The sequence below is a fragment of the Cobetia sp. LC6 genome (assembly GCF_030264805.1).
Lineage (GTDB): Bacteria > Pseudomonadota > Gammaproteobacteria > Pseudomonadales > Halomonadaceae > Cobetia.
This window is the reverse complement of sequence record NZ_JASSPL010000002.1, coordinates 229103-286773: the sequence shown is the minus strand read 5'-3', so window position 1 is coordinate 286773 and position 57671 is coordinate 229103. Positions and strand designations below refer to the sequence as shown.

Here is a 57671-nt window from a genome sequence, read left to right as displayed (position 1 = left end):
ATGTCATTGGGCACCGCGCTGACGGTGGGTAGCGTGGCGATGGCCACCTTGATCATGAAGGCCAGCGGACGTCTGGCGGCGGCCGGCGCGCGCCTGGGTGGGCCGCACTCGGACGGCCGCGCGCGTCGTCAGTGGCCGTGGGCGGCGCTGGTCGGTCTGCTCGGCGGCATCATCATCACTGTCTTCGGCGCCTTGCTGGTCGCCAGCAGTCTCAAGGCGCTGGACTCTTCCACCGGTCGTGGTGCTTCGCCGTTCGATCGCTCGGCGCCGGGCACCTCCCTCCAGAGCCCTCTGGGCCCGAGATCCTCAGGGCAGACCTCAGGCGACGAGTGAGATCAGCGCCAGCAAGGCTGGTATCCCACTGACTACCTGTCGCTTGCTACCTGCCACACACTACCTGCGAGTTACGACAACGGGGCCCATCGGGCCCCGTTGTCGTAGATGTGAAAGCGTAGTTGTCAGTGACAGCGCCGGTGACGCTGTCAGTAGGAATAGCTCGGCAGCTCGGCGATCTTCATGCGCAGGGTGTCGATCAGTACCGTCAGCGCCTCGTTGTCGTGGGGCTCGGCCGTGCCGACGCCCCACACCGGCCCCGGCCAGGCTGCATCATCGCTGCGGCGGGCGATCACGTGCATGTGCAGCTGCGGCACCATGTTGCCCAGTGCGCCGATATTGAGCTTCTCGCCGCCGCTCACCGTCATCAGCAGCTCGCCCAGTTGGGTGGTTTCCTGCCACAGCTGCTGCTGGGCGCTGCTGTCCAGCTCATAGATCTCGCGGATGGCATCGCGGCGCGGAATCAGTATCAGCCACGGATAGCGCGCATCGTTCATCAGGCGCACGGTGCACAGCGGCAGATCGGCCACGAAGTGAGTGTCGGCATCCAGCTGCGGGTGAAGGCTGAAGGGGGGCATCGTCTCTCCTTGATCGGATGGAGCAGGGCGGGCGTGAGTCGAGGGCAAAGGGTAACCCGAATCGTGGCGGACGCCTTGGCTTGAACACCCGCGAATGCCCTCAGTGTGACCAGATCGGCAGAATCCTGCCACTTTGCGGATTGCCCGTGCGCGCTCTGGAGGCTGCGCAATGCCCCCATCGCCAAATACCGCGTCGCGCGGACAGTTGCTAACCTTCTTCCTACGCTGAAGCAGAGGCTCGCAACGAACGCCCCACGCAAAAGAGGGCTACCTTGCGCATTGTCGGTCGCGACATGGCCAGCACCGCCCAGGGCCAGAGCCTGCTCAGCCGCTATGTCCGTCTGCCTACCCACATTACAAGAACGCTCAACCTGCGCCCGGCAGGTTCGCCAAGGAGTCACTCCATGCAAAAGCGCCAGATCCTCAAGGCCGGTCTCGGTCTCGCCATCGCAGCCTCTCTTGGTCTCAGTGCCGTGGCTCAGGCGGAAGGCAAGTACATCATGGGTACCGCCACCACCGGTGGCACCTTCTACCCGGTCGGCGTGGCACTCTCCACGCTGATCAAGGTCAAGCTCGAGCCGACCGCCGGCATCTCCGTGTCCGCGATCTCCTCTGCCGGTTCCGGCGAGAACCTCAAGCTGATGGAAGAGGACCAGGCCCAGTTCGGCATCATCCAGGGCCTCTACGGCGCCTGGGCATGGAATGGCACCCCGCCGGTCAACAAGGCGCACAAGAACCTGCGCAGCATCTCGATGCTGTGGCAGAACGTCGAGCACTTCGTGGCCCGCAACGATGAGGTCAAGACCGGCACCATCGAGGACATGACCAACTTCTACGGCAAGAGCTTCTCCATCGGCAAGAAGAATTCCGGCACCGAAGGCTCGGGTCGCTTCATCCTCGAGCAGCTGGGTATCGATGCCGACAAGATGGATCTGGCCTACATGGGCTATGGCCCGAGCGCCGACGCGATGCAGAACGGCAACATCGACGGCATGAACATTCCGGCCGGTGCACCGGCCTCCGCCGTGACCCGCGCCTACGCCAACCTGGGCGGTGAGATCACCACGCTGGACTTCACCGAAGAGCAGCTGGCCAAGGTCAACTCCCAGTTCGAGCTGTGGACCCCGTATGAAATTGCCGCTGGCACCTACCCGGGCCAGGACGAGGCGATCAACACCATCGCCCAGCCGAACATCCTGGTGGTGCGTGACGATGTCTCCGAAGAAGACGTCTATCAGATCACCAAGACCATGTACGAGAACCTGCCGTTCCTGAACAACATCCACCCGGCCACCAAGGCCATGGCCCTCGACAAGGCCATCGCGGGCCTGCCGCTGCCGCTGCATCCGGGTGCCGCACGTTACTTCAAGGAGCAGGGCATCGAGATTCCGGCGCGCCTGATCGCCGAGTGATCCACACCTGATGTTCCCGCTGCCCTCATCGCTCGCCTCTGGCGGCGGTGAGGGCAGCGCAGTTTCCCAGACCAATAAACCACCGCCGGTCCGGCGCCATGTCACTGCCCCGCGCGGACAAGGTGAGGCGCAGGACCAGAGCAGTGCCCACGAATGATTGTTGTAGAAGCCCGTATTCTCCTCGCAAGCCCGGGCGCATGGTGACGCAAGTCGCCGCTGCGCCATCGCTGTCTGATCCCGTCTTGAGGCAACGCCATGCATGATTCCCGCTCGCCAGAGCCCTCTCGTCCCACTGATAGCGAAGCGCAGGAGCCGGATCTCTCCGGTGTGCGCGACGAATCCGCCGAAGCTGCGCCGTGGCGCATGGAGCTGCCCTGGCTGGGGCGTGCCGTCTTCGTGATCTCCATCGTCATCTGTCTGGCTCACCTGTACTTCAACACCGTCTCGACCCTGTCGGAGCTGTGGGTGAGCGCCTTGCACTACGGCCTGTTCGGTCTGCTGTGCGCGCTGACCATTCCGATGCTGACCCCGGCCAGTGATGGTGCCAAGCGCTGGGTGCTGGGCGTGGATGTCCTGCTGGGGCTGGCGGCACTGGGTTGCGGCCTCTACCTGATCGGCTTCGAGGATGCGCTCTATGACCGTGGCGTGGTGTTCTCCACCGCGGACTGGGTGGTCTCCATCGTCGCGGTCGGTCTGATCCTCGAGTTCGCGCGTCGCACCACTGGCTGGTTCATCCCGGTGTTGTGTCTGATCGCGCTGACCTACGTGGCCTGGTGGGGCAAGTATGTGGGCGGCGTATTCAACTTCCCGGGCCTGACCTGGGAGACGGTGCTGTTCAGAAGCTTCATCGGTGGCGAAGGGATGCTGGGCTCCATCGCGCGCATCTCCTGGTCCTACGTGTTCATGTTCATCCTGTTCGGGGCCTTCCTGGTCAAGTCCGGCGCGGGTGACTTCATCATCGATCTGGCGCGCTGCGCGGCGGGTCGCTTCAAGGGTGGTCCGGGCTTCGTGGCCGTGTTCGCCTCCGGCCTGATGGGCTCGGTGTCAGGCTCGAGTGTCGCCAACACCGTCTCCACTGGCGTGATCACGATTCCTCTGATGCGCCGTGCCGGCTTCCCGGCGCGCTTCGCGGCAGGCGTCGAGGCAGCCGCCTCGACCGGTGGTCAGCTGATGCCGCCGGTGATGGGTGCAGGCGCCTTCATCATGGCGTCCTACACCCAGGTGCCGTACCTGACCATCGTCGGCGTGGCCGCCTTGCCGGCGCTGCTCTACTTCCTGTCGGTGGCAATGTTCGTGCGCATCGAGGCCAAGCGCTCCGATGCCACGGCGCTGGACGACCCGCAGGGTCCGCGTCTCAAGGACGTGCTCAAGGATGGCTGGCACTATCTGGCACCGCTGTTCGTGCTGGTCGGCGCGCTGATCTATGGCTTCACGCCGACCTACGCCGCCGGCATCGCGATCCTGTCCGTCATCGCGGCTTCTTGGCTGTCGAAGAATCCGATGAAGCTCGGCGACATCATCGAGGCGATGCTGGCCGGGGTGCGCAACATGACCACCACCGCGATCCTGCTGATCACCGTCGGCCTGATCGTCAACGTCGTCTCCACCACCGGTATCGGCAACACCTTCTCGCTGATGATCACCGACTGGGCGGGTGGCAGCCTGCTGATCACCATCATCCTGATCGCGCTGGCGTCATTGATTCTGGGCATGGGTCTGCCGGTGACGGCGTCCTATATCGTGCTGGGCACGCTGTCCGCCCCGGCGCTCTACAACCTGATCGCCCATTCCCAGCTGGTGGATCTGCTGGCGGCGGGCAACCTGCCGGAGCAGGCCAAGGCCATCTTCATGCTGGCAGCCCCGGACAAGCTGGATCTGCTGGGCGCGCCGATGAGCATGGACGCCGCCCGCGAACTGCTGGCGCTGGTGCCGGATACCTTCCAGAGCCAGCTGTATGAGCAGGCGCTGTCGCCGCACGTACTGACCATGGCGCTGGTGAGTGCGCACATGATCATCTTCTGGCTGTCCCAGGATTCCAACGTCACGCCGCCTGTCTGCCTGACCGCCTTCGCGGCAGCCGCGATCGCCCGCACGCCGCCGATGAAGACCGGCCTGATGGCCTGGAAGATCGCCAAGGGCCTCTACATCGTGCCGCTGCTGTTCGCCTGGAGCCCGCTGATCTCCGGCGACATCGGCGAGATGCTGACGGTGTTCGTGTTCGCGCTGTTCGGGATCTACGCCATCGTCGCGGGCCTGGAAGGCTATCTGGAGCACGAGCTGCCCTGGTGGCTGCGTCTGGCGATGTTCCCGCTGGGTGCGCTGATGCTGTGGCCGCATGGTCAGCTGACCTACGACCTCGCGGGTCTGGTCATCTTCCTGGGCGTGCTGGCCTACAGCGTGCGCCAGAGTGGCCGCCAGCAAGCGCTGGCGCACTGAGCCAGGCGTGTCGGATGAGCGCCAGACGCGTCAGCCGATATGGCTGAAGCAGGCGTGACGCGACGCGATATGCTATGAACGATGCCCGGCATCACTTTCCCCCGCTCAGTCACGCGAGGGTGGTGTGTCGGGCATCGCGCGCTCTGGGGCATGTCTGCCACAGGCGTCTTCACTCAACGGAATAGTGGGACAAGGAATGTCGGCATGATGTCGGATGTTGCAGGGCTGACAAGCGGCCTTGATCTGATCAGCGTAGTGGCGCTGATTGCACTGGGAGGCGTGGCCGGTTTCATCAATGTGCTGTCGGCGGGTGGCTCGATGCTGACGCTACCATTGCTGATGTTTCTCGGTCTGCCGCCTGCCCAGGCCAATGCCACCAATCGCGTGGCGATCGCGCTGCAGAGTGCGACCGCGACCAGCACCTTCCTCAAGGCGGGTGCACACAACATGGGGGTGGCCTGGCGGCTGGCCGTGCCTGCCGTGGCAGGCGCCATGCTGGGGGCCTGGCTGGCGACCCGCATCAGTGCCGAGGCCTTCGAGAGTGTCCTGATCGTGGTGATGGTGGTGTGTTCGATCATGATGCTGCTGCCGACGCCGCGCATCGACACCCGTGAACTGACGCCGGAGCGCGTCACGCCCGTGGTGGTGCTGGCGATGTTCGGCATCGGCATTTATGGTGGCTTCATCCAGGTCGGTGTCGGCGTGCTGTTCATCGTGGTGCTCTACCGGCTGCTCAAGATCGACCTGACCCAGGTCAACGTCTTCAAGGTCTTCATCGTGTTGATGTATACCCTGCCGGCGCTGGCGGTGTTCGTGTTCGATGGTCAGGTGCGCTGGGCCTATGGTCTGGTGCTGGCGATCGGCAACATGAGCGGTGCCTTTCTCGGCGCGCGGGTCAACATGAGTCCCGCGGGGGCGCGGTGGGTCAAGTGGCTGACGGTCGCGGTCATCTTCATCATCGTGCTCAAGCTGGCGCTGACCTGATGCTGAGTCGATGCTGACCTGATGCTGACCTTATGTTAGACACGGAGTAAGCTCGCGGTAATCTGAACGGAATGCCTGCCTGTCCTGTCGACACACCGGCATGCCGCTCACCCCCTATTCATGATGGCGCCGAGCCCGGCTATGGCGTCTCTTCCTTCATCGTTCAGGAGTCTTTCCTCATGCAAGCCATGGTCATCGAGCAGTACGGCGGTCCCGAAGTGTTCGTCGAGCGCGAACTGGAGACCCCGACACCGGCGCGGGGGCAGGTGCGTATCAAGGTGACGGCTTCCAGCATCAATCCCATCGAGACCAAGCTGCGCAGCGGGCTGGTCAAGTCGCACCCGGAATTCCCGGCCATTCTCAATGGCGATGTCTCCGGGGTGATCGATGCCGTCGGCGAAGGCGTGACGGACTTCTCCGTCGGGGATGAAGTGCTGGGCTGTGCCGGTGGCGTCAAGGGCTGGCAGGGCGCTCTGGCGGACTACATGATCGCCGACACCCGGGTGATCGTGAAGCGCCCGAGCCTGGCGGCGCTGACGCTGGAAGAGTGCGCGGCCTTGCCGCTGGTGTTCCTGACGGCCTGGACGGCGCTGGTCTCGCGCGGTCAGGTCAAGGAAGGCGAGCACGTGCTGATCCACGCCGGCACCGGCGGCGTCGGCCATGTCGCGGTACAGATCGCCAAGTATCTCGGCGCGCATGTCACCACCACCGTGTCCAGCGAAGCCAAGGCGGATCTGGCGCGCCAGCTGGGCGCCGACGAGATCATCAACTACCGCGAGGAAGCGGTCGCGGACTACGTGACTCGCCTGACCTCCGGGCGTGGCTTCGATCTGGTCTTCGACACCGTCGGTGGGGATAACCTGGATCGCTCCATCGAGGCCACCGCGACCTCCGGCCGTCTGTGCTCCATCAATACCCGCTCGACCCACGATCTGACCCAGCTGCACGCCAAGAACCTGTCGCTGCACGTCATCTTCCGCTCGGTGCCGCTGCTGACCGGTATCGGCATGGACGACCAGCCGGAGCTGCTCAATGCCTTGAGCGAGATGCTGGAGGCCGGTGCGGTTCGTCCGCTGCTCGACGAGCACCAGTTCAGTTTCCGTGACGTGGCCAAGGCGCACGAGCTGCTGGAATCCGGCGAGGCGCTGGGCAAGATTCTGCTGGTAAATCGTTGAGTGTTGGCACCTTCGGCCAGTGAGGGTGTCTCACCTTCGTTGGCCGTTGATCAGGAAGGGAAGTGATGAGAATGACGCGTTTGATGGTGGCTGCCCTGTTGGTGGCCAGTGTGAGTCTGGCCGGCTGCAATACCGTGGCCGGTTTCGGCAAGGACCTGGAGCATCTGGGCGGTTCGATCGACAACGCCGCCAGCTGATTGCCCGAGAGAGAGGAATGCCCATGCGACGATTCATGATGATGACTGGCACCGCGCTGCTGTTCGGCCTGCTGTTGGGTGGCTGCAATACCGTGGAAGGTTTCGGGGAAGATCTCGAACACCTTGGGGGTTCCATCGAGGAATCGGCCAGTTGATGGCACTGTCCATGACATGGGCGGTGAGTGAACAAAACATGAATCTCACCCCTTGAAAGCCCATGGGGCGGCCCAAGGTATGAGGGGAGAGGCGCAGGAACTGGCGTCTTCATGAGATTTCTCGATATTCACTACCGCAAGGAGCATGACCATGTCCCGCACCATTGCACTCATCTTCGCCTCTTTCTTCACTCTGGCAGCGCTTTCCGGCTGCAACACCGTTGACGGTGCTGGCCAGGATGTCGAGCACGCTGGCGAAGCTGTCCAGGACGCCGCTCAATAAGCGACGCCCCGGATAGTGGTGATATCCAACGCCCGGCCATCGCGCCGGGCGTTTTCGTGTCTGATCGCCAGACATGCAGACATGCAGGCGTGCTGACTGACGGGCCGCCTTGCGTCATCATACCGCTGACGGCATGCGTCCCCGGCGTGCGTCACTCCCTCCACCGCGAGCCAAGGGCCCGACATGGATCATCGACAGTTGAGTTTTCTGGTCGCGCTGGCCAGTGAGCGCCATTTCGGTCGCGCAGCGCGAGTCTGCCATGTCACCCAGCCGACGTTGTCGGCGCGCCTCAAGCAGCTCGAGGAGGAGCTGGGCACGGCGCTGATAATACGCGGCCACCGCTTCGAGGGCTTCACACCGGAAGGGGAGCGCGTGCTGACCCACGCACGGCGCATTCTTGCCGAACTGGATGAACTGAAGGGAGACCTGTCGCCGGACGCGGTGCTGACCGGCCGCCTGTCACTGGGCGTGGTGCCGTCGGCGCTGGCGGCGGTCGGCGAGTTTCTGCCGCGGCTGCGCGAGGCCTTTCCACAGCTCTCGCTGCGCCTGCGCGAGCTGTCGACGTCATCGCTGGCCCAGGGACTCGAGGATGGCGAGCTGGATCTCGCGGTCGGCTACCCCGCGGCGCCGGCCATGAGCGGCTTCGCCTGTCGACCGCTCTATCAGGAGCATTCGGCCCTGATCGCCAGTCAGGCGCATTTCCGCCTGCCCGACGCGCCGCAGTGGGAGTGTCTGCGTGACTATCCGCTGGTGTTGTTGACGCCGGAGATGCAGCAGCGGCGACGCCTCAATCAGCAGTTCGAGCTGCTGGGGCTGCAGCCTTCGCCCTTGTTGGAGGCCAATTCGATTTCCGGCCTCGGCGTGATGCTGGAGGCTGGTCTGGGGGTCAGCGTGCTGGCGGAGAACCTGGCCGATTCGCGGCTTGGTGAAAAGCTGATCGCGCGCCGACTGCCCGGGGAGGGCGAGACGGTCGGGCTGTTGTGGCGCAGTGGTCAGCAGCGTAGCCGACGGCTGGAGGCCGTGCTTGAGCTGCTGCGTTCGCTACCTCAGCCATCGGGTGTGGCCGGTTGAGCGAGCCTGCAACGCAGAACACCCCGTCGAGACGGGGTGTTCGGATAGCGAAAGCGGCGTTGGCTGCTATCAGCGCTTCCTGCCGGCTTGCTTGCAGATCTATTGGCAGATCTACTTGCCGGACTTCTCGCTGGCCTTCTTGCTGGCTTCCAGCGCGGCACGGCGGGCGGCTTCACGCTGCTGCTGCTTGGCATCCCGGCGTGCCTGCATCTGGGCGACGGCGTCCATGCCCAGATGAGCTTCGCCACGCTCTCTGGCGAGACGAATCTGGTTCTCGCGCTCAGCGAAGCGCGCCTTCTGGGCATCGCTCAGTTTGTCGTAGCAGCGCGGGCAGCTGACGCCTTTCTGGTAGCGCTCGCTCTGCTTGTCTTCCTCGGTGATCGGCAGACGGCAGGCATGGCACTGGTCGTACTGGCCAGGGCGCAGCTGGTGGTCGACGGTGACGCGTTCATCGAACACGAAGCACTCGCCCTGCCACAGGGTCTCTTCCTCGGGCACCTCTTCCAGATACTTCAGGATACCGCCCTTGAGGTGATAGACCTCATCGAAGCCCTGCTCCTTGAGATAGGCTGTGGACTTTTCGCAGCGGATGCCGCCGGTGCAGAACATCGCCACCTTGCGGTGCTGTTTCGGGTCCAGCTCACGCGAGACGTAGTCCGGGAAATCACGGAAGGCTGTGGTGTTCGGGTTGACGGCTCCGGCGAAGGTCCCCACTTCCACTTCATAGTCATTGCGCGTGTCGATCAGCAGCACCTCAGGATCGGAGATCAGCGCATTCCAGTCCTTCGGCTCCACATAGGTCCCGACGGTGTGACGCGGATCGATGCCCTCGACGCCCATGGTGACGATCTCGCGCTTGAGCTTGACCTTGGCACGCAGGAAGGGTGCCTGCTCGGCCAGTGACTGCTTGGTGTCGAGCTCGGCCAGGCGCGGGTCGCTGGTCAGCCAGGCGAGCAGCGCATCGATGCCGGCGCGTGAGCCGGACACGGTGCCGTTGATGCCTTCGCGGGCCAGCAGCAGGGTGCCGCGGATGGCGTGCTCGTGCATCACCGCCAGCAGCGGGTCGCGCAGCGCCTCGAAGTCCTCGAGGGTGACGAACTTGTAGAGCGCGCAGACCACATGCTGTGGCGCCAGCGGGCTGGGGCGGGCGGAGGCAGTCGTGCTGGTCAGCTGCGGGGTGCTGGCCTGATCAGGCGTGGCAGTCAGGTCGGGAGTGTCGGTCATGCGAAGGTCCTCATGCGGGCCGGAACGTAAATCCGGAGCAGGATGATCGAGAGATGAGAGCGGCCGGCGAGCGGGTGATATCGCGTCAGCAGGAGCACCCTCAAGGGTCGGCGACGCATTTTACGCGACTCGCGTGCGAATTTCTCGCCCACCGCGATGGCCCGCGTGCCTGTCACCGGCATGACGCCATCTTCATTGGCGGTTTCTATCAATTGGCGGCTCGGTTCAATTGGTCGCCCTCACGGCATGACGGTAGGATGTTCCCATATTGCGCAGAGGTAGGGTGAGGGTTGCGCGCACCATTCTCGCCACGCCTCTGCGCCACGGAGAGCCGTAATGAAAGATTCGCTCTATCAACAAGCGCCAGGCGCTGCAGGCTACGCGGACGCCCGCGAGGTGCCGCTGCGCGAGCTGGATGGCCCATCGGAGCTGCCGGTGAGTCTGGCGCTCAATGACACCGCGATGGGCACCTTGCTGGCCAGCCCAGAGGCCCTTGAGCCACTGGCGCTGGGGCATGCCTTCACGGCGGGCTGGATCACGCAGCGTGACGAGGTCTTGGCGATCCATCTCTCGCGGCTGCGTCATGGGCTGGCGGTGCGTCTTGAGGTCAGTGACTCGCTGGCGCGCAAGGCCGAGCGGCATCAGCGACGTGAGAGCAGTGTCTCGAGCTGCGGCGCCTGTGGCGTGCAGGACGAAGCGGAGCTGATGGCGGGACTCATGCGTCTGCCGCCACGGGCAGCGCTGGCGCCCTATGCACTGATGCGCGGGCTGGAACGTCTGGAGCGCGCCACGCGCCGCGGCATGCATCTGGCGCTGGGGCTGGACGCCGAAGGGGGTCTGATCTCGCAGGGCGCCGATATCGGTCGCCACAATGCGCTGGACCGCGTGATCGGCATGAGTCTCGACAGCGGTGTGTGGCCCGAGGCGTTGCTGGTGTCGAGCCGCTGCAGCCTGGAGCTGGTGCAGAAGACCATCCGTGCGCGCATTCCGACCCTGATCACCCTCGCGGTGCCCTCGCGCCTCGCCGTCGAGACCGCCCGCGCCTGCGACCTAAATCTGGTCTGTGCCCACCGCGGGCGTCGACTCGAACTGCTCAGCGGTCACGCTGATCGCCCCTGTTTATCCTAGCTCCTGTTCCTTCTAGCCACTGGACCCTGACATGACCGAGACTGCAGCCCCCGAGATCGAGACGCCCGAGCCGGCGTCTGCCAGCCTGCCCCGTGAGGATGCGCAACAGACGCGTCATCCGCGCATTGCCGCCTATTCCGGGCCGGCGGGTGGCTGGGGCGCGCTCAAGAGCGTCGGTCAGCATGTCAGTCACTCCAGGGCGCCGTGGAAGAGCGTGCGCTCCCTGCTCAAGGCCAATCAGGACAAGGGCTTCGACTGCCCGGGTTGTGCCTGGGGGGACCCGGAACACGGCTCCTCCTTCGAATTCTGCGAGAACGGTGCCAAGGCGGTGGCTTGGGAAGTGACCGCCAAGCGTGTCACACCGCGCTTCTTTGCTCAGCATACCGTCACGGAGCTGCTGGGCTGGGACGACTTCATGCTCGAGGATCAGGGCCGCCTGACCGAGCCGATGCGCTACGACGCGGCCAGTGATCGCTATATTCCGATCAGCTGGGACGCGGCCTTCGCGCTTGTCGCCGAGCATCTCAGCGCGCTGACGTCGCCGGATGAGGCGCTGTTCTATACCTCGGGGCGTGCCAGCAACGAGGCGGCCTATCTCTACCAGCTGTTCGTGCGTCTGTTCGGCACCAACAACTTCCCCGACTGCTCCAACATGTGTCACGAGGCCAGCGGCGTCGGCATGAAGGCGAGTCTCGGCGTCGGCAAGGGCACGGTGCTGCTGGAGGACTTCGAGCATGCCGATGCCATCTTCGTGTTCGGTCAGAACCCCGGCACCAATCACCCGCGCATGCTGGGCGATCTGCGGCGTGCCTCACGGCGTGGCGCGCGCATCGTCAGCTTCAATCCGCTGCGTGAGCGGGGGCTGGAGCGCTTTGCCGACCCGCAGTCGCCGCTGGAGATGATGACCCTCTCCAGCCAGCCCATCAGCCATCGCTATTACCAGCCGCGCATGGGCGGCGACATGGCGGCGGTGCGTGGCATGGCCAAGGCGCTGTTCGCGATGGAGGCGCGGGGCGAATTCACGCGCGCCGCCAGCTTCATCGAGGCGCATACCCGGGGCGTCGAGGACTGGCAGGCGCTGGTCGAGTCGACCGAGTGGGCAACCCTCGAGGACCAGTCCGGCCTGACGCGCGCTCAGCTCGAGGAGGCGGCAGCCATCTTCGCTGGCGCCGACAACGTCATCTGCACCTGGGCAATGGGCATCACCCAGCATCTGCATGCCGTCCAGAGTGTGCGGGAGATCGTCAATCTGCTGTTGCTCGGGGGGCACTTCGGTCGCCCCGGTGCCGGGGCCTGTCCGGTACGTGGTCATTCCAACGTCCAGGGCGATCGCACCATGGGCATCGACGAGAAGGCGCCCACCTGGCTGATCGATGCGCTGGAAGCGCGCTACGGCGTCAGCATGCCGCGTACGCCGGGCTACAACACCGTGGAGAGCCTGGCGGCGCTGGAGCAGGGCAAGGCGAAGACCTTCATCGCGCTGGGCGGCAACTTCACGCGTGCCACGCCGGACAGCGAGCGAACCGAGGCCGCGATGCGCAACCTCGAGCTCAACGTCCAGATCAGCACCAAGCTCAATCGCAGTCATCTGGTGATGGGCAAGCAGACCGATGCGCTGATTCTGCCGTGTCTCGGTCGCAGCGAGATCGATCGTTCCTCACAGGTGGCTTCCCAGCACATCAGCGTCGAGGACTCGATGTCGATGGTGCACTCCAGCGTCGGTATCAAGGCGCCGGCCAGCCCTGAATTGCGCTCCGAGCCCGGCATCATCGCGGCGATCGCGCGTGCCACCCTGGCGCGCGTACTGCCGGCGCGAGGTGTCCGTGATCCGGTCGATTGGCAGGCCTTGAGCGAGAACTATGATCTGATCCGTGACGAGATCGCGGCGGTCATCCCCGGCTTCGCGGACTTCAATGCACGACTGGCACACAAGCGCGGCTTCCACCTTGCCAATCCGGTGCGCGAGCTTGCCTTCCGGACCTCCAGCGGCCTGGCCGAGTTCTCGCACATGCCGCTGCCGGAGTCGGTGATACATCAACAGCTGGCGCGGCGTGACGGCTGGCTGACGCTGCAGACCATGCGCAGTCACGATCAGTACAACACCACCGTCTACGGCTACAACGACCGCTATCGTGGCGTATCCGGTCAGCGGCGGGTGATCTTCATCAATGGCGAAGACCTGGCGCGACTGGGGCTGGCCGATGGTGATTGGGTCGACATGCTCGGTGAGCCGCGTCCGGACGGCAGCGAACGGCGTGCGCCGCAGTTCCGTCTGGTCGAGTACGACATCCCGGCCGGTTGCATCGGGGCCTACTATCCCGAAACCAACGTACTGGTCGCGTTGGAAAGTCACGGCGCTGATACCGGCACGCCATCCTCCAAGGCGGTGCCCGTACGCCTGGAGCGCAGTTCACGCATCGCCTGATGGCGCGAGACGCCAGCAGCAGGGTGCATGCATCGCCACACTGCCGTGCCGCGAGGAGACTCGTCGCGCGGCAGTCGCGTGTCTAGAATATCCCTGCGCCGAGCCCGCTACGCTCGGCCACGCCTTTTCCATCTTCAGTGTTGCCTCAGCCACCGTTCAAGAGAGTGATCCATGCAATATCTGCACACCATGCTGCGTATCCGTGATGTCGACGCTTCACTGCATTTCTTCTGTGACCTGCTCGGCATGGTCGAGATCTCGCGCAAGGATTCCGAGAAGGGCCGCTTCACGCTGATCTTCCTGGCAGCCGCGCAGGATGCCGAACGAGCCCGTGAGATGAAGGCGCCGATGCTGGAGCTGACCCATAACTGGGACCCGGAGGAATACGAAGGTGGGCGCAACTTCGGCCATCTGGCCTATCGCGTCGAGGATATCTACGCTACCTGTCAGCATCTGATGGACAACGGCGTGACCATCAACCGCCCGCCGCGTGACGGCCACATGGCGTTCGTGAAAAGCCCGGATGGGATTTCGCTGGAGCTGCTGCAGGCCGGTGACGCCCTTGAGCCGCAGGAACCCTGGGCCTCCATGAGCAATACTGGCAGCTGGTAAGCAAGCAAGGTCGCATATTGACGTGCGCGTAAGCGTCGCATCCAGGCAACGCAATAGCCGAATTACGACTGGTGCATCGCCCAGCAGGGCTTATGATGTAATGAAGTTCATAAGCCCCGTAGCATGATGTGTGACATATCGTGCTCGGCCTTAGTGGAGTGTCATCGCGGCAGGCAGGTATACCTTCTTCCTTTTTCCTGCTGCCCGCCTGCCGCGATGTTGCACCTTCTGCACTCGCGTGAGGGACTGCCACGCGGACACTGCCTAGCTGGCAAGGACTGCCTGATGCCAAGAGTCACAAGTGCCTGGCTACGTCATGAACCACGATTGCTCGCCGTGGAGCATCGTCGTTTCTACCATGCCTATCTTTGGGTCTATCTGATGCTGATGGGCCTCTTCGTGATGTGGGTTCCCTTCTTCACTCTCTTCAACGAGCCGCGGCTGGCATTCGTCAGCGGCATCATGGCACTCGTGTCCGTGCTGGGCGTGATGATGCATCGGGCGCATCAGCTGACGCTGGGCCTGGCCCTGATGATGAGCGCCTTGACGCTGATGGCCTGGCTCTCGGTTTTCTGCTTCGGGCTCTCGGCGGGCTATGAGTACTATTTCTTCATCGTGATGGCCGGTATTCATCTGGCACCGCTGGCGCCGCGCATTCGTGTGGTGACGACGCTGATGCTGTTCATGGCGGCTGTCTCGGCATTGATGGTCTCGCCGGTACTGTATGAGGGAGAACTCTTGCGGGCCTGGATGCTGCAGTCTGCCAACCTGTTCGCGGTCTTCCTGATGATGGTCACCTTCCTGTGGCGCATGCTGGCGCTTACCGAACACTTCGAGCGCCAGTATCTGAAGGATGCCAGTCGTGATGAGTTGACCGAATTGCTCAATCGCCGCCAGATATTGCGCCATGCCGAGGACTGGTGGGGTGACGGAGTGCCCTGTGCGGTCTTGATGCTGGATGCCGACAACTTCAAGCGCGTCAATGACCTGCATGGTCATGCCGTCGGTGATGAAGTACTGCGCCATCTGGGCCGCCTGCTGACGGCCACACTACGTCAGGGCGATCGCGCCGGACGTGTCGGGGGAGAGGAGTTCCTGGTGCTGCTGCCGCGCATCGGGCGTACCGAAGCCATCTCCGTGGCGGGACGCATGCGCTCCCTGCTGGCCAAATCCCCTCCGGTCTTCGCCGGCACGCCGGTACCGATCACGGTTTCCATCGGCGTTGCCATCAGTCATGAAGTCGATTCGTTGGATGAGCTGATGCAGCTGGCCGACAGGCGGCTGTATCACGCCAAGCGCAATGGGCGTGATCAGGTGGTGGCCGGTGGGGAACATGAGATGACAGGCTTTGCCACGGCCGATGTCAGCCCTCCACCTCCCGGCAATGACGGCGGCGGACTTGGCAAGGCAGAGGCCATGGAGGAGGGCGCTCGCGACAAGGAGGATGACCGCCAGGAAAAGCGGCACCACAAGGACTCCAGCCCTTTCTCGCGGACACCCCTCGTTGGCTGACATGCGCTCGTTTCCGCTTTTCCCCCTGCCATTTCACGAGTGCTGCTCTTGATCAGGAGCTCTGCTTCAATCGGGCCAGCGCGTTCTCCATGCCACGGGCAATGGTGGTCGCCAGTGGTGTGCACAGCACCCAGGGCAACGCGATCAGTGCAATGCTGAGCGAGCCCAGATAGACATCGCTGACCCAGTGAGCGCCAACCATGATCCGTGGAGCGCTCAGCAGTACCACGAACGCCAGGCTGCACAGGGCGATGCGGCGCGGTGCGAAGGCCAGCATGAAACTCGCGAATACCATCAGCATCAGGCCGTGATCCCCCGGGAAGCTGTTCGACGCCGAGTCCTTGGTCTTGAAGGACACCAGTTCGGAGAGATGCTGTGCGTGGCTGAAGAAGCGCGTCGGGCTGGCATGGCCATAGCTGATGGCGCGCAGCACGAACAGCGAGAGCAGGCCCGCCGTCAGCAGCATGGTGATGCCGATGCTGGTCCAGCGGCGGTAGCGGGCAGGCTGTTGATCATTGAGCATCGCCCAGCAGAACAATACTCCCATCATGGCGAAGGCCACGGCGTCGAAGGCGCGCGTGTTCAGAATGCCGAGCAGCGTGTCCCAGCGTGGATTGAGCGGTGTGATGAACTGGTTGAAGCTCCAGAAGACATCGCTGTCGAGAGTGGGCCAGAAATCCAGCGCCGGTATCCACCAGCACGCCAGCAGCGCCACTCCCAGCGCATTCAGGAGCACCAGCCGTCGCAGGTTGAATCCCGTCTGCGTCCTGAGCGGGCGGGGCGGGGGCGAGGGTTGCACGTGCGGGGCCTGCTGCGAACCACTGACTCGCTGTAAAGGCGCAGTATCAGCGGCGTGCAAGGAAGGGGTATCGGGGGCAGCGGGAGTCATGTCGTGTCAGCTCTGCGGGGCTCATTTCGGGACAGGCTCACTCAGGTCCGTAGCTCGGTGGTCAGAGGACTCGGGGCAGGCGACGCTGAGTGGTGATCTGGTCGAAATTCTAGAGCAGGCACCGCTTTGAAAACACTGTTTTCAAAGTTGACGAGGTGGACAGATGGTTGCGTCCATCGCGCTTGTGGCAAGCTGGCGCAGTCCGGAAGGTGACACTCAAGCGCATGTCGTGAGGGCCTTTCGTTCATGACAGCCGTGCGCATGATCGCTACTCTTGCTGCCATGTCAGTTCCTTACCCATCGTTCTTTCCGTCTGTCGGGTGACTGCCGTTGCCGGCAGTGCCACCGACGGGCGCCACAGGAGTCATCCATGTCTGTTACCGTGCGTCGTCTATCGCGTTATACCTCCGTGGGGTTCGCTATCTCCTTGCTGGCTGGCTGCGCGGCCATGACACAGCATCCGCAGGGCGGTGCATCATCGGGTGCCCCTGCCCTGGTGGGCACCCAATGGAGTTTCTCCGCCACGGATAACGGTGAAGAGGCCGCCAACTTCCTGCTGCAGCCCCCCAGCCAGCAGCAGCTGGCAGACGAGGAGGATGATCGTCTGCGCCTGGTCGGCAGCAATGGTTGCAACCGCCTGATGGGGCCGGTGGTGCTGGATGAGTCGCGTCAGACGCTGGATATCGGTCCGCTGGCCTCGACCATGAAGATGTGCCCCAACCCCGAGCAGTCCAACGCCTTCAATCGCATGCTCGAGGAAGTGGCCAGTTATCAGATCATCGGCAGTGGTGAGAGCGCTCGGCTGCGGGTGATGGATGACACCGGCTATCTGCTGGCGACCTTCATGCCGTTGGAGGGTGCCGCCGAGTAATTGCTCGGCGCGTTCGGGATGGCGACTCGCGAGCGGGCTGCCAGAAACGAGAAAGCCCCCTGCACCGTTCGGTGCAGGGGGCTTTTGCTTGCGTGAAGCGCGAGCGTGACTTACAGCGCTTCGATCTTGACGCGCTGGCTTTCCAGCAGCGCAAGTTCCGCCTGGGCATCGGCCAGCTTGGCGCGCTCCTTCTCGACCACATCAGCCGGTGCACGACCGACGAACTTCTCGTTGCCGAGCTTGTTCTCGAGGCCGGTGATGACCTTCTGCTGCTTCTCGTGCTCCTTGTCGATGCGCTTGAGCTCGGCTTCCTTGTCGATCAGGCCTGCCATCGGCACCAGCACTTCCAGCTCACCGACGCGCTGGATGGCGGACATCGGGGCTTCGTCGCCTGCCGCCAGGAAGGTGATGCTTTCCAGACGTGCCAGCTTGGAGAGGAACAGGCGGTTGGCTTCCAGGCGCTCGGCATCACCAGCTGCGCCGTTCTGCAGGAAGACTTCCAGCGGCTTGGCCGGTGACAGGTTGAGCTCGCCGCGCACGTTGCGGATGGCGATGATGATGCCTTTCAGCCACTCGATATCGCGGATGGCCTGCTCATCGATCCGGTCGGCTTCGGCCTGCGGCCACGCCTGGCTCATGATGCTCTCGCCTTCCACCGTCTTGCCGGCGTGCGGTGCGATACGCTGCCAGATCTCCTCGGAGATGAATGGCATCATCGGGTGGATCAGACGCAGGATGGTCTCGAGGGCGCGCACCAGGGTGCGACGCGTGCCGCGCTTGGCTTCGATGCTGGCGTTGTCGTCCCACAGAACCGGCTTGGACAGCTCCAGATACCAGTCGCAGTACTCGTTCCAGATGAACTCGTAGAGCGCCTGGGAGGCGTGGTCGAAGCGGAACTCTTCCAGCGCGCGGGTGACCTGCTGCTCGGTCTGCTGCAGGCGCGCGATGATCCAGCGATCGGCGAGCGACAGCTCGACGGCTTCGCCGTTGACGCCGCAATCCTGGTCCTCGGCATTCATCAGCACGTAACGTGCCGCGTTCCACAGCTTGTTGCAGAAGTTGCGATAGCCATCGAGACGGCCCATGTCGAACTTCACGTCACGCCCGGTGGAGGCCAGTGACAGCAGGGTGTAGCGCAGCGCATCGGTGCCGTGAGGTTCGATGCCCTCCGGGAACTCGTTGCGTGTGGCCTTGGCGATCGCCTTGGCCTTCTTGGGCTGCATCATGTTGCCGGTACGCTTCTCGACCAGCTCATCCAGACCGATGCCGTCGATCAGGTCGATGGGGTCGAGGACGTTGCCCTTGGACTTGGACATCTTCTGACCGAGGCTGTCGCGCACCAGACCATGCACATAGACCTTGCGGAACGGCACTTCACCCTTGAACTTCAGGGTGAACATGATCATGCGCGCCACCCAGAAGAAGATGATGTCGAAGCCGGTGACCAGCACGTCGGTGGAGTGGAAGGTCTTGAGTTCTTCTGTATCCGCCGGCCAGCCGAGGGTGCCGAAGGTCCACAGCGCGGAGCTGAACCAGGTGTCGAGGACGTCTTCGTCCTGACGTAGTTCGACGTCGGCACCCAGGTGGTTCTCGGCGCGGACTTCTTCTTCATTGCGGCCGACATAGACGTTGCCGTCGTTGTCATACCAGGCCGGAATGCGGTGGCCCCACCACAGCTGGCGCGAGATGCACCAGTCCTGCAGGTCACGCATCCACGCGAAGTACATGTTCTCGTAGTTCTTGGGCACGAACTCGATGTCGCCGTTCTCGACCGCTTCGATGGCCGGGCGTGCCAGCTCCTCGACGGCCACGAACCACTGGTCCGTCAGCAGCGGCTCGATGACATCGCCGGAGCGGTCACCGTGCGGCAGAGTGTTGTTGACGGCCTCGACCTGCTCCAGCAGGCCCAGCGCGTCCATGTCGGCGACCAGCTTCTCGCGGGCGACGAAGCGATCCAGGCCGGCGTAGGCCCCCGGCAGGCTGGCGTCTTCCTGGGGCTGCGGACGGCCCTGGAGGTCATAGATCTCGGCGCGCTCCAGGATGGTGGCATCCTGGCTCATCACGTTGATCAGCAGATGGCCCTGACGCTTGCCGACTTCGTAGTCATTGAAGTCGTGGGCCGGGGTGATCTTGACGCAACCGGAGCCCTTTTCCATGTCGGCGTGTTCATCGGCGACGATGGGGATGCGGCGACCGACCAGCGGCAGTTCGATGAACTTGCCGACCAGGCTCGCGTAGCGCTCATCCTTGGGATTGACGGCCACGCCGGTGTCACCCAGCAGGGTTTCCGGGCGCGTGGTGGCGACGATGACGTAGTCCTTGCCATCGGCGGTCTTGACGCCATCGGCCAGCGGGTAGCGGAAGTGCCAGAAGCTGCCTTGCTGCTCGCGGTTCTCGACCTCGAGATCGGAAATCGCGGTGTGCAGGGTCGGGTCCCAGTTGACCAGACGCTTGCCACGGTAGATCAGGTCTTCCTTGTGCAGGCGCACGAAGACTTCCTGCACCGCCTTGTAGAAGCCGTCATCCATGGTGAAGCGTTCGCGGCTCCAGTCGATGCTGGTGCCCATGCGACGCAGCTGGCGGGTGATGTTGCCGCCGGACTCTTCCTTCCACTCCCAGATCTTGTCGGTGAAGGCTTCACGGCCGAGATCATGGCGGGTCTTGCCTTCTTCGGCGGCGACCTTGCGCTCGACCAGCATCTGGGTGGCGATACCGGCGTGGTCGGTGCCTACCTGCCACAGGGTGTTGCGACCCTGCATGCGGCGCCAGCGGACCAGGGTGTCCATGATGGAATCCTGGAAGGCATGGCCCATGTGCAGGGAGCCGGTAACGTTGGGCGGCGGGATGACCAATGAGAAGCTCTCGCCCTGGCCTGATGGCGCAAAGCGGTTGTCGGATTCCCAGCGCTCGTACCAGCGCGTCTCGATGGCGTTCGGTTGGTAGGTCTTGTCCATGGGTCTGCATTGATCCGGTTGGGCGGGGCGTCCCGCGCCGGCTCAAGGAGCGGTCAGCGCAGGCAGAAAATGGGCTCGATTATAGCGCCGCTGATGTCGGGCGTCATTCGGTCTTGGCGGGCAGGCCCTCGTGGCGTCCGGCAGACGCAGTTTTCATAAAGCAGGCAACATCCACGCACTGATGCCGTATCCTGTTGCGACCTCATCAGGCCGAGGCTTGCCGCCTCGCACACTTCCCATTTTCTCACGCTCGCGGAGCCGCAATGTCCAAGCCTCGCCCCACGGACGGTACCCCTCGTCCGACTCGTCGTTGGGTCTGGCATGAGCTGCTGCGTCATGCGCTGGTGCCATTGCTGGTGCTCGAGGTGGCGCTGCTGGGCTGCTATCTGGTGCTGCACTGGCTGGTCTCCGGGCAGCAGGACTCCACGCGCAGTGAGCGGGTGAATACCCAGCTCGAGCAGCTGACCCATTACGAGGCAGAGCATATCAGCCTGCTGGCGGACGACTGGCGCAGCGATGCCCGCCAGCTGGCGCGCAGTGCTCTGCGTCACATGGATACCCCCGTGACGGCCCGCCAGCGCGAGCAGGAGCTGAAGCGCCACATGAGCGCGGGCGACGGCACCCTGTACGTCGCCAGGAATGATGGTGGCGCCGGCTCCTACTACTCCTCGCTGGTGCCCAGCTATCTGCAGGACCACGACAAGGTGGTGCGCCTCTCGGCAATGGACGCTCAGGTGTCGGACATGCTCGCCACGCAACCCGAGCTGCGCCAGATCTGGTTCTCCGGCTACGATGGCTATTTCCGCATGTTGCCGTGGACCGATACCCGCAACATCTTCACGCCCGGCGTCGACCTCACCAGCTACGGCTTCTACTACCTGGCGGATGACCGCAACAACCCGAGTCGTGGCGCCGTCATCACGCCGCCCTACCAGGACCCGGTCGGCAGCGGCTGGCTGGTCTCGACGCTGATGCCGGTCCATCGCGGCGACTTCCTCGAAGGCGTGGTCGGGATCGATGTCACCCTCGATTCTCTGGTCGAGCGGCTCGAAAATGCCGAGCTGCCCTGGGGCGCCTATCTGATTCTGGTGAGTGACGATGTCGTCATGGCCATGCCGCATGTCGGCGAGCAGGATTTCGGCCCCCAGCCCGATCCCGAAGTGGTGCCGATGCCGCTGCTGCACGATCGCTTCCTCGATACGGCGCATGATGTCGAGAACTCCCCGGCCATGGCGCATCTGCTGCGCAGCATCTCGGATGAGGCGCAGGGCGTGCGCAGCGTTTCCTTGCTCGCCGGTGAGCGGCTGGTCGGCTGGCAATCGGTGCCGGGCACCGACTGGCGGTTGCTGGCGGTGGTGGATGCGCAGCAGGTGAACAGCGGCATCGATATCTGGAATGAGCGTTTCAACCAGCTGGGCTACGTGATGCTGGTGGGACTGATCCTGTTCTTCTTCGCCCTGCTGGTGGTGATGCGTTGGCGGGCCGAGACCATGGCGGCCACCCTGTCCGAATCACTGGCACGCCTCAGCGACATGGCACTGCGCATCGGTCGCGGCCAGCCCGTAATTCGCGAGCGCTTCCAGCTGCAGGAGCTGGACCAGGCCGGCGAGGCATTGCGCGAAGCGGCCCAGCGGCGCGATCAGATCGAGCTTGAACGCGCCGAAGGTGCGCGGCACGTCGAGATGGTGATGGCGGCCTCCGGCGATGCCACCTGGCGCTATGACTTCGAACAGGACGATCTCTACCTGCACGAGAATTTCTTCCTGATGCTGGGACTGCCGGTCCGCGCCAGCATGCATCTGGCGGACCTTGACGCCATGACGCACCCGGAAGACCTCGTCGGTCTGCTCGAGGCGCGCTGGCGAGTCATGCACGGTGAGAGCTGGGCCGAGGCACGTGACGTCCGCTATCGGCATGCGCGTGGTCACTGGGTCTGGGTGCAGATTCGCGGCCAGATCACCCGGCGTGATCATGAGGGCCGGCCACAGCGCGCGACCGGGCTTGCGCTGGACATCCAGCGCCACAAGCAGTCGCTCAAGCTGCTGGAGGCGGCCCGCGACAGTGCCACCGAGGCCAGCCAGTCCAAGTCGCGTTTCTTTTCGAGTTTCAGTCACGAGATTCGCACCCCGCTCAATGCCATCATGGGCTTCACGGACCTGCTCTGTGAGGAAGCCGACCTGACCCGCGAGCAGCGCCGCTACGTGGATGAGGCCAGTCATGCGGCGGCACAGCTGTCGGCGCTGATCGAGGACGTGCTGCAGATGTCGAGTCTGGAGGCTGGTGACCTGCCGCTGGATTGCCAACCCCTCTCGGTGGGCCAGAAGCTGATACGGCTGGCGGGGCAATATCAGCCGCGCCTGGAGAGTGCCAATCTGACGCTATCGCTGGCACTGGAAGGCGAGTCACTGTGGCTGAATGCCGACCAGCGTCGACTGGATCAGATTCTCGGCAACCTGATGGGCAACGCCATCAAGTACAATCGCGAGGGAGGGTGGATTCGCCTGGCCATCGGCCAGGAGCGCAATGCCAGCGGGGTGGAGATGGGCTGGGTGGAAATCACCGATGGCGGTTTCGGCTTTGATTCCGCGCAGGCGGTCCAGCTGTTCCAGCCGTTCTCGCGTCTGGGGCGTGAAGATTCAGGCATCGAGGGTACCGGGCTCGGGCTTGCGCTGTCGCGGGAGCTTGCCCGCCGCATGGGCGGTGATATCACGGCGCGGGGCGAACTGGGCGAGGGCGCCAGCTTCCGGGTCTGGTTGCCACTGGCGGATGTCAGCGCCCATGAGCGCGTCGTCCAGGCGGCGTGGTCGGCGGAGAAGGTATTGCCGGTGCCCTGTCGCTGGCTGGTGATCAGCACACGGGCGCAGGACCGCCTGCGCCTCGAGGTGATCGGCAGTCACGTCGCCAATCTGGAGATCATCATCGCCAACAGTGCAGCCCAGGCGTTGCGCCTGGTGCGAGATATCAGCCCGTGTCTGGTCATCTTCGGCGATGTGCCTGACATGAACGTTGCAGCGCTGTTCGCCGAGATCCAGCGCATGCCGCGCGAACTGCCGTTGTGGGCCGTGCGTATCGGGGAGCGTGACGCCAGCGAAGCCGCAGGCGGCCTGCCCGAGGCCTTCTTCGACAGCGGTGAAAGTCCACCGGGCATGGCCGATATCGAACGCTGGATGACGCATCTGATGGACAACTACCAGCGTGCCTGCAATACGGACCGCTGACGCATGGCGTGTCGCTCAGCCGACGCCCTTGAGCTGATGCGAGCGCACGGCATAACCGCGCGACTTGTAGGTGCGCCAGCATTCGCGCTTGGTTACCAGCACATCCTGATGCTGATTGATAATCTCGGCGACGCGCTCGAAGCGTGAGAACCACTCGGGAATCTCGGGGTGCAGGTTGAGCAGCGCCTCGATACCCGGCGCCGGGGCGTCCTGCCAGCCGATGGTGACCGGCGGGCGCGGCACGTCATCGGCGTGTTCGGCCTCGCGGGCGGCCATGTCGAGATCGATATCCAACGCATGGGGCACGAAGCTTTCCGGGCGGAATTGCCACAGATGTTCATCGAACTGACGTGCCATCGCCTCGTCCTCGACATGCACATGCAGGCGAAAGCCCTTGGAGTGAATGGTCTCGGCCAGCCGGCAGGCGAATTCCAGCCGGGCTTCCAGCGTGGTGTCGGGCAGGATGTAGAAGTCGATCTGGGTCATGGGCACCGCTCGGGCAAGGAATTCTCGAGCGCTCAGGATACCGCACTCGCCGCGCGGCTTCGATGCAGCCTGCCTCCCCTGACGTCTTTCCGTAGTCAGATATCCGTGCGCCAGAAACCCCAAGGCCCGCCTCTTTCGAGGCGGGCCTTGGGGTTTTGGTCATCCTTCAAGCCACAGGGGCAGGCTCGAGGGCTTGTTCCTCGCACTTAAGCCAGGCGCGTCATCCAGCCACGCGTGTCTTCAGCGCGACCGTATTGCAGGTCCAGCAGCTGGCTGCGCAGACGCATGGCGACATCACCGGCGTTGGCGGTCAGGTCGAGGCGACCTTCTTCACTGACCAGCTCGCCCACCGGGGTGATGACGGCGGCGGTGCCGCAGGCGAACACCTCGGTGATCTCGCCGGAGGCGATGCCTTCACGCCACTCGTCGATGCTGATCGGGCGCTCTTCCGGCGTCAGGCCCAGGTCGGTCGCCATGGTCAGGATGGAGTCACGGGTGACACCTTCCAGAATGGTGCCGGTCAGGCGCGGCGTGACCAGACGGCCGTCCTTGAAGACGAAGAACAGGTTCATGCCGCCCAGTTCCTCGACCCACTTGTTCTCGGCGGCGTCCAGGAACACGACCTGGTCACAGCCATTGGCGGAGGCTTCGCTCTGCGCGGCCAGTGAACCCGCGTAGTTGCCGCCGCACTTGGCGAAACCGGTACCGCCGGCGGCCGCACGGTTGTAGTGCGAGGACAGCCAGATGGAGACCGGCTTGATGCCGCCCTTGAAGTAGGCCGCTACCGGTGAGGCGATCACGTAGTAATCGACTTCACGCGACGGACGCACGCCGAGGAAGGCTTCGCTGGCGATCATGAACGGACGCAGATAGAGGCTGCATTCGTCACTGACACTGGCCGGGGTCGGTACCCAGGCGCTGTCCTGCGCGAGCAGGGCCTTGAGCGAGCCGACGAAGTCCTCGTCGGACAGCTCCGGCAGTGCCAGGCGGCGGGCGGAGTTGCGGAAACGTGCGGCGTTCTTCTCGGGGCGGAAGGTCCACACCGAGCCGTCTTCATGACGGTAGGCCTTGATACCTTCGAAGATTTCCTGGGCGTAGTGCAGTACCGAGGCGGCGGGGTCGAGGCTCAGCGGGCCGTAGGGGCGGACTTCATGGCCGTGCCAGCCGCCGTCGGTGGTCCAGCGTACATGGGCCATGTGATCGCTGAAGTGACGGCCGAAACCGGGATTGGCCAGAATGGTGTCACGAACGGCAGCATCCGCCGGTTGCGTGGACGCGCGGACGTCGAAGCCTTTGGTCACGTGGGTGTCTCCGTAGCAGCGAGACCCCCGACGCGGAACGCCGGGGGTCGAGTCATTTTTATAGGACCTCTCGGGTCAGCGGTGCCGAGTGGCGTCGCGACCCGCGTGTCTCAACGCTAGCACGCTATCGAGAGCATGCGAAGCCTCAGACGGTCTCTTCCTGCGGGGCGCTGAGTTCCGCTTCGCGATCCAGCAGGTACTGGGTCAGAAGGCCTACCGGGCGGCCGCTGGCGCCTTTCTGCTTGCCGGACATCCAGGCGGTGCCGGCGATGTCCAGATGCGCCCACGGGAAGGTGTCCGCGAAGCGGGACAGGAAGCAACCTGCGGTGATCATGCCGGCTTCGCGACCGCCGATGTTGGCGATGTCGGCGAAGTTGGAATCCAGCTGCGTCTGATACTCGTCCCACAGCGGCATGTGCCAGGCGCGGTCCCAGGCTTCTTCGCCGGCGTCAAGCAGGTCGAGTGCCAGGTCATCATCATTGGAGATCAGACCGGTGGCGTGGTTGCCCAGAGCGATGACGCAGGCACCGGTCAGGGTGGCGATGTCGACGACGCTGGCCGGCTCGAAGCGCTCGGCGTAGGTCAGCGCATCGCACAGCACCAGACGACCTTCGGCGTCGGTGTTGAGGACTTCGACGGTCAGACCCTTCAGGGTCTTGATGATGTCGCCCGGCTTGGTGGCGCGGCCGTCCGGCATGTTCTCGGCGCTGGCCACGATGGCTACCACGTTGAGCTTGGGCTTGAGTTCCAGCACGGTGCGCATGGTGCCGAACACGCTGGCCGCGCCGCCCATGTCGTACTTCATCTCGTCCATGCCGGCGCCCGGCTTGAGCGAGATGCCGCCGGTATCGAAGGTGATGCCCTTGCCGACCAGCACGTGCGGGGCTTCGTTCTCGTCTTCCGCGCCGCGGTATTCCATCACGATCAGGCGGCTCGGCTCTTCACTGCCGCGGCCGACCGACAGCAGGGACAGGGCGCCGAGCTCCTCGAGCTCTTCTTCACCGAGCACGGTCACTTTCAGGGCGCCATCCGAGGCGGCACCCAGTTGCTCGGCACGCTCGCCCAGGTAGCGCGGCGTGCAGATGTTGCCCGGCAGGTTGCCCAGCGTGCGCGCTTCATTGACGCCCATGCCGATGGCGGCACCGACACGCAGGCCGGCTTCCAGTACGGCCTGACGCTGCTTGTCGGCACTAACCACGCTCAGGCGGGTCAGAGAGACTGGCTCGCCCGGCTTGCTCTTCATCTCGGTGAAGCGATAGGCAGTGCGCAGTGCGCTCTCGGCGATCATGCGCGCCATCCAGTCAGCCTCACGCAGCTCGAGATTCAGCTCGAGGCCAGCGAAGGCCGCGTCTTCGACGGGCAGCTTGAGCAGGGCAGTCATGGCGGCGTCGAGGCCACGCTTGTAACGGCTTTCGTCGAGCTTTTCCTCGCTGCCGAAACCGGCCAGCAGCAGGCGCTGAGCGCCGAGGCCCGGAGCGAAGGGCACCAGCAGGGTATTGCCGAGCTCGGGCTTGAAGTCGCCGCGCTCGATCAGCTGGGAAATCAGCTTCTCGCTGGCATCGTCGAGTCGTGCCGCAGCACCGGTGAGGTCGCCCTCAATGACAGGTACCACGATGCAGGCGGTTTCAAGCTGGGCCGGATTGGCAGTGACTACAGGAAATTCCATGGCAACTCCACGCGCGCGAGTGAGGGTACGAAGATGAACAGTACAAGAATGAAGGATGTCGCCAGGCCAGGCGTGCCCGGCTCGCGGCGACATCGGGGTCATGGTCTGGATGGGGGCGCAAACCGCTCATGACAAGCTGAGCTGGCACGCACGAGTGAGGGCAGTCCATCATGTCAGGCTGTCCACGGCAATGCCTGGAGCCGCGACAAGGCAGCATCCTTTCTGGATAATGCTGCTGCATGAGGGGGAGCCGCTCCCGTCCAGTCTTCAGACCCGTGCCGCCAGTGTACGCAAAGGCTGCGCACCATGCATGAGGGGGATGATGCCTTCATGTGATCATGACCATTCCTCCACCGGCTATCATCGATCTGGTCAACACGCTCGCTTGCGAGCGGGAAACAGGAGTTCCACTTGATCATCTTCCGCTACCTGACACGCGAGATACTCACCACCATGGCCGCCGTGGCCGGGGTGCTGATGCTTGTCATCATGGGCAGCCGATTCATCCGCTATTTCAGTGATGCGGCGGAGGGGGATTTCCCGGCGTCGATTCTCGGCAGCCTGATGCTCTATCACCTGCCGAGTTTCTTTGAGCTGCTGCTGCCGCTGTCCTTCTTCCTTGCCGTGTTGCTGGCCTTCGGGCAGCTGTACATGAACAGCGAGATCACCGTGCTGGTCGCCTGTGGCGTCGGCCCTGAGCGCCTGCTGCGTGTCACCCTGCTGCCGGCGCTGTTGATCACGGCGCTGGTCGCGGCCTGCAGCCTCTATCTGACGCCTGCTGGCGCGCTCAAGAATGAGCTGTTGCTCGAGCAGCAGAAGCAGAAGACCGACTTCTCGATTCTCGGCGCGGGACGCTTCCAGGAGATCGGCAATCGCACCGTCTATGCCGAGAGCATGAGCGATGACAACAGCGAGCTGGAAAACGTCTTCATCGCCGAGGCAGGTGACAGCAATGCCGCCAGCACGCCCGACAGCGATCCCAGCCAATCGGTGGTGCGCGCCGAGCGTGCCTTCCAGGAAGTCAGCCCCGAGACCGGCAGCCGCTATCTGGTGTTGAGCGACGGCACGCGCTACGGGGTGGAACCGGGCAAGGCGATCGCCCAGCGACTGGGCTTTGATCGCTACGGCGTGCGCATCACCGAGGGCCAGGATGCCGCGACTCTCAAGGAAGACATCGAGCTTGCGACCACGGCGCAGCTCTTGGCTTCCGATCTTCCGGAGGCCAGGGCCCAGCTGCAGTGGCGCATCTCGCTGCCGTTGATGGTGCCGATCCTGATGCTGATCGGTCTGCCGCTGGCGCGCGTCAATCCGCGTCAGGGGCGTTTCGCGCGTCTGTTGCCGGCCATCTTCGTGCACATTACCTATCTCAGTCTGTTGATCGCGGCGCAGAATGCCGTCGCATCCGAGAAGTACCCGGCCGCCATTGGTCTGTGGCCCATTCACGGCGTCTATCTGGCGCTCGGCATCTGGCTGAGCTGGCGCGACAACCGCGGAGGTGGCCGCTGATGCTGCTTGATCGTCTCGACCGTTACATCGCCCGCAATGTGCTGGTGGCCATGCTGGTGGTACAGGTACTGATTCTCGGGCTCGACCTGATGATCACCTACATCAATGATCTGGGGGACGTGAAAGGCGACTATGGCGCCTTTGAAGTGCTCCTCTATCTGCTGATGCGTCTGCCCTCGCGCTTCTACGAATTCGTGCCGGTCGGCGTACTGCTGGGCGCCCTGATCGGGCTGGGCAGCATGGCCTCGAGCAATGAACTGACCATCATGCGTGCCGCCGGTCGTTCACTGACGCGCATTCTATGGGGCGTGATGAAGCCGCTGGGGCTGGTCATCGCCATCACCATGGCGGTCGGTGAATACGTCGCCCCCGTCACCGAACTGCAGGCCGACGCCTGGCGCGCCGAGAAGCAGCAGGGTGCAGGTGCCGTCTACGCGGAAGGTGGCGGCTGGCAGCGCGAGGGCAACGACTACTACCGATTCGGCTCGATTCGCAGCGATGATGTGGTGCTCAACGTCACCCGCTATCGCTTCGATGACGAGCGCCATCTGACCCAGGCGCTCTACGCCAGGCGCGCCGTCTGGCAGGACGATGGCTGGACGCTGGAGGCAGTGCAGACCACCACCTTCGAGTCCTGGGATGGCGAGCCGAGCGCCACCACGGTGGCTCAGCAGGAGACCCGCGAGTGGGATACCCAGCTGACGCCGGACCTGCTCAAGCTGGTCATCAGCGACCCCAAGCAGCAGTCAGCCTCGGATCTATGGCGCTATTCCCGCTACCTGCAGGACCAGGGGCTGTCGGCCAATCAGCCGCTGCTCTACTTCTGGCAGAAGATTCTGCAGCCGCTGACACTGGCGGCGCTGGTGCTGGTGGCCGCCTCCTTCGTGTTCGGACCCTTGCGCACGGTGGCGGCGGGGACACGGGTCTTCTACGGCATCGTGGTTGGCCTGCTGTTCAAGTATCTGCAGGACCTGCTCGCCCCGGCCTCGGTGGTGTTCGGCTTCGCGCCCATCTGGGCGGTGCTGGCGCCGATGCTGGCCTGTTACGTGATCGGCCTGCTGCTGATCCGGCGCAGTGGCTAGGGGCGCCCCGCACTCTCGCCGCCGTCTCGACCCGCAGGGAGCGCGCCCTGCGGGCCTGATGCGGCGTCTGGGCGGCGTGGTCTATGACGCCTTCCTCGTGATGGCGCTGCTGATCGTGCTGGGCTTCATCGGGGTCGCCGTCAATGGCGGTGAGGCCAATCAGTCGCCGCTGTTCCGCAGTCTGCTGCTGGTGGCGATGTTCGCCTTCTTCGGCGGCTGCTGGAGCCGCAGTGGCATGACGCTGGGCATGCAGGCCTGGCGGCTGCGCATCGAGACGCCACAGGGCCATGCCCCGACGCTGCAGCAGTGCCTGATACGCTTCGTGGTTGCCGGGCTGTCACTGGGCACCTGCGGACTGGGGTATGTCTGGCAGCTGTGGGACCCTGAGCAGCGCAGCTGGCAGGACATCGCCTCCGGTACTCGCGTGGTGGTGGTGCCCAAGCCGCGGCGCGAGTGAAGCGCCTCTGGCGCGTGCGCCGTGCAGGAAAGCAGTGAGCTCATCCAGAAGTGACCTCAGCCAAAAGTGGTCTCAGTCAGACAAGACAACGCCCCGCCAGTCATCGACTGGCGGGGCGTTGTCTTTTCCGCGAGTGCAGGGCGTGATCAGACGCCCAGCAGGTCATCCAGGCGCGTGATGATGCGCTCCACGCTGGCGCGTGACACCACCAGGCTGTCTTCCTGTGCCGCTGTCTCGGGCAGTTCGCGCGGCAGGTCGATCACCGCGGTACCCATGCCTTCCAGGCGCACGCCCTCACGGTAGCGCACGAAGGACAGCTGTCCGATCGGACGCTGGCCACCGTGGTCGAGGCGCGCCAGACGCGTGAAGGCGCTGACGGTATCGAGCACCGGCGCGCTGGTCAGCGGCAGGTGTGTCAGGCGCCATGCCAGCCAGCCATCGATGTCGACGGCTTCATCGCGCAGGGTGGCGAACCAGTGGCGCGCCTGATCCAGGCGGTAGCGAGCACGGCCCTGCTTGTCGAGCCACAGCACGTCGGCGCTGGCCTGACGTGGGCTTTCCAGCTCGCCCGGCAGGTACAGCCAGGATTCGGTCAGGCGCTGCAGGGCACCCGGCAGCGGCTCATCCAGGGTACGCTCGTTCAGGGAGTCCAGCGCCGCGCTCAGGTCGCCCTGTTCCGTGCTCTCGCCGGTGTTGGAGTAACCGACGTTGTAGCGCCAGACACGGTCGGATATTTCCTGGGTGACCACATGGTCATGGGGCAGAGCGATATGACTCATCAGCTCACGCGCGTTGCAATGCTCATCCACCAGGCCTTCACGGCGGGCTTCACGATAGAGATTGCGCAGCAGCGGGGTCAGCGGCAGGCGGTGGTGGTCACCAAAGCAGCTGCCGGCGTCGCGGACGGCGTCCAGATCAAGTGGCAGGTGGGACGTGGCGTGATGATCAGCGGTGGCGAGTTGTACTGACATGAAATCGGGCTCCTTGCGGATTGGCGTTCGGAAATCGGCAGATAGGGCAACAGCAGACGGATTCAGGCCGGTCACGGCTTCAGCATGGCGCCCATCATCGGCATGCCGATGCGGGTCATGGCCATGAGGAGGTGAAGCGACGGAATCTCTTGCGGTGTCCTGTTCATGTTCTTTCCTGATTGCCTGGCGGGGCGTGGCAGTCATTTGCCTTCATCGTGACGCGGCGCTTCCCGTGAGCGAGGAGCTGGGCTGCGTTCGAGTGACCCGCCTGAGTGATCGGTTAGCGATGACTCATTATGTTTTGGTGCGATTGTTTTTCGAATTGCATAAAAAATCGTTATACATACTAGCGGCCTCGTGTGAAATCGCAACCCTACCTTTCTGTCATCCACGGGCCATCATTCTTTATACGGCGCTGGCTTTGCCCACGGCAATCGCTTTGTGAGCCTGATGTGGCCTGCTTGAGAGATCGTGTGTTCCGCAACCGCAAACCGGCCCGAAACCGCCTCGCCAAGTATTTGATATATCGTGGGAATGAGAATTTTTTGCAGTCAGGTGTTGCGCATGTTTCTGCGAATCATTTACATTTGTCTCACTTGGAGTGAGCGAGGTGAGCCATGTACGTCTGTCTGTGCAAAGGTGTGTCAGACCACAAGATCCGCGAAGTCGTGGAACAGGGAGCGCGCAGCTTCCGCGAAGTCCGTGAGCAGACCGGATGCGCGACCCAGTGCGGCAAATGTGCCTGCATGGCCAAGACCATCACTCGCGAAGCGGTCGCGCGTGAAATGATGCCGGCAGAGGATCTCGCCTACGCGGTGTGACGCAGGCTTGAGCCGAGGCTCGCCTGCCGGCGACTGACACCCCAGTCACCACGCTGGCCACTACTGCGTGATCCATTCTCGTCGAGTCCCGGCAAGGACTCGCGCCCATGCGAAAACGCCCGCCACCTGGTCTCAAGACCGGGTGGCGGGCGTTTTCGCATGGGCGCCAGGCAAGTCGATGTCGGCCGCTACATGACAACGCGGATACCAATCTTTCCCATTTGCGCCTAAAAGTCGATAACTTGTTGCTATGTCTCGAAAAAATCATGTTTTTGCGCCATACTTGCCGCACCTGACCGATAGGGCGCGCCTGACGTGCCCGCGCTGCGGCTGATGCATGCCGTCATCAGGCGCAGTAGAGAACCTGACGCAAGCAGCAACCCTGACAGGAAGCAACCCTGACAAGAGAGGAATGGCGACATGAAAGGCGATCCCAAGATCATCGAGCATCTCAACACCATACTGGCCAACGAACTGGTCGCCATCAATCAGTACTTCCTGCATGCGCGCATGTACAAGGACTGGGGCCTCAAGCGCCTGGCCAAGTGGGAATACGACGAGTCCATCGAAGAGATGCGTCACGCCGATACCCTGATCGAGCGCATCCTGTTCCTGGAAGGTCTGCCCAATCTGCAGGACCTCGGCAAGCTGCGCATCGGCGAGAACACCAAGGAAATGCTCGAGTGCGATCTGGCGCTGGAGCACCAGGCACATGGCGATCTGAAGGAAGCGATCGCCTACGCCGAACAGATTCGCGATTACACCTCGCGTGATCTGTTCCGCAAGATCCTCGACGACGAGGAAGAGCATATCGATCATCTGGAGACCGAGCTGGGCCTGATCGAGAAGGTCGGCATCGAGCTCTACCTGCAGAAGCAGATCCACCACGAGATCGACTGATCCCTTGGTGGCGCGCTGAGTCGTGCCGAAACGAAAACGCCCCCGCTGCCGATGGCAGTGGGGGCGTTTTGTCTTCAGTGGCGCAGAACCGGCTTACTTGCCCAGTTCATTGACCAGCAGCGCTTCAACAGCCGCGATGCGTGCGTCGAGGCTCTCCTTGTCGCCAGCCAGCACCGTGATGTGGCCGATCTTGCGGCCCGCGCGCGGCGCCTTGCCGTAGTCGTGCAGGCGCGCGCCAGGAATGGCGAGCACGGCGTCACGTTCCGGCATGCGGCCGATGATGTTGAGCATCGCGCAGGGCGTGAGCAGTGCGGTCTCGCCCAGCGGCATGCCGGCGACGGCACGCAGATGATTCTCGAACTGGCTGGTGACGGCGCCTTCGATGCTCCAGTGACCCGAGTTGTGCACACGCGGGGCGATCTCGTTGGCCAGCAGGCGCTCGCTGCCATCGGCGTTCTTGACGACGAAGAATTCGAAGGCCATCACGCCGACATAGTCGAGCTCGTGCATCACCTTGAAAGCCGCCGCCTCGGCTTCGGCCTGCAGGCCGTGGGAGTCGAGCGGGGTGGAGCAGTGCAGGATGCCGCTGCGATGTTCATTGCGCGACAGCGGCCAGGCGCGTGTCTCGCCATCGCGACCGCGTACCGCGATCACCGAGACTTCGTGATCGAAGGCGATGAAGCCTTCCAGGATCAGCGGCACACTGCCAAGTTCAGCGAAGGTGTCGGCGACGTCTGCCATCTCGCGCAGCACCTTCTGGCCCTTGCCGTCATAGCCCAGCGTGCGTGTCTTGAGCACGGCGGGCAGACCGATGGTCGCGACGCCCGCTTCAAGATCCGCCTGGCTGTCGACCAGCGCCAGCGGCGGCACCTCGATGCCAAGACGCATGAACAGCGATTTCTCGCTCCAGCGGTCACGCGCGGTATCCAGGGCACCAGCCGGCGGGAAGGTCGGGCGCTCGGCCGCCAGATGCGCGACGGCGTCCGCCGGCACGTTCTCGAACTCGAAGGTGATGGCGTCAGACGCTGCCACCAGCTGGGTCAGGGCCGCATCATCCTGCCAATCGGCGCAGAGGTGATGGCCGTGGACGCGACCGCAGGGCGAATCCGAAGGATCAAGGAAGGTAAAGCGGGCATTCAGGGCGGCGCCGGCCTGAGCCAACATGCGGCCCAGCTGACCGCCGCCGACGATACCGAAGCGGAAGGGCTGGCTCATGGCTTACTCGCCTCCGTGGGACAGGCTGGGCGCGTCGGGGCGCGGGTCCGGATTGTCGAGCACACGGTCGGTCTGCTCGGCACGGAAGTTGATCAGCGCGGTGCGGATGGCCGGGTACTTGTTGGCCAGCTGGCTGGCGGCCAGCAGCGCGGCATTCACGGCACCGGCGCGGCCGATGGCCAGCGTGCCGGTGGGGATGCCGGCGGGCATCTGCACGATGGAGAGCAGGGAATCGACACCTGACAGCATGCTGGACTGCACCGGCACGCCCAGCACCGGCAGCCAGGTCTTGGCGGCACACATGCCCGGCAGGTGCGCCGCGCCGCCGGCACCGGCGATGATGACCTCAAGGCCACGTTCGGCAGCGGTATCGGCATAGTCGAACAGCAGGTCGGGCGTGCGATGGGCAGAGACGACCTTGACTTCGTGTTCGATCCCCAGCGCTTCCAGGGTTTCGACCGTATGGCACATGGTCGCCCAATCCGATTTTGATCCCATGATGACACCAACCAGTGCGCTCATGCTTCCTCCGCTCTTGACGTGGTATGAACCAGCTCACAGTGCCTGCCAGGCGTGCCGGGCAATGCGCTGTGTGGGCGTGGCCGAGCCGCGCGGGCAGATCATGCCCGCAAGCGGCTCAATGCGTATGTCTGGAAAAACAAGCGGCGCAGTATAGCACCGCGACCGACAGGCGGCATGTACCTGTCTGGACGGTCAGGATGTGGGTGCGCCCGTGGATCAGCAGGACCACGCCGACACCAGCGCGAAGCGTGGCACCGGCTCGCCCTGGATCTCGACGTTCTCCATGAACATGCTCAGCGGGCGCACCCACAGCCCGCATTCACCATACAAGGCACGATAGACCACCAGCAGTTCTTCGGTCTCGCTGTGGCGACTGGTGCCGATCACTTCGTACTGCGCGCCCTTGTAGTGGCGGTAGAGGCCCGGCACGGGACGATTTTCCGGCAGCGGCGGCATGGCAGGCAGGTCAGTCATGGCGATTTCCTTGAGGGTGAAGCGAGAAGCAAGAAGCATTGAAGCCAACAGCGAGAAGCAGGCGTATCAGTCGGCAGCATTCGGCGCCTGGGCGTCATCAGCCACAGAGGTGTCATCGGCGGCAGGCGTGGCCTTGGCACCGCGGCGTGCGATGCGCGCCAGCGCACGGGCAGCGGCGGTGAAGCCGAAGCTGCCGGTGACGAAGGTGGCCGCACCGAAGCCGCCAGCGCAATCCAGGCGCGTGGCGCTGTCGCCGGGCTTGGTGGCACACACCTCGCCGTCGGCGCCGGGGTAGGTCAGCTGCTCGTCGGAATAGACGCACTCGACATCGAATCGGCGCTTCAGGTTGCGACTGAAATTGTAGTCGCGACGCAGCAGTGAGCGAACGCGCGCCAGCAGCGGGTCCTGCTCGGTGCGGGCAAGATCACCGATCTGGATGCGTGTCGGATCGAGCTGGCCGCCGGCGCCGCCCGTCACGGTCAGGCCCAGCTTGCGCCGCTTGCACCAGGCGATCAGCGCCGTCTTGGCGGGCACGCTGTCGATGGCGTCGATGACGTGATCGAGGTCGTCGTGGATCAGCTCAGCGAGGTTGTCCGGCGTGACGAAGGCCGAGATGGCGTGGATCTTCATCTGCGGCGCAATCAGCTGGCAGCGCTCGGCCAGCACCTCGACCTTGGGTCGGCCGATCTGGCCATCCAGCGCATGCAGCTGACGATTGACGTTGGACACGCAGACATCATCGAGATCGATCAGCGTCATCTCGCCGATGCCGGAGCGAGCCAGTGCCTCGGCGCTCCAGCTGCCGACGCCGCCGACACCGATCACCGCGACATGCGCGTGGCGGAAGTGGGCGAAGGCGCTGGCACCGTAGAGGCGACGGATGCCGCCGAAGCGGAAGTCGTAGTCGTCTTCTGCAGGGGCCTGGCTGGCAGCGCCGGCCGCAAAGAAGCTTTCCAGCATCCGTTCGCTGGCGGAGGGCGTGCTGTCGTGGGTCGACGGCTCGCCTGCGGGCTTGCGGTCAGGGCTCTGTTCTTCAGAGCTTTGGCTTTCAGAACTTTTGTTTTCAGAGCTTTTATTTTCAGAGCTCTGCTGTTCTGGGCTCATGTCGGTCGAGCCCGGGGTGTCGGAAGAGGTGGTCATGCGCAGCTCGCGAATCTCGGGGGAACGGGTGGCAATCGGCAGGGGCACGCTCAGTCAGCCAGGTCGCCGGCGGTCGCATCGAGCCAATGTCTGCTCGGGCGCTCTGCCAGATGTTCAGCGTAGCGTTCGGGCAGATGGCCCAGCCAGCCGAAGCGCTCCATCACTGCCGCGTAGGCCCCTTCTGGCGGGCATGACAGGCTCAGCCAGCCGCCCTCGGGATGGGGAAGCTCGAGCCCGACAGCCGCCAACAGCAGGCGGGGGCATTCCAGTGTCGTGGCGAAGTAGCGATTGTAGTTGCCCTTGCCATGCTTGGCGTCGCCGATGATCGGGTAGCCACGGCGTGACAGGTGACGGCGAATCTGATGGCGGCGGCCGGTCAACGGACGGGCCTCGACCAGCGAGAAGCGCGACTGCGGGTAGCGGTCGATGGCGATGGGCAGCTCGACCTGTGCCAGGCGGCGCGTGTCGGTGATGGCTTCCTGCTCCGGCATCTCGGCCTTGGGCAGCTTGCCATCTTCCTTGCGCAGACCGTAATCGAGGCGTTGTTGCTCGGGCGCGACGCCGCGCACTATCGCCAGATAGCGCTTGCTGACCTGCTGCTCCTCGAAGGCGGTGCTCAGCTTGCGCGCCGCCTGGGGCGAGAGGCCGAACACCATCAGCCCTGATGTGGGGCGATCGAGGCGATGCACGGGGAAGACATGCTGGCCTATCTGGTCGCGCAGGCGCTGAAGCAGAAACTCGGTCTCGTGCTTGTCGATGGGGCTGCGGTGTACCAGCAAGCCCGATGGCTTGTGAACCACCACCAGTACTTCATCCTGGAACAGGATATCGAGTGGCTCAGCGGGTTCAGTCAGCTCAACAGGCTCAGTCATCTCAGCAGACTCGGCCTCAAGAGGCGTTGGCGTAGCGTCCGCCATCGGCGCAGGTGTCTGAGGCGCCGTCGGCGCGTCGGAGTGCGGGGCATCAAGGGAAGAGGGCATGGGCATCACGGCAGCAGGAAGACGAAAGCCGACCATCGCAATGAGGGTCGGCGTGTATTGTCCGGCTTTCGCCGCTGGCTGTCATGTCCGCTGTGGCATCTGGCGCGCGGATGCCTGATGTCAGGGCCTGACCAGCAAACCGGCGGCGAGCCACTGCACCAGCAGGTTGATCGCCACGCCGGGGGCTTGCTCTGCCCCCACCTGCGGCGTCAGCAGCTCACCGAGCCGGCCGAAGCTCAGGCCTTCGTCTCCGGCCGCGAGGATGGCGCCGAGAGCCAGGTCTTCCAGCGGCTCGAGAGAGCGATAGTGGACCTCGGGCGCGCCAGCGGTGGGCTGACGCCAGACGATCCAGGGCGTGGGCGTGTCGGACTCGACCGGCGCGCGTGGCGGCTCTTCATCGTCGATGGCCTTCCAGATGGCGGGCGTATCGAAGTGGAACGAGAAGCGCTGCAGGGACGGATGCGCTGCCAGGGTCAGCTCTGGCCACTCCTCGGGGGCCAGCGTCTGCAGGGTCTCGACACTCAGCGGAGTGCTGTCCACCACATCCAGTGCCAGCCCCAATGCCCATTCGAAGGCGGTCATCTCGGTGACCAGGGAGCGCTCGGGTTCGCGCGCCGCGACGAAGGCCGGGAAATGCTGGCCTGCCCAGCGAATCGAATAATGACTCGGCGGGTGGGTCGCGAGATAGTCACGACACAGCAGCCCGAAGGCGTCATCGCCGATCAGGGTGTGAACGGCCTCGAAATCCCCGCCGAAGACCTCGAAAAGCCGCAGGCGATAAGCCATCGCGTAGATGTCGAGGCGCTCCTCGGCACTGGCAAGCTGATCACTGATGACGGCATCGGCCGCCGCGCTGCGGGTGCCAGGGTTCGGCGTCGCGAGGTAGGCGCCCGTGGTCTCCTGCAGTTGTGTCAGGGCGCTGCGATCAGCATCGCCTGCGGGGCTCGCTTGCGTCATGCGCGCAGCCCTCCGTGGTCTGCGGTCTGATTCGCGCGCGTGGCATCCACCAGCGGACGACCACTGCGGCGGCGCAGCTCGGCGTACTCCTGCATCAACTCCGACCAGGGCGGTAAGTTGTCGTCGCGCTCGATCATGGTGGCGACATCGCCGAAGCGTGCCCGCGCGGCGTCATACAGCGTCCACACGGCGTCCGGGACGGGCTGGTCATGGGTGTCGATGCACAGCTCGCCGCCGGAGACTTCCTGCCGGACATGCCCGGCCAGATGGTGCTGCCAGACGCGCTCTACCGGCATGGCGTCCAGATAGGTCAGCGGATCGAAGCCATGATTGTGGCTCGAGACGATGATGTTGTTCAGGTCGAGCAGGATCAGGCAGTCGGCACGGCGGCTGACCTCGGCCAGGAACTCCCACTCGCTCATCTCGTCAGGGCGCCAGGTCAGGTAGCTGGAGACATTTTCCAGCAATAACTGACGGCCGAGCGCGTTCTGGACCTGATCGATGCGCTCGGCCAGGTGGTCGATGGTGGCGTCGGTGTAGGGCAGCGGCAGCAGGTCGTGGAATTGATGTGCGCCGGTACGCGTCCAGCACAGGTGGTCGGAGACCCACAGCGGTTCGATGCGCTCGCACAAGGCGCGCAGTTCGCGCAGGTAACGGCTGTCGACAGGATGGCTGCCGCCGATGGATAGCGAGACGCCATGCAAGGCGATGGGGTAGTGCTCGCGGACTCGCTCGAGATGATGAAGTGGCTTGCCACCGGTGCTCAATCCGCCTCCCCTCATGCCGCCGGATTCGCTGGCGCCGTGCCCCATGTAGTTCTCGCTGATGGCTTCGAACCAGTCGATATCCGGCAGCGTCGTCAGAATCTCGTGGTAGTACTCGGGGCGCAGGCCCAGCCCCTGACCGATGCCGGCGCTGGCGGGCGTGGGCAGGCGAGTGGTGACCGCTGTCGTCATGTGTGAGTCCTCTTCTGAGCGAAGGCAGAGGGCGCGGAAAAGGGCGAGGCAGATGGCGAGTCAGGAGGGCTGAAAGACACTCGCCAAGGCTCTCAGACAGAAACAGAATCAGGAACGGGAGGACGGTGTGCCGTCCTCCCGTCGGTAATTCGCCAGAGGCGTCTGAGGATCAACCCTCAACGACAGTACCACCTTCGCCGACACAGGATTCAGCGCTGGCAGTGTACGACCAGCCCTGGCCCTTGCAGGCGTTGTGGCCCTTGCAGGCGCTGTTGGCGGTCGCGCATTCGGAGGTGCCCTTGCAGGAGTTGATGCCGGAGCATTTCACGGCATTGTCACCGGCGTGCACCGGCAACGAGGTCAGAGCGGCAGTGGAGAACAGCGCGGCGGCAGCGGCGGCGAAGGAGGCAGCAGTAACGGTCTTCTTCATGGTCATGATGGCTTCCTATCGGGCAGGGCCCGTATTTTTTGAATTATGGATCAGGAACATCGTGGCACCCGCTGCGTCAGACAGCTCGTTCAGGCGGGTCATGACGTCATACGCCGTCAAAATAAAGTTGGATGCGGTAGCGCCAAAAAAATCTGACATCATTGTTCACTATGCTTGGAAAGGCAGTCTTGCCGAATTAGTGAGCATGCTTATGGTACGCTTTCGCCATCATCTGCCCGATTGCCGATATCCCTTCCTCTTGCTGGAGTTCCCCATGCCGGACCTACTTCGACGCCTGTGGCGCATACCGCGCTGGCGCTGGAGCATCGTGCTCGTTCTATTGTTGGGGGGCTGCAGTGCCGTCGCGATTCATCAGCTCGATGAGCGTTTCGGCCCCGCGTCACCGCGTGAGCGGGTGGTGTCTCACGACAGCCTTGCCGGGCGTCAGTGGGAGGATGAGGTAAAGCCGGTGATCGAGACGCGCTGCGTGGTCTGTCATGGCTGCTACGACGCTCCCTGTCAGCTCAAGATGTCATCGGCCGCCGGGATCGATCGCGGCATGAATCCGGCGCCGGTCTACGATGGCACGCGCTTGCTGGCGGCCAATCTGACGCGCATGTTCGAGGACGCGGACACCACTGAGCAGTGGCGCAGCATGGACTTCTCACCGGTGCTCAATGAGCGCTTCGACTCTCCGGCTGCCAATCTGGAGGGCAGTGTGCTGTTCCGTGCGCTCAGCCAGAAGCGCAAGGTACCGCTGCCGGTGACGGAAGATGGCCGGCTGCCGGAAGACCGTTTCGACCTGTCGCTCAATCGCAGTCAGGTATGTGCCCCCGTCGAGGGCTACGACAAGTTCGCCGAAGACCATCCTGACTGGGGTATGCCCTACGCCCTGCCACAGGTCAGTGATGAAGAGCACCGCACGCTGGTGAACTGGCTGGCCAAGGGTGGCGCGATGACGGGCCCGGCGCCGCTGCCCCAGGCGCTGATGCCGCACATCGAGCAGGCCGAGCGCTTCTTCAATGGCGACAGCCTCAAGCAGCGCCTGATGAATCGCTATATCTACGAGCATCTCTTCCTGAGCCATGTGTATTTCCCGGGCATCAAGGGCGCGGATGGACGGCCGATCTTCTTCAAGCTGGTGCGTTCCAGCACCCCGCCGGGCGAGCCGATCAAGCGCATCTCCACGCGCCGTCCCTACGACCCACCCTACGCCTCCTATACCGGCGATGAACGCGCGAGCATGCCCCACGATGACGCCGGGCGGCCGCGGGTCTATTACCGTCTGTGGCAGGAGCGCGCGACGATCCTGGCCAAGAATCATCTGCCCTATGCACTCAATGATGCTCGCTTCAAACGTTGGCAGGCGCTGTTCCTGACGCCGGATTACCCCGTGAATGACCTGCCGGATTACGACCTCAAGACGGCCTCGAATCCTTTCCTGACCTTCGAGGCCATTCCGGCCGAGTCACGCTATCGCTTCATGCTGGATGAGTCGCAGAACACCATCATGGGCTTCATCAAGGGGCCGGTCTGTCGCGGGCAGGTCGCGGTGGATGTGATCAATGATCACTTCTGGGTCGGTTTCACTGATCCGAAGATGTTCAGTCACCCGGAGGTGGAGCGCACCCTGGCCGAGGAAGGAAAGAACCTCAGTTTGCCCGCCGAGCAAAGCAGCAACGCGTTGCCTATCAGCTCCTGGATCAAGTTCGAGAGCAAGCAGACCGCCTATCTCAAGGCCAAACAGCGTCTGATGTCCCAGGCCTATCGCGATGGTGACCTGCGCCTGGATACGCGAGTGATGTGGGACGGCAGCGGCTGGGCCGACGGCCCTGGGCAGGGGCGCAACCCCAACGCGGCCCTGACCATCTATCGTCACTTCGACAATGCGGCGGTAATGAAGGGGCTGGTCGGTGGCGTACCCAAGACGGGCTGGATCATCGATTACCCGATGCTGGAGCGTATCCACTACCTGCTGGTCGCCGGCTTCGATGTCTACGGCAATCTCGGGCATCAGCTGGTCACTCGCCTGTACATGGACTTCCTGCGCATGGAGGGCGAGAACAACCTGTTGGTGCTGTTGCCGGCGGGCGAGCGCCAGGCGGTGCATGATAGCTGGTATCGCGACGTGAGCCCGGGGCTTGGGGGGCTGCTGTTCAAGAAACCGCCGCAGTTCGATGCGCCCAGTGACATTGTCTGGACACCGCAGGAGCTCTCGTCGCCGGACCAGGCCCGCCTTGGCCTGATGCGGCGCATGCAGGAGCGCCTCGCGCCGGAACTCGGGCATGAGCGCAGTCTGAGCAATGTCGAGGATGAGCATGTGCGACATGAGCTGCAGGCCCTCGCTGCGGTGCAGGGAGTCTCGGCCAGCCTGATGCCGGAGGTGACGATCGTCGCGCTGGAGGATGGCACTGATGACTCGCCACGCCTTTACAGCGTGCTGCGCAATTCCGCCCACGCCAACATCACCAGTCTGTTCGATGAGGAGGAAAACCGCCGTCCTGAGGAAGACACTCTCGATGTCTTGCGTGGCGTGGCGGGCGATTACCCGAATGCCTTCTGGCGATTGACGCCTGACACTCTGACGGGGCTGGCAGAGCGGGTGGCGGCACTCGAGACCGAAGAGGACTACCGCGCCCTGCAGGCCGATATCGGAGTGCGCCGGACTGATCCGCGCTTCTGGCAGTTCTCCGACAGCGTGCTGCGCGTCAACTATGCTGATCGCCCTGTCGAAGCGGGCCTGCTGGACTATAACCGCCTCGAGAACCGCTGATTGCCAGCGGGGCTTGAGCGGCCGAGACACGCTCTGTCGTCAGGGCTGTCTGGGTTGTCGAACTGTTTCGATGACTGACGACTGGCCTGTCAGAAAGCAGAAGCCCGCCACGCCCATTGCGTGGCGGGCTTCTGCCTTGTGTGGGACCGACATGGCGTCCTGCGGTAGATCAGCGCAGTGTCGCACCGCGTGATGTGCTGTCAGCAGGCGTCATCAGCGACCGCCCTGACACTCGCCCTCGGCCAGCTCGATCAGGCCATCCAGATGTAGGATATGCACCTCGCGGGCACGAATGTCGACCAGCCCCTGGGTCTGGAAGCGGGTCAGGATGCGGCTGATGGTTTCGACGGCCAGTCCCAGATAGTTGCCGATATCGGCGCGTGCCATCGAGAGGCGGAAGCTGTATGGCGAATAGCCTCGGCGACGGAAGCGCTGTGACAGGTTGACCAGGAAGCTCGCCAGCCGCTCATCGGCTGTCTTGCGTGACAGCAGCATCATCATGCGGCGATCTTCGTGCAATTCCTTGCTCAGGCTCTTGAACAGCTGGGTTCTCAGCTCAGGCATCTGCTCCGAGAGCGCATTGAGTCGGTCGAAGGGAATCTCGCAGACGGTGGTGGTCTCCAGCGCCACCGCGGTGCCGGGATAGCAATTGCTGTCGATGGCATCGAGTCCGGCCAGCTCGCTGGGCAGGTAGAAGCCGGTCAGCTGCTCCGTACCGCTGTTTTCATTGGTGATCTGCTTGAGGCTTCCGGAGCGCACCGTGAAGACGCAATCGAAGGCATCGCCCTGGGTGAAGAGGACTTCCCCTTTTCTGAGTGGCGCGCGACGGCGGATGATGGCGTCAAACTGGTCGATATCTTCCATGTTCAGTGCCAGTGGCAGGCACAGTGAACTCAGCGAACATGTCTGGCAGCGGGCTTCATGGGCGCGCAAGCGGTGTGATGCCTGTGCATTGGCCGTCATGGTGACTCTCCTGAGGAATGTCACCGCTACCCCTGGGGTAGGGCAGCGGGAGGGGTCTTTCGGGCGCAACGAACGGTGGGGCGGGGCCTTGTCGCCCGCCGCTGCACTGCTGAGCCGCAGTGTATCGAGCGGACAGAGTCTGAGCGCTCATCGGCCGAGGCAGCGCATTCCGTGACGCCATAATATTAGATTTTGTTAATTCATTATCCTGCCCAACCCATGGGCGTTGCAAGGTGTGTGAACTTTAGGCCTGGTTGACCCCGCGTGACCATACCGCGACGACCTGCCTCAGCCGAAGGCGCGAGTCAGTATGCAGTGACCAGCACTCAGGCATCAGTCGCTGGTCATCCGTCTCTGGCCATCTGGGCTCAGCCAGCTGCGCCGAGCAACAGGATCAGCGCGGCGGCCAGCGTCGCCAGTGCCAGAATGCCCCAGGCACGTGGCGCTGGTGTGTCAGGCTGACGTATGCCGTTGATGCGATGTTCCTGCATGGGGCCATCGCCTTCGCGCTCGTCGCTGTCAGCGCGCGAAAGACTGCCCAGCGCCAGCATGGCGAACAACACCAGGCTGCCCAGCGTGAGGGCCAGCACCCAGAGATTCCAGAACAGGGGGAGGCCAGTTGTCTCCAGCAGATTCATGTCGTGTCTCCTGAGGGGGTCTGTCATGGGCCACGGCTGGCGGTGTCGCTCGCAGGGGCGGCCTGCTGCAGGTAGGCGAGCAGAGCCGTGATTTCGGCAGTGCCACGCACGTCATTGGGGGCGGCGAGAATCTCGTCTTCCGCGTAGGGTACGCCCAGGCCTTGCAGGGCTCGCATGCGTGCCGCGATACCTTCGCCGCTCAACGCCCGCTCGAACAGCCACGGGTAGGCAGGCATCGCCGAACCCGGCACCTGACTGCGCGGGTCATGCAGATGCAGGCGCTGCCAGGCATCGTCATGCTGCGCAGGCAGCTGGCTCAAATCCGTCCCCCAGCGCTCGACGCCCCACAGCGAAGGGCGGTCGTAGAAACGTGCCCGGGTGGTCGTCGCATCGCCGTGGCGCGCCGTGTCGCCCGGTAGATAGCGCACCATGCGTGTGTGGCACTGCTGACAGCCCTCGCGTTGATAGATGCGCTGACCCTCCAGCGCCAGGGCGCTCAGCGGTTTGAGGTCTTCGGGCGCGCTGGCGAGACTGGGGTGAGCTCCAAGCGGCACCAGCTGGGCGAGGGCGCCGAGGCTCATGGTGAGCAGGCATAGTGCCGTCATCAGGCCGGCGTGACGTTCGAGCAGGACATGTCTCATGCGTAGTGCCCTCCCGAGGATGTGGCAGGGGGCGTGGCAGAGGGTGATGCAGGGTGTATGGCAGGCTGTGATGATGTCTTCCGCGAGCCGGACTTCGGGAGCTGGCGCTCATGAGCGGCTTGCCGTTCGCTCTTGTGGACAGCCAGGGTGCGCATCACGTTGAGGAGCATCAGCAGCATGCCGAGCGCCCAGCAGGCGAGCCCGCCCAGCGAGATCATCATCGGCATGCGGGCCGCTTCCAGCACCTCGCTCAGGGTGTATAGCGGTCTGCCGTCATCTGCCAGCACATGCCACATGCTGCCTTGAAGCAGCGTGGTGGCCCAGCTGGCGGCAATGCACAGCAGGGTGCCGATGATGGCCAGCAGGGCATGGGTCTTGAGCAGCGCGAGGGAGCGCATCGGGGGCAGCAGGTGATAGGCCATCACGATGGCGACTGTCGCGACCACCCCCAGGCTTGCTGCCGGCGACAGGCTGTTGGCGGCACTGAAGGCCAGGGCATTGAGGGTCGGCAGTGACAGCAGGCTGTATTCAAGAACCGCAAGGGCGAAGCTGACCAGAGCTGCCGCCAGCAGGCAGATCAGCGGATCCCGGCGCAATGAGTGCCAATCCTCCTTGAGTGTCATCAGGCCATTGAGGCTGAGTGCCAGCCCCGGTGCCAGCAGCAGGAGGCCCATCGCCATGCCCAGCGTCTGACTCCAGGCTGGCAGGGCGCTCGCGAACAGCAGCGGAGCACCTCCCCATGTCACCAGCAGCACCAGCATCCAGAAGCTGGTGGTCGCCAGCCGATGCGAGTGGAGCGGCCGCCGCGAGCGGCTCATCACCATGTGATGGAGCAAGGCAATGAGGCCGAATGCGAACATGCCGCCGGGGAGTGGCCCGGCCTGCCAGCGCTGAATCAGTGCCTCGAGGCTGCCCGTGAAGAGCGGTATCGATTCAAGCAGGCCGATCGGCACGCTGAGCGAGATCAGCACATGCTGCATCAACACCAGCATCAGGCCGGCGATGAAGTACCAGCAGGCCACCGGCAGGCGGCGCAGCGTGCGCTGTTCCAGTACCGTGAAGAAGACCCACGCCACGGCCAGCCAGACGAGGGTCATCAGTAGATCGACGAGCCAGGGGGCTTCGGCCATGTACTGGCCCGAGGAGTAGCCTGCGACAATCGCCAGTGCGCCGAGCGCGACCACGGCCTGCCAGCCGAGGAAGGTGAAATGCATCAGCTTGAGCGTGAAAGGGGGCAGTGCGATATCCGGTATCGCCGTCTCGGCGTCCGTGCGTGATTCGCGTTGCAGGACGCTGTGCATGGCGATGGAGTAACCACCGGCGATCACTGCCGAGCCGCCCAGACCGTAGAGCAGCAGGTGATGTTGCAAGGGAGCGAGGCGGCCGTAGCTCAGCCAGGCCACTTCCGGCCCCAGCGAGGGCCATAGCCAGATGAGGTTGAGCCATACGGCCAGACAGAGGCTGAGCAGGCCCCAGATGACGGCCATGCGAGCGAAATCATGGCGTACGTGATGATGATGGTTCACGCAGGGTTGGCAGGCCGAAGCCTCAAGAGCTGTACGCATATCACGACCTCGTCGGCAGTGGGCGAAAGCGCAGTGCTGGTGGTGACGGTGCTGGAAGCGGCGCTGCGGGAGCGGCCATATCACCGACGCCACTGTTCAGGGCGGCAGAGCTGGCGCTGAGCGATATCACGCGCGACCATGACCGACTGACAGGCCATCCCTCGCGCTGGAATGCAGCGTTTACCCCTCATCGGTTCCAGCGTTGTCTGGCGCGAGCCGTACGAGATCAACAGGAGAATTTCGCTTGCCCGCCGTCACTTCATCATCGGACGAAGATGCCAATGCGTCCAATACGGCTGAGGTCCCCAGCCCCTACGCCGAGGAAGGCTTTCGTGTCGCCAGCCTGGCCGACGTCGCCTTGGAGCTTGCTGCTCGCCAGACCATGTCCCACGACGCGCTGGCAGCGCGAGGGCCATGGCGAGGCTGGCTGGTGGAGCTTGGGCCTCTCGAGATCCATGGACGGCCTGAGCGTGCCCTGCTGTTGCATGCCCACGGTGCCGGTGCCGGGCGTGAGACCGACTTCCATCAACGGTTCGCTGCTGCCTGCCTGGCGCATGACATGGCATGGCTGGCATTCGATTTCAGCTATCTCGTCAGGATGCGCTGCGAGCGTCGCCGCAGACCGCCACCCCGGCTGCCCGGGCTGATCGAGGAGATGGCGCGCTGGTGTCAGGCGCTGATGGCGTGTGTGGCAGACGTCGACTGCTTGCGGACGCTGCCCTGGCTGGTTGGCGGCAAGTCGATGGGCAGTCGTGTGGCCTCTCATCTGCTGGTGGAATTGGCCCAGGCGGCGCATGCGCCGTTGCCGGTCGGGTGGTACGCGCTGGGCTATCCCTTCCATCCCACGGGCAAGCCCGACAAGTTGCGCATCGACCATCTGCCGGCTATCCCGATGGCGGGTGTGATCTGTCAGGGCAGCCGCGATCCCTTCGGCACTCGAGAGGAAGTGACGGCATATCCGTTGCCGGAAAGCCTCACCTTGCATTGGCTGAATGATGGCGAACATGATTTCAAACCACGAAAAGTGAGTGGCGAGACTCGTGAAGGACTGATTTCGCGTGCGGCGCAGGCCTTGGCCCATCACCCGGCATTGGGTGGAAAGCGGCAGTGAATCATCATTATTCGAGGGGCATTACCCAGGCCTTCGATGGCGACAGCGGCATGTCAGAATGATGACGCAACGCTGATGTTTACTGGCCTGCAGGCAAGATGCAGCGGGAAAGTCCTGTCTTATCAATACTCTGTCGCGGGCGATTGCTGAAATTGCGCGTAAAAAAAGTATTGACTCATGGGCCGGATTCCGTAGAATGCAGCGCCAACGAGACAGGGGTGGTTAGCTCAGTTGGTAGAGCACCAGCCTTACAAGCTGGGGGTCACTGGTTCGAACCCAGTACCACCCACCATTTGAAAAAAGTCATTGCTTTTCAAAGCGTTACTTGATTAAATGGCCTGGTTCGTTAGCAGAAGCAAGCGTTTGTCGTGGACCGGTAGTTCAGTTGGTTAGAATGCCGGCCTGTCACGCCGGAGGTCGCGGGTTCGAGTCCCGTCCGGTCCGCCATTCTCGTTTGTCATGCGCCCGATGTTGAGTTGTTCTGAAGTGGACCGGTAGTTCAGTTGGTTAGAATGCCGGCCTGTCACGCCGGAGGTCGCGGGTTCGAGTCCCGTCCGGTCCGCCATCAGAATCGCGAGATATCACCGCTGCTTGCAGCAAAGATCGTTTGTGTTGGGTGATTAGCTCAGTTGGTTAGAGCACAAGCTTCACATGCTTGGGGTCACTGGTTCGAATCCAGTATCACCCACCAATGCGGACCGGTAGTTCAGTTGGTTAGAATGCCGGCCTGTCACGCCGGAGGTCGCGGGTTCGAGTCCCGTCCGGTCCGCCATTCGATCTACAAGAATTCGTGAAACCCGAGCTTTCGAGCTCGGGTTTTTGCGTTTCTGGCTGTCGAAAAGTCTTCAGTACTGATCCAGCCTCGCTTGTCTCCCGTTCTTGCCTCTCTACGTCTCGACCTGGCCCTGTTCCCGGCTTGTCGGCCTTCTCGGTGGACATCGCGACGCTCCCCTCCCCCCGTTGATGGGTATCCTGCACGGTTTTCCCCTCGCTGCTGTCATCTCTGGTCTCATTCGCGATGTGGCCTTTGGGAGTATTGAGCCCGGGGCGCGATGCTCTACACTGGGATCACTCGTTTCATACGACCGTTTGCCATCTAACCTCAGCCGTTGATGTCCTGACGACCTGTTACTGCTGATGGCCATGACTCATGAGTGTTGCTGATGAGAATGGCGGCGGCGCGATACAACAATGATTGTCCGAGGTGCTCGAGACAGCCAAGGAGAGACCGCAATGACTGCCTATCCGAATATCTTCCGTCCGCTGACGTTGGGCCATATCACGCTCAAGAACCGTGTGCTGATGGGCTCCATGCACACGGGGCTTGAGGAGACTCCCAATGGCTTCGCGCGCCTGGCGGCGTTCTATCGTGAGCGTGCACGCCATGGTGTGGCGCTGATCGTCACGGGCGGTATCGCGCCGAACGCGGAAGGGGCTGTCATGCAGGGGGCCGCGAAGCTGACCACCCCGGAGGAGGCGGAGCACCATCGCGAGGTCACCGAGGCGGTGCACGCCGAGGATGGGCGCATCTGTCTGCAGATCCTTCACGCGGGGCGTTATGCCTACTCACCGGATCAGGTCGCGCCCTCGGCGATTCAGGCGCCGATCAACCCCTTCACGCCACGCGCGCTGAGCACCTCGGAGGTCAAGGAGCAGATCGCCGACTACGTGCGCTGTGCCAGCCTGGCACGCGAGGCCGGCTATGACGGCGTCGAGGTGATGGGCTCAGAAGGCTATTTCATCAACCAGTTCATCTGTCGGCGCACCAATCAGCGCGAGGATGAGTACGGTGGCAGCTTCGAGAATCGCATCCGCCTGGCGGTGGAGATCGTCGCCGGTATCCGTGCCGCGCTGGGTGAGGACTTCCTGATCATCTATCGCCTCTCGATGCTGGATCTGGTCGACGAGGGCAGCACCTGGGATGAAGTGGTTGCGCTCGGCAAGGCCATCGAGGCGGCGGGGGCGAGCCTGATCAATACCGGCATCGGCTGGCATGAGGCGCGTGTGCCGACCATCGTCACCAGCGTGCCGCGCGCTGTCTTCACCGGGCTGACCCAGCGCATGAAGCAGGAGCTCAGCCTGCCGCTGATCACCACCAATCGCATCAACATGCCTGAGGTTGCCGAGTCGGTGCTGGCCGAGGGCCATGCCGACATGGTGTCGATGGCGCGACCGTTCCTGGCGGATCCGCAATGGGTCAGCAAGGCCAAGGCGGACGATGCTGCCATCATCAATACCTGCATCGCCTGCAACCAGGCGTGTCTCGATCACACCTTCCAGATGAAGCTGACCTCTTGCCTGGTCAATCCGCGCGCCTGTCATGAAACCGAGATGGTGATCGAGCCCGCGCGACATGAGCGCCGTGTGGCAGTGGTAGGCGCAGGGCCTGCCGGTTTGTCTGCCGCCGTGACGGCGGCAGAGCGTGGCCACGAGGTGGTGCTGTTCGAGGCGCAGTCCGAGGTGGGGGGCCAGTTCAATTTCGCACGCCGCATCCCCGGCAAGGAAGAGTTCGACGAGACACTGCGTTACTTCAACGAGAAGCTGGTGCGTTGTGGGGTCGAGGTGCGTCTCAATACCCGCGCCACCGCCGAGATACTGGCGGAATTCGATGCCGTGATTCTGGCCTCGGGCGTGAAGGCGCGGACGCCGGATATCGAGGGTGTCGAAGCCGGTATCGAGCGGGGTCAGGTGCTCAGCTATGCCGAGGCGATCAGCGCACCGGAGCGGGTCGGGCGTCGCGTGGCGTTGATCGGGGCTGGCGGGATCGGCTTCGATGTCGCGGAGCTGATGACCCACGTCGAGCCGTCGCCCTCGCTGGATGGTGAGCTGTGGTGCGAGGAGTGGGGGGTAGATCTCTCGGTCAGCACGCCTGGCGGCCTCAAGGCGCCCGTGATACCGCAGGCGCCACGTGAGGTGTGGCTGCTGCAGCGCAAGACCTCCAAGCCCGGCAAGGGGCTGGGCAAGACCACTGGCTGGGTGCATCGCGCGACCCTCAAGCAGCGTGGCGTCAAGATGGTCGCCGGCTGTGAGTATCGCTCGATCGACAGCGAAGGCCTGACCGTCAGCCTCAATGGCGAAGAGCAGCATCTGGCGCTGGACAGCATCGTGCTGTGCGCCGGGCAGGATTCGGTGCTGGAGCTCAAGGCGCCTCTGGAGGCGGCGGGGGTGGAGCTGCATATCGTCGGTGGCGCCGACAAGGCGGCAGAGCTGGATGCCAAGCGTGCGATCGCGCAGGGCACCATGGCGGCCGCTGCCCTTTGAGTTGACCGCGATCACGCATGGGGATATTCAGCGTTGAGCTGAGCCTGACCACTGCCTAGACTGATGGAAGCCACCGCGGACGCCGTGCCTTTGTTGCATGTGCCTCCGTGGTGGCTTTGTCGTCTTCAGAGTTTGCCTCGGGCGCCGCGCCAGCGGCTCGATGCGCTCTGATTTCTGCCTTGCCGCCACGATGGGATCTGCTCATGTCACCGCACGCCGCCGCCTCACGCCATGCCACCGTTGAGGCTCTGATGCCGGACACCGAGGACAGTCCTTTGCCGCCGAAGAGGGAGGGCGCTCGGGCTTCATCATCGCAGGCCGCCTCCCCGCCGGTAGCCGAGACGCTGGACAGCCTGCTGGATCTGTTCACACCGCCAGCGGTCGAGCGCCTGGCGTGGCCGCTGGCCGATGAGGCCGGTGTGATCGTCGAGTGCCTGCGCGCCGACACGCTGGATAGCGAGATTTCCGGCAACAAGGCCTGGAAGTTGCGTCTGCCGCTGGCCAGGGCGTTGAGCGAGAAGCGGGGTATCATCAGCTGTGGAGGGGGGTGGTCGAACCATCTGCATGCATTGGCGGCGGCGGGTGCCAGATTGGGCATCGAGACGCATGGCCTGGTGCGCGGGCACCCCGAAGCGCCGCTGACGCCCACGCTCGCCGATGCACGTGACAATGGCATGCGCTTGAGTTTCGTCTCGCGAGCAGAGTACCGGCAGCGCGACCAGCCTGATTTTGCCAGGCGCCATGGCGAGGGAGTATGGATTCCCGAGGGTGGCGGTTGCGCGGAGGGTGTCGCCGGGCTGGCACCGTTGGCCCAGGCGTTGGCCGAGCCGGTGCCGGGCGAGTCTGCGCCGCAGCTGGTGCTGCTGGCCTGTGGCAGCGGCACGACGCTCGCGGGGGTGCTGAGTGCGCTGGGTGAGCGCGATGGGCTGCGGGTCATCGGGGTGCCGACCATGAATCATGGCGATCAGCTCTATCATCGTGTGCGTCGCCTGCTGGCGGAGAGTGGCGGCAGCCAGCAGAAGACGCCGGAGTGGGGCTTGTGGCTGGGAGCGCAGGCCGGCGGCTTTGCCAAGGCACCTGACTGGTTGATCCAGTTCATTCAGCGCTTCGAGGCCGAGACAGGCGTTGCGGTGGAGCCGGTCTACACCGCCAAGCTGTTTGCGGCGCTGGCGCACCACCTGGTCAATGGTCTGATCGCACGCGGTACGCGCATTCGCGTGCTGCACAGCGGCGGCTTGCAGGGGCGGCGAGGTTATCCGGCGTTGCAGGCCATCTGAGGGTGCTGGCGAGGCGAGTGTCATCTGGCTCGTCTCCTCTCGCTAGGCGCCATCCGGTGGCTTGCGTGCAGCATTCACCTGCCACTGGCGGCGGCGTGCAGCGCTGTTATGATGGAGTTTCTGCAGCGGCTCCTGCCATCCGGGAGCCGTGTCTGTTTCACCGGACAGGGTGATCCCCTGTCCCGCTCTGGAAATTCCCATGACGACTGACGCCATTGCCCCGACCCCCGCTGCGACCTCTGCTGCCGATGAAGCGTGCACTTCACGCTTTCTGGCCAGTGACAACACGTCCGGTATCTGTCCCGAGGCGATGGCGTACATGATGCAGGCCAATCGTGATGACGATCTCGCCTACGGCAATGACCGCTGGACGCAGCAGGTCACCGACAGCTTCCGTCAGCTGTTCGAGACCGAGTGCGAGGTGTTCTTCGTCTTCAATGGCACCGCCGCCAACTCCCTGTCGCTGGCCCATCTGTGCCAGTCCTACCACAGTGTCATCTGCCACGAACTGGCCCATATCGAGACCGATGAATGCGGCGGGCCGGAGTTCTTCTCCAACGGGTCCAAGTTGCTCAACGCGCCGGGCCCCAACGGCAAGCTGACGCCGGAAGGCATCGAGCAGCTGGTCACCAAGCGCAGCGATATCCACTATCCGCGTCCGCGGGTGATCTCCCTGACCCAGTGCACCGAGGTCGGCACCGTCTACAGCCTGGAAGAGCTGCAGGCAATTCGTGAAGTGGCAGACCGTCATGACCTCCAGATCCATATGGATGGTGCCCGTTTCGCCAATGCCTGCGCCGCGCTGAGTGTCTCGCCCGCTGAGCTGACCTGGAAGGCGGGCGTGGACGTGCTGTGCTTCTCCGGCACCAAGAATGGTCTGGCCATGGGAGAGGCGGTGATCTTCTTCGATCGCAAGCTGGCACGCGATTTTGATTATCGCTGCAAGCAGGCCGGTCAGCTGGCCTCCAAGATGCGCTTCATCGCGGCGCCCTGGATGGGGCTGCTGGAAAATGATGTCTGGCTGAACAACGCCCGTCATGCAAACGGCATGGCGCAGTATCTGGCCGAGCGACTCGAGGCGCTGGAGGGCATCGAGCTGCTGTTCCCCAGCGAGGCCAACAGCGTGTTCGCCAGCTTCCCCGAGCATGTGCTGGCGGCGCTGCGTGAGCGTGGCTGGACCTTCTATACCTTCATCGGTGCGGGCGGCGCGCGCTTCGTCTGCTCCTGGAACACCACCACCGAGTTGCTCGACGCCTTGCTCAAGGATATTCGCGACGTGCTGTGAGTCTCTCGATTCAGGCGGTCCCCAAGGCGTGAGCGCCTCCCTCGAAATCCCCATCGCCCCGGCGATGGGGATTTTTTTATAGCCTGTTGTCCGGTCTGGTCAACGTCATGTGTGACTGAGGCAATAGTCTGATCAGGTTGGTAGCCACTTCGTCGCCAGTCTTTGTCTTCATGGTCTTTGTGGCGAAGCAGGAGGCTGTGTGAAGAGCGGCGGGGGTGGTCGGGTGAGAGGTGTGGACGCGATCATTCTTGCTCGACTGGCTGGTATGCAGTGTCGTCTGGGCGTGCGAGTGACTGGCGTCAACCGTCAGTCTGTTCCTATGCTCAGGGTGTGCTGCGGTGCAACATGACATGAGTGAATCACCCGCGACAGCAGAAGCATTGGTCGAGTTTTCGCGTCTTTCAAAGCTTTCTTCAACGCGTTGTCAGGGGCATTGAGGCGCGAACGTAGTGTCTGCTGACCCACTGGCTGCCGTAGATGCTGCGGTGCTTGGCAGAACTGGCTCCGCCGGCGGAAAGTTCGTTGAATGCATTCACTCACTGTATTGGACACCTGCACCCTATATCGACCTATGCTGATAAACACGCCGAGGCAGCCGTCCTGCGTACGCTATCCAGGCTGAGCGGACGAGCGAATCTTACGGTCTTACCTGAGTGGGCCCGGCGATGGTCCCAGCGACTGATGTCGCGACAAGGAGGCTTCCATGAGCATCTTCGATCACGTGCAGAGCCGCTATGAGCGGATTCAGCAAGAAGAGATGAGTCTCCAGGAGTACCTGGAGTTGTGCCGGCAGGACGCTACTGCCTACGCCAGCGCTGCCGAGCGCATGCTGGCGGCCATCGGTGAACCGGAGGTCATCGATACCGCCAAGGACCCCAGTCTTTCCCGTATCTTTTCCAACAAGCTGATCCGCCGTTATCCAAGCTTTGCCGAGTTCTATGGCATGGAAGAGGCTATCGAGCAGATCGTTTCCTACTTCCGGCACGCGGCGCAGGGGCTGGAGGAGCGCAAGCAGATCCTGTATCTGCTCGGCCCGGTGGGCGGCGGCAAGTCGTCTCTGGCGGAGCGCCTCAAGCTGCTGATGGAGCAGATCCCCTTCTATGCCATCAAGGGCTCGCCGGTATTCGAGTCTCCGCTGGGGCTGTTCTCGCCGGAGGAAGATGGTGAGCTGATCGAGAAGGAGTACGGCATTCCTCGGCGCTGCATGCGCAGTGCCATGTCGCCGTGGGCTGCCAAGCGGCTCAAGGAATATGGCGGAGATATCAGCAAGTTCCGCGTGGTCAAGCTCTATCCCTCACGCCTCAATCAGATCGGTATCTCCAAGACAGAGCCGGGCGATGACAACAACCAGGACATCTCTGCGCTGGTCGGCAAGGTCGATATCCGTCAGCTGGAGCTCTATGCCCAGGACGATCCGGATGCCTACAGCTTCTCCGGCGGGCTGTGCAAGGCCAACCAGGGGCTGATGGAATTCGTCGAGATGTTCAAGGCGCCGATCAAGGTGCTGCACCCGCTGCTGACCGCGACCCAGGAGGGCAATTACAACCCGACGGAAGGCATGGGCGCGATTCCCTTCGATGGCGTGGTGCTGGCGCACTCCAACGAGAGCGAGTGGCAGGCATTTCGCAACAACCGCAACAACGAGGCCTTCCTTGATCGCGTCTATATCGTCAAGGTGCCTTACTGCCTGCGTGCCTCCGAGGAGGTCAAGATCTACGCCAAGCTGCTGGAGCATTCGTCGCTGAATCAGGCGCCCTGTGCCCCGGATACGCTGCGCATGCTGTCCCAGTTCATCGTGCTGTCACGTCTGCGTGAGCCGGAGAATTCCAGCGTCTACTCGAAGATGCGCATCTATGACGGCGAGAACCTCAAGGATACCGATCCGCGCGCCAAATCGATCCAGGAATACCGCGACAGCGCCGGTGTTGACGAGGGGATGGACGGGCTCTCGACGCGCTTTGCCTTCAAGATTCTCTCCAAGGTCTTCAACTTCGATGCCAGTGAGGTCGCGGCCAATCCGGTCCATCTGCTCTACGTGCTGGAGCAGCGCCTCGATCAGGAACAGCTGCCCAAGGAAACCCATGAGCGCTACCTGCGCTATATCAAGGAATACCTGGCACCCCGCTACGTCGATTTCATCGGCAAGGAGATCCAGACCGCCTATCTCGAGTCCTATTCCGAGTATGGGCAGAACATCTTCGATCGCTATGTGACCTATGCCGACTTCTGGATCCAGGAGCAGGAGTATCGCGATCCCGAGACCGGCGAACTGCTGGACCGTCAGTCACTCAACGAGGAACTGGAAAAGATCGAGAAGCCCGCGGGCATCTCCAACCCGAAGGATTTCCGTCACGAGGTGGTCAACTTCGTGCTGCGCGCACGGGCGCAGAACAACGGTACCAACCCGAGCTGGCAGTCCTATGAAAAGCTGCGTGCGGTGATCGAGAAGAAGATGTTCGCCAATACCGAAGAGCTGCTGCCGGTCATCTCCTTCAATGCCAAGGCCTCGGCATCTGATCAGCGCAAGCACGAGGACTTCGTGGCGCGCATGGTGGATCGCGGCTACACCGAGAAGCAGGTGCGCCTGTTGTCCGAATGGTACCTGCGTGTACGCAAGTCGCAGTAAGCCCTGCCGACTGACGACAGGCCTGCCGGCGGGCTCGATTGCCGCCGGCACTTGCCATCCGGCCATCCGCTGAGGGCGGGGCCGGCAAGGAGGGCGAATGAGTTATTTCATTGATCGACGCAGCAATGCACGTAACAAGAGTGCAGTGAATCGACAGCGCTTCATTCGGCGCTATCGCAGTCATATCAAGCGGGCGGTGGAGGATGCCGTCAATCGGCGCTCCATCACCGACATGGAGCGCGGTGAGGAAGTCTCCATCCCGACGCGTGACATTTCCGAGCCGGTGTTCCAGCACGGGCAGGGCGGCAAGCGGCGTGTGATCAATCCCGGCAACAAGGAATTTGTCGAAGGGGACCGCATGCGCCGTCCCGGTGGTGGCGGCGGGGGAGGTGGCAGTGGCGAAGGCCAGGCCTCCAATCAGGGCGAAGGGGAAGACGACTTCGCCTTCACCCTGTCGCGTGAGGAATTTCTCGAGTTCGTCTTCGACGGGCTGGAACTGCCGCATCTGGAGCGCAAGCAGATCGCGGACATGGAAGAGGTGCGCCCGGTGCGCGCGGGGATTGCGCGTGACGGCACACCGGCACGTATCAACATCGTTCGCTCGATGCGCTCGGCACAGGCGCGGCGCATCGCGATGCGTTCCCCGATCAAGCGGGCGCTGAAGGAGGCTGTCGAAGCGCTGGAGCAGGAGGAGCGCAAGGACCCGGTGCTGCGCAACAAGGTGCGCATCAGTGAGCTCAAGGCGGAAATCGAGCGGCTCGAGGCGCGCCTCAAGGCGGTGCCGTTCCTCGATACCTATGATCTGCGCTACAACCACCTCATCAATCAGCCGATGCCGTCCAACAAGGCGGTGATGTTCTGCGTGATGGATGTCTCGGGGTCGATGACCCAGGCGCACAAGGACATCGGCAAGCGTTTCTTCCTGTTGCTGTATCTGTTCCTGGAGCGCAACTATGAGAAGGTCGAGCTGGTCTTCATCCGTCACCACACCGCTGCCAAGGAAGTCGATGAGGAGGAGTTCTTCTACTCCCGCGAAACCGGCGGCACCATCGTGTCCAGTGCCCTCACGCTGCTCGATGAGGTGATCGAATCGCGCTATCCGGCCGGTGAGTGGAATCTGTATGTGGCGCAAGCCTCGGATGGCGACAACTGGGACGATGATTCCACCAACTGTCGCGAACTGATGATAAAGAAGCTGATGCCGCGCCTGCAGTACTACGCCTATGTGGAGATCACGCCGCATGCCCATCAGGCGTTGTGGGAGGAGTACGAGCGGGTCGAGGCGGAATTTCCGGAACGTTTTGCCATGCAGCAGATCGTCGAGGCAGGCGATATCTACCCGGTATTCCGCGAGCTGTTCAAGCGCCGCATCAGCGCCTGATCACATCATGCGACGTGCCCGGCAGTCGCGCCGGGTCAGGAGGCCTCATGAGCCATGGTCTTGATGGCGGTCTTGATGACCGAATGGGCAAGCACATCGATAGCCGGTTCGAAGATACCCAACCGGCCAGCGGGTCGGATTGGACCTTCGAATTGCTCGAGCATTTCGAAAGCGAGATCGCGCGCATCGCCGCGCAGTACCATCTGGATATCTACCCCAACCAGATCGAGGTGATCACGTCCGAGCAGATGATGGATGCCTACGCCAGTATCGGCATGCCGGTCGGCTACCATCACTGGTCGTTCGGCAAGCAGTTCCTGTCGGTGGAGCAGGCGTATCGGCGAGGGCAGATGGGGCTGGCCTACGAGCTGGTGATCAACTCCGACCCGTGCATCGCCTATCTGATGGAAGAGAACACCCTGATGATGCAGATTCTGGTCATGGCACATGCCTGCTATGGCCACAACAGCTTCTTCAAGGGCAATTATCTGTTCCGCACCTGGACCGATGCCTCGGCGATCATCGACTACCTCGTCTTCGCGCGGAAATACGTATCCGAGTGCGAGGAGCGTCATGGCGTGGACGCCGTCGAGCAGCTGCTCGATGCCTGCCATGCTCTGCAGAACTATGGCGTGGATCGCTACAAGCGTCCATCGGCCATCTCGCCGGAAGAGGAGGTCCAGCGTCAGCAGGAGCGTGAGGCCTATCTGCAGGCCCAGGTGAATGCGCTTTGGACCACGATTCCCCAGGCGGGCGAAGAGGATGAGGTGGTCGATGAGGTCAATGATCCTCTCGGTCTGCATCGTCGCGGCCGCTATCCGCCGGAACC

Annotated in this window: 48 protein-coding genes and 5 tRNA genes (2 of these 53 running past the window's edge); 33 read left to right on the top strand and 20 right to left on the bottom strand. The window is 63.5% G+C overall.

Annotated elements, in window-relative coordinates:
- Positions 1–333: the end of a nickel/cobalt transporter gene (locus QQF40_RS04555; protein WP_285460573.1), read on the top strand. 924 nt of this gene lie to the left of the window's left edge; the window shows 333 of its 1257 coding nt (coding positions 925–1257); its start codon lies off the left edge, out of view; it ends in the stop codon at positions 331–333.
- Positions 334–482: 149 nt separating this feature from the next.
- Here QQF40_RS04555 and QQF40_RS04550 read toward each other — a convergent pair whose 3' ends face one another.
- Entirely contained in the window at positions 483–911 is a 429-nt protein-coding gene (locus tag QQF40_RS04550; RefSeq protein WP_285460572.1) for an HIT domain-containing protein, read from the bottom strand.
- A gap of 404 nt (positions 912–1315) precedes the next feature.
- Between QQF40_RS04550 and QQF40_RS04545 the strand changes: the two genes are divergently transcribed.
- The 8 genes from QQF40_RS04545 to QQF40_RS04510 all read left to right on the top strand — a co-directional run bounded on the left by QQF40_RS04545 (position 1316) and on the right by QQF40_RS04510 (position 8624).
- Complete coding sequence (locus QQF40_RS04545) at positions 1316–2323, top strand: TAXI family TRAP transporter solute-binding subunit (RefSeq protein WP_175090037.1); 1008 nt, start codon at positions 1316–1318, stop codon at positions 2321–2323.
- 363 nt (positions 2324–2686) lie between these two features.
- Positions 2687–4759 (top strand): TRAP transporter permease, encoded by a 2073-nt coding sequence (locus QQF40_RS04540; protein ID WP_254627132.1) that lies wholly within the window; start codon positions 2687–2689, stop codon positions 4757–4759.
- A gap of 204 nt (positions 4760–4963) precedes the next feature.
- Entirely contained in the window at positions 4964–5743 is a 780-nt protein-coding gene (locus tag QQF40_RS04535) for a sulfite exporter TauE/SafE family protein (RefSeq protein WP_254627115.1), read from the top strand.
- Positions 5744–5922: 179 nt separating this feature from the next.
- Complete coding sequence (locus QQF40_RS04530) at positions 5923–6918, top strand: zinc-dependent alcohol dehydrogenase family protein (RefSeq protein WP_285460571.1); 996 nt, start codon at positions 5923–5925, stop codon at positions 6916–6918.
- Between the two features lie 65 nt (positions 6919–6983).
- Complete coding sequence (locus tag QQF40_RS04525) at positions 6984–7115, top strand: entericidin A/B family lipoprotein (RefSeq protein ID WP_084589348.1); 132 nt, start codon at positions 6984–6986, stop codon at positions 7113–7115.
- A gap of 23 nt (positions 7116–7138) precedes the next feature.
- Positions 7139–7270 (top strand): entericidin A/B family lipoprotein, encoded by a 132-nt coding sequence (locus QQF40_RS04520; protein WP_107335644.1) that lies wholly within the window; start codon positions 7139–7141, stop codon positions 7268–7270.
- Between the two features lie 151 nt (positions 7271–7421).
- Entirely contained in the window at positions 7422–7553 is a 132-nt protein-coding gene (locus QQF40_RS04515; RefSeq protein WP_043333217.1) for an entericidin A/B family lipoprotein, read from the top strand.
- 183 nt (positions 7554–7736) lie between these two features.
- Positions 7737–8624: a LysR family transcriptional regulator gene (locus tag QQF40_RS04510; RefSeq protein WP_285460570.1), complete on the top strand. Its 888-nt coding sequence runs from the start codon at positions 7737–7739 to the stop codon at positions 8622–8624.
- A 111-nt stretch (positions 8625–8735) separates the two neighbouring features.
- Here the strand turns inward: QQF40_RS04510 and trhO are convergent, their stop codons facing one another.
- Positions 8736–9848 carry an oxygen-dependent tRNA uridine(34) hydroxylase TrhO gene (gene trhO / locus QQF40_RS04505; RefSeq protein WP_285460569.1) on the bottom strand — a complete coding sequence of 371 codons (1113 nt, stop codon included), beginning with the start codon at positions 9846–9848 and terminating at the stop codon, positions 8736–8738.
- A gap of 336 nt (positions 9849–10184) precedes the next feature.
- Here trhO and QQF40_RS04500 point away from each other — a divergent pair, with 336 nt between their 5' ends.
- The 4 genes from QQF40_RS04500 to QQF40_RS04485 all read left to right on the top strand — a co-directional run bounded on the left by QQF40_RS04500 (position 10185) and on the right by QQF40_RS04485 (position 15525).
- The gene (locus QQF40_RS04500) at positions 10185–10976 is read left to right on the top strand and encodes a formate dehydrogenase accessory sulfurtransferase FdhD (RefSeq protein WP_175090033.1); all 792 of its coding nucleotides are present in this window, start codon (positions 10185–10187) and stop codon (positions 10974–10976) included.
- A 31-nt stretch (positions 10977–11007) separates the two neighbouring features.
- Positions 11008–13401, top strand: coding sequence for an FdhF/YdeP family oxidoreductase (locus QQF40_RS04495; protein ID WP_285460568.1), 2394 nt, complete (start codon positions 11008–11010; stop codon positions 13399–13401).
- Between the two features lie 171 nt (positions 13402–13572).
- Positions 13573–14013: a VOC family protein gene (locus QQF40_RS04490; protein ID WP_175090031.1), complete on the top strand. Its 441-nt coding sequence runs from the start codon at positions 13573–13575 to the stop codon at positions 14011–14013.
- 285 nt (positions 14014–14298) lie between these two features.
- A complete protein-coding gene (locus QQF40_RS04485; RefSeq protein WP_285460567.1) occupies positions 14299–15525 on the top strand; it encodes a GGDEF domain-containing protein in 1227 nt (408 codons plus the stop codon).
- 52 nt (positions 15526–15577) lie between these two features.
- Here the strand turns inward: QQF40_RS04485 and QQF40_RS04480 are convergent, their stop codons facing one another.
- Positions 15578–16324, bottom strand: coding sequence for a phosphatase PAP2 family protein (locus QQF40_RS04480; protein ID WP_285460566.1), 747 nt, complete (start codon positions 16322–16324; stop codon positions 15578–15580).
- A gap of 460 nt (positions 16325–16784) precedes the next feature.
- On the opposite strand from QQF40_RS04480, the gene QQF40_RS04475 reads away from it, so the two are divergent.
- Positions 16785–17285: an META domain-containing protein gene (locus tag QQF40_RS04475; RefSeq protein ID WP_285460565.1), complete on the top strand. Its 501-nt coding sequence runs from the start codon at positions 16785–16787 to the stop codon at positions 17283–17285.
- Between the two features lie 110 nt (positions 17286–17395).
- Here QQF40_RS04475 and QQF40_RS04470 read toward each other — a convergent pair whose 3' ends face one another.
- Positions 17396–20239 (bottom strand): valine--tRNA ligase, encoded by a 2844-nt coding sequence (locus tag QQF40_RS04470; protein ID WP_285460564.1) that lies wholly within the window; start codon positions 20237–20239, stop codon positions 17396–17398.
- A gap of 263 nt (positions 20240–20502) precedes the next feature.
- Between QQF40_RS04470 and QQF40_RS04465 the strand changes: the two genes are divergently transcribed.
- Entirely contained in the window at positions 20503–23457 is a 2955-nt protein-coding gene (locus tag QQF40_RS04465; RefSeq protein WP_285460563.1) for a cache domain-containing sensor histidine kinase, read from the top strand.
- A gap of 15 nt (positions 23458–23472) precedes the next feature.
- Here QQF40_RS04465 and QQF40_RS04460 read toward each other — a convergent pair whose 3' ends face one another.
- The 3 genes from QQF40_RS04460 to QQF40_RS04450 all read right to left on the bottom strand — a co-directional run bounded on the left by QQF40_RS04460 (position 23473) and on the right by QQF40_RS04450 (position 26910).
- A complete protein-coding gene (locus QQF40_RS04460) occupies positions 23473–23943 on the bottom strand; it encodes a DNA polymerase III subunit chi (RefSeq protein WP_175090026.1) in 471 nt (156 codons plus the stop codon).
- Positions 23944–24149: 206 nt separating this feature from the next.
- Complete coding sequence (locus tag QQF40_RS04455) at positions 24150–25244, bottom strand: branched-chain amino acid aminotransferase (protein ID WP_285460562.1); 1095 nt, start codon at positions 25242–25244, stop codon at positions 24150–24152.
- Positions 25245–25389: 145 nt separating this feature from the next.
- Complete coding sequence (locus QQF40_RS04450) at positions 25390–26910, bottom strand: leucyl aminopeptidase (protein ID WP_175090024.1); 1521 nt, start codon at positions 26908–26910, stop codon at positions 25390–25392.
- Positions 26911–27321: 411 nt separating this feature from the next.
- Here QQF40_RS04450 and lptF point away from each other — a divergent pair, with 411 nt between their 5' ends.
- The 3 genes from lptF to QQF40_RS04435 are packed head-to-tail and all read left to right on the top strand — an operon-like array spanning position 27322 to position 29955.
- Positions 27322–28416, top strand: coding sequence for an LPS export ABC transporter permease LptF (lptF, locus tag QQF40_RS04445; protein WP_285460561.1), 1095 nt, complete (start codon positions 27322–27324; stop codon positions 28414–28416).
- Positions 28416–29498 (top strand): LPS export ABC transporter permease LptG, encoded by a 1083-nt coding sequence (gene lptG, locus QQF40_RS04440; RefSeq protein ID WP_285460560.1) that lies wholly within the window; start codon positions 28416–28418, stop codon positions 29496–29498. Before lptF ends, lptG begins: the two co-directional genes overlap by 1 nt.
- The gene (locus QQF40_RS04435; RefSeq protein ID WP_282627884.1) at positions 29491–29955 is read left to right on the top strand and encodes an RDD family protein; all 465 of its coding nucleotides are present in this window, start codon (positions 29491–29493) and stop codon (positions 29953–29955) included. The genes lptG and QQF40_RS04435 overlap by 8 nt, the downstream gene beginning before the upstream one ends.
- A gap of 146 nt (positions 29956–30101) precedes the next feature.
- On the opposite strand, the gene QQF40_RS04430 is transcribed toward QQF40_RS04435, so the two are convergent.
- Positions 30102–30926 carry a hypothetical protein gene (locus tag QQF40_RS04430; protein ID WP_285460559.1) on the bottom strand — a complete coding sequence of 275 codons (825 nt, stop codon included), beginning with the start codon at positions 30924–30926 and terminating at the stop codon, positions 30102–30104.
- 617 nt (positions 30927–31543) lie between these two features.
- Here QQF40_RS04430 and QQF40_RS04425 point away from each other — a divergent pair.
- Together QQF40_RS04425 and bfr are read left to right on the top strand one after the other, a co-directional pair.
- Positions 31544–31747, top strand: a complete 204-nt coding sequence (locus QQF40_RS04425) for a bacterioferritin-associated ferredoxin (protein WP_043333196.1) — start codon at positions 31544–31546, stop codon at positions 31745–31747.
- Positions 31748–32167: 420 nt separating this feature from the next.
- On the top strand, positions 32168–32647 hold the full coding sequence (bfr, locus tag QQF40_RS04420) for a bacterioferritin (RefSeq protein WP_131431198.1): 480 nt from the start codon (positions 32168–32170) through the stop codon (positions 32645–32647).
- A 93-nt stretch (positions 32648–32740) separates the two neighbouring features.
- Here the strand turns inward: bfr and QQF40_RS04415 are convergent, their stop codons facing one another.
- From QQF40_RS04415 to bufA2, 8 genes are all read right to left on the bottom strand, one after another.
- Positions 32741–33862 carry a 5-(carboxyamino)imidazole ribonucleotide synthase gene (locus tag QQF40_RS04415; protein WP_285460558.1) on the bottom strand — a complete coding sequence of 374 codons (1122 nt, stop codon included), beginning with the start codon at positions 33860–33862 and terminating at the stop codon, positions 32741–32743.
- Positions 33863–33865: 3 nt separating this feature from the next.
- A complete protein-coding gene (purE, locus tag QQF40_RS04410; protein WP_043333193.1) occupies positions 33866–34384 on the bottom strand; it encodes a 5-(carboxyamino)imidazole ribonucleotide mutase in 519 nt (172 codons plus the stop codon).
- Between the two features lie 216 nt (positions 34385–34600).
- Positions 34601–34858: a DUF1653 domain-containing protein gene (locus QQF40_RS04405; protein WP_225996526.1), complete on the bottom strand. Its 258-nt coding sequence runs from the start codon at positions 34856–34858 to the stop codon at positions 34601–34603.
- A gap of 66 nt (positions 34859–34924) precedes the next feature.
- Entirely contained in the window at positions 34925–35818 is an 894-nt protein-coding gene (tcdA, locus tag QQF40_RS04400; protein ID WP_175090077.1) for a tRNA cyclic N6-threonylcarbamoyladenosine(37) synthase TcdA, read from the bottom strand.
- 230 nt (positions 35819–36048) lie between these two features.
- Positions 36049–36870, bottom strand: a complete 822-nt coding sequence (locus QQF40_RS04395; RefSeq protein WP_285460557.1) for a pseudouridine synthase — start codon at positions 36868–36870, stop codon at positions 36049–36051.
- A gap of 228 nt (positions 36871–37098) precedes the next feature.
- Positions 37099–37935 (bottom strand): HvfC/BufC N-terminal domain-containing protein, encoded by an 837-nt coding sequence (locus tag QQF40_RS04390; protein ID WP_285460556.1) that lies wholly within the window; start codon positions 37933–37935, stop codon positions 37099–37101.
- On the bottom strand, positions 37932–38891 hold the full coding sequence (gene bufB / locus QQF40_RS04385) for an MNIO family bufferin maturase (protein ID WP_285460555.1): 960 nt from the start codon (positions 38889–38891) through the stop codon (positions 37932–37934). Before bufB ends, QQF40_RS04390 begins: the two co-directional genes overlap by 4 nt.
- Positions 38892–39060: 169 nt before the next feature.
- Positions 39061–39327 (bottom strand): BufA2 family periplasmic bufferin-type metallophore, encoded by a 267-nt coding sequence (gene bufA2, locus QQF40_RS04380; RefSeq protein ID WP_285460554.1) that lies wholly within the window; start codon positions 39325–39327, stop codon positions 39061–39063.
- Positions 39328–39595: 268 nt separating this feature from the next.
- Between bufA2 and QQF40_RS04375 the strand changes: the two genes are divergently transcribed.
- On the top strand, positions 39596–42094 hold the full coding sequence (locus QQF40_RS04375) for a fatty acid cis/trans isomerase (protein ID WP_285460553.1): 2499 nt from the start codon (positions 39596–39598) through the stop codon (positions 42092–42094).
- Between the two features lie 213 nt (positions 42095–42307).
- Here the strand turns inward: QQF40_RS04375 and fnr are convergent, their stop codons facing one another.
- From fnr to QQF40_RS04355, 4 genes are all read right to left on the bottom strand, one after another.
- Positions 42308–43057, bottom strand: coding sequence for a fumarate/nitrate reduction transcriptional regulator Fnr (gene fnr / locus QQF40_RS04370; protein ID WP_175090012.1), 750 nt, complete (start codon positions 43055–43057; stop codon positions 42308–42310).
- 368 nt (positions 43058–43425) lie between these two features.
- Positions 43426–43695 carry a hypothetical protein gene (locus tag QQF40_RS04365; RefSeq protein ID WP_175090010.1) on the bottom strand — a complete coding sequence of 90 codons (270 nt, stop codon included), beginning with the start codon at positions 43693–43695 and terminating at the stop codon, positions 43426–43428.
- A 23-nt stretch (positions 43696–43718) separates the two neighbouring features.
- Entirely contained in the window at positions 43719–44336 is a 618-nt protein-coding gene (locus QQF40_RS04360; protein ID WP_285460552.1) for a cbb3-type cytochrome c oxidase subunit II, read from the bottom strand.
- Complete coding sequence (locus QQF40_RS04355; protein ID WP_285460551.1) at positions 44333–45823, bottom strand: cbb3-type cytochrome c oxidase subunit I; 1491 nt, start codon at positions 45821–45823, stop codon at positions 44333–44335. The genes QQF40_RS04360 and QQF40_RS04355 overlap by 4 nt, the downstream gene beginning before the upstream one ends.
- Before the next feature lie 322 nt (positions 45824–46145).
- On the opposite strand from QQF40_RS04355, the gene QQF40_RS04350 reads away from it, so the two are divergent.
- The 12 genes from QQF40_RS04350 to QQF40_RS04295 all read left to right on the top strand — a co-directional run.
- Positions 46146–47012: an alpha/beta family hydrolase gene (locus tag QQF40_RS04350; RefSeq protein WP_285460550.1), complete on the top strand. Its 867-nt coding sequence runs from the start codon at positions 46146–46148 to the stop codon at positions 47010–47012.
- 216 nt (positions 47013–47228) lie between these two features.
- Positions 47229–47304 (top strand) — tRNA-Val (locus tag QQF40_RS04345).
- Between the two features lie 78 nt (positions 47305–47382).
- Positions 47383–47459, top strand: a tRNA-Asp gene (locus tag QQF40_RS04340).
- A gap of 41 nt (positions 47460–47500) precedes the next feature.
- Positions 47501–47577: transfer RNA gene (locus QQF40_RS04335), tRNA-Asp, on the top strand.
- Positions 47578–47626: 49 nt separating this feature from the next.
- A tRNA-Val gene (locus tag QQF40_RS04330) sits at positions 47627–47703 on the top strand.
- Positions 47704–47707: 4 nt separating this feature from the next.
- Positions 47708–47784, top strand: a tRNA-Asp gene (locus QQF40_RS04325).
- 461 nt (positions 47785–48245) lie between these two features.
- Positions 48246–50273, top strand: a complete 2028-nt coding sequence (locus QQF40_RS04320; protein WP_285460549.1) for an NADPH-dependent 2,4-dienoyl-CoA reductase — start codon at positions 48246–48248, stop codon at positions 50271–50273.
- A 203-nt stretch (positions 50274–50476) separates the two neighbouring features.
- Positions 50477–51550: a 1-aminocyclopropane-1-carboxylate deaminase/D-cysteine desulfhydrase gene (locus tag QQF40_RS04315; protein WP_175090003.1), complete on the top strand. Its 1074-nt coding sequence runs from the start codon at positions 50477–50479 to the stop codon at positions 51548–51550.
- Between the two features lie 199 nt (positions 51551–51749).
- Positions 51750–52835, top strand: coding sequence for a threonine aldolase family protein (locus QQF40_RS04310; RefSeq protein WP_175090001.1), 1086 nt, complete (start codon positions 51750–51752; stop codon positions 52833–52835).
- Positions 52836–53538: 703 nt separating this feature from the next.
- On the top strand, positions 53539–55461 hold the full coding sequence (locus QQF40_RS04305) for a PrkA family serine protein kinase (RefSeq protein WP_175089999.1): 1923 nt from the start codon (positions 53539–53541) through the stop codon (positions 55459–55461).
- A gap of 97 nt (positions 55462–55558) precedes the next feature.
- A complete protein-coding gene (locus QQF40_RS04300; protein WP_107335619.1) occupies positions 55559–56842 on the top strand; it encodes a YeaH/YhbH family protein in 1284 nt (427 codons plus the stop codon).
- Positions 56843–56925: 83 nt separating this feature from the next.
- Positions 56926–57671, top strand: the beginning of a protein-coding gene (locus tag QQF40_RS04295; RefSeq protein WP_254627129.1) for a SpoVR family protein. It continues 820 nt past the right edge of the window; only the first 746 of its 1566 coding nucleotides appear in the window; its start codon is at positions 56926–56928; its stop codon lies off the right edge, out of view.

Excerpts from the sequence above, each read along its gene's own strand:
- QQF40_RS04545 (WP_175090037.1), top strand. The coding sequence starts at position 1,316 with ATGCAAAAGCGCCAGATCCTCAAGGCCGGTCTCGGTCTCGCCATCGCA.
- QQF40_RS04425 (WP_043333196.1), top strand. The coding sequence starts at position 31,544 with ATGTACGTCTGTCTGTGCAAAGGTGTGTCAGACCACAAGATCCGCGAA.
- bufB (WP_285460555.1), bottom strand. The coding sequence starts at position 38,891 with ATGACGACAGCGGTCACCACTCGCCTGCCCACGCCCGCCAGCGCCGGC.
- QQF40_RS04500 (WP_175090033.1), top strand. The coding sequence starts at position 10,185 with ATGAAAGATTCGCTCTATCAACAAGCGCCAGGCGCTGCAGGCTACGCG.
- QQF40_RS04510 (WP_285460570.1), top strand. The coding sequence starts at position 7,737 with ATGGATCATCGACAGTTGAGTTTTCTGGTCGCGCTGGCCAGTGAGCGC.
- QQF40_RS04310 (WP_175090001.1), top strand. The coding sequence starts at position 51,750 with ATGACGACTGACGCCATTGCCCCGACCCCCGCTGCGACCTCTGCTGCC.
- QQF40_RS04475 (WP_285460565.1), top strand. The coding sequence starts at position 16,785 with ATGTCTGTTACCGTGCGTCGTCTATCGCGTTATACCTCCGTGGGGTTC.
- trhO (WP_285460569.1), bottom strand. The coding sequence starts at position 9,848 with ATGACCGACACTCCCGACCTGACTGCCACGCCTGATCAGGCCAGCACC.
- fnr (WP_175090012.1), bottom strand. The coding sequence starts at position 43,057 with ATGACGGCCAATGCACAGGCATCACACCGCTTGCGCGCCCATGAAGCC.
- QQF40_RS04360 (WP_285460552.1), bottom strand. The coding sequence starts at position 44,336 with ATGAGACATGTCCTGCTCGAACGTCACGCCGGCCTGATGACGGCACTA.
- purE (WP_043333193.1), bottom strand. The coding sequence starts at position 34,384 with ATGAGCGCACTGGTTGGTGTCATCATGGGATCAAAATCGGATTGGGCG.
- QQF40_RS04390 (WP_285460556.1), bottom strand. The coding sequence starts at position 37,935 with ATGACGCAAGCGAGCCCCGCAGGCGATGCTGATCGCAGCGCCCTGACA.
- QQF40_RS04465 (WP_285460563.1), top strand. The coding sequence starts at position 20,503 with ATGTCCAAGCCTCGCCCCACGGACGGTACCCCTCGTCCGACTCGTCGT.
- QQF40_RS04415 (WP_285460558.1), bottom strand. The coding sequence starts at position 33,862 with ATGAGCCAGCCCTTCCGCTTCGGTATCGTCGGCGGCGGTCAGCTGGGC.
- QQF40_RS04300 (WP_107335619.1), top strand. The coding sequence starts at position 55,559 with ATGAGTTATTTCATTGATCGACGCAGCAATGCACGTAACAAGAGTGCA.
- QQF40_RS04395 (WP_285460557.1), bottom strand. The coding sequence starts at position 36,870 with ATGACTGAGCCTGTTGAGCTGACTGAACCCGCTGAGCCACTCGATATC.
- QQF40_RS04495 (WP_285460568.1), top strand. The coding sequence starts at position 11,008 with ATGACCGAGACTGCAGCCCCCGAGATCGAGACGCCCGAGCCGGCGTCT.
- QQF40_RS04485 (WP_285460567.1), top strand. The coding sequence starts at position 14,299 with ATGCCAAGAGTCACAAGTGCCTGGCTACGTCATGAACCACGATTGCTC.
- QQF40_RS04525 (WP_084589348.1), top strand. The coding sequence starts at position 6,984 with ATGAGAATGACGCGTTTGATGGTGGCTGCCCTGTTGGTGGCCAGTGTG.
- QQF40_RS04520 (WP_107335644.1), top strand. The coding sequence starts at position 7,139 with ATGCGACGATTCATGATGATGACTGGCACCGCGCTGCTGTTCGGCCTG.
- QQF40_RS04305 (WP_175089999.1), top strand. The coding sequence starts at position 53,539 with ATGAGCATCTTCGATCACGTGCAGAGCCGCTATGAGCGGATTCAGCAA.
- lptG (WP_285460560.1), top strand. The coding sequence starts at position 28,416 with ATGCTGCTTGATCGTCTCGACCGTTACATCGCCCGCAATGTGCTGGTG.
- QQF40_RS04460 (WP_175090026.1), bottom strand. The coding sequence starts at position 23,943 with ATGACCCAGATCGACTTCTACATCCTGCCCGACACCACGCTGGAAGCC.
- QQF40_RS04540 (WP_254627132.1), top strand. The coding sequence starts at position 2,687 with ATGGAGCTGCCCTGGCTGGGGCGTGCCGTCTTCGTGATCTCCATCGTC.
- QQF40_RS04470 (WP_285460564.1), bottom strand. The coding sequence starts at position 20,239 with ATGGACAAGACCTACCAACCGAACGCCATCGAGACGCGCTGGTACGAG.
- bfr (WP_131431198.1), top strand. The coding sequence starts at position 32,168 with ATGAAAGGCGATCCCAAGATCATCGAGCATCTCAACACCATACTGGCC.
- QQF40_RS04365 (WP_175090010.1), bottom strand. The coding sequence starts at position 43,695 with ATGAATCTGCTGGAGACAACTGGCCTCCCCCTGTTCTGGAATCTCTGG.
- QQF40_RS04355 (WP_285460551.1), bottom strand. The coding sequence starts at position 45,823 with ATGGCCGTCATCTGGGGCCTGCTCAGCCTCTGTCTGGCCGTATGGCTC.
- QQF40_RS04550 (WP_285460572.1), bottom strand. The coding sequence starts at position 911 with ATGCCCCCCTTCAGCCTTCACCCGCAGCTGGATGCCGACACTCACTTC.
- QQF40_RS04530 (WP_285460571.1), top strand. The coding sequence starts at position 5,923 with ATGCAAGCCATGGTCATCGAGCAGTACGGCGGTCCCGAAGTGTTCGTC.
- QQF40_RS04320 (WP_285460549.1), top strand. The coding sequence starts at position 48,246 with ATGACTGCCTATCCGAATATCTTCCGTCCGCTGACGTTGGGCCATATC.
- QQF40_RS04430 (WP_285460559.1), bottom strand. The coding sequence starts at position 30,926 with ATGTCAGTACAACTCGCCACCGCTGATCATCACGCCACGTCCCACCTG.
- QQF40_RS04490 (WP_175090031.1), top strand. The coding sequence starts at position 13,573 with ATGCAATATCTGCACACCATGCTGCGTATCCGTGATGTCGACGCTTCA.
- QQF40_RS04375 (WP_285460553.1), top strand. The coding sequence starts at position 39,596 with ATGCCGGACCTACTTCGACGCCTGTGGCGCATACCGCGCTGGCGCTGG.
- QQF40_RS04535 (WP_254627115.1), top strand. The coding sequence starts at position 4,964 with ATGATGTCGGATGTTGCAGGGCTGACAAGCGGCCTTGATCTGATCAGC.
- tcdA (WP_175090077.1), bottom strand. The coding sequence starts at position 35,818 with ATGCTGGAAAGCTTCTTTGCGGCCGGCGCTGCCAGCCAGGCCCCTGCA.
- QQF40_RS04405 (WP_225996526.1), bottom strand. The coding sequence starts at position 34,858 with ATGACTGACCTGCCTGCCATGCCGCCGCTGCCGGAAAATCGTCCCGTG.
- QQF40_RS04515 (WP_043333217.1), top strand. The coding sequence starts at position 7,422 with ATGTCCCGCACCATTGCACTCATCTTCGCCTCTTTCTTCACTCTGGCA.
- bufA2 (WP_285460554.1), bottom strand. The coding sequence starts at position 39,327 with ATGACCATGAAGAAGACCGTTACTGCTGCCTCCTTCGCCGCCGCTGCC.
- QQF40_RS04315 (WP_175090003.1), top strand. The coding sequence starts at position 50,477 with ATGTCACCGCACGCCGCCGCCTCACGCCATGCCACCGTTGAGGCTCTG.
- QQF40_RS04450 (WP_175090024.1), bottom strand. The coding sequence starts at position 26,910 with ATGGAATTTCCTGTAGTCACTGCCAATCCGGCCCAGCTTGAAACCGCC.